The sequence below is a fragment of the Oligoflexus tunisiensis genome, from assembly GCF_001748245.1.
GTDB classification, from domain to species: Bacteria; Bdellovibrionota_B; Oligoflexia; order Oligoflexales; family Oligoflexaceae; genus Oligoflexus; species Oligoflexus tunisiensis.
Genome location: NZ_BDFO01000001.1, coordinates 341595 through 399265, shown reverse-complemented (window position 1 = coordinate 399265; position 57671 = coordinate 341595). Strand labels below are relative to the sequence as shown.

Annotated in this window: 52 protein-coding genes and 1 pseudogene (2 of these 53 cut by a window edge); 28 read left to right on the top strand and 25 right to left on the bottom strand. The window is 55.2% G+C overall.

Going from position 1 to position 57671, the window contains the following annotated elements; genetic code table 11:
* Window positions 1-122: the 3' portion of a hypothetical protein gene (locus OLTU_RS01825; RefSeq protein WP_141731055.1), read on the top strand. 892 nt of this gene lie to the left of the window's left edge; the window shows 122 of its 1014 coding nt (coding positions 893-1014); its start codon lies off the left edge, out of view; the stop codon is at window positions 120-122.
* A gap of 237 nt (window positions 123-359) precedes the next feature.
* Window positions 360-1793, top strand: coding sequence for a ChaN family lipoprotein (locus tag OLTU_RS01820; RefSeq protein ID WP_218109781.1), 1434 nt, complete (start codon window positions 360-362; stop codon window positions 1791-1793).
* Window positions 1794-1798: 5 nt separating this feature from the next.
* Here OLTU_RS01820 and OLTU_RS32840 read toward each other — a convergent pair whose 3' ends face one another.
* The 3 genes from OLTU_RS32840 to OLTU_RS01805 form a co-directional block, all read right to left on the bottom strand.
* The gene (locus OLTU_RS32840) at window positions 1799-3508 is read right to left on the bottom strand and encodes a methyl-accepting chemotaxis protein (protein WP_141731053.1); all 1710 of its coding nucleotides are present in this window, start codon (window positions 3506-3508) and stop codon (window positions 1799-1801) included.
* A 155-nt stretch (window positions 3509-3663) separates the two neighbouring features.
* Window positions 3664-6024 carry a tetratricopeptide repeat protein gene (locus OLTU_RS01810; RefSeq protein WP_141731052.1) on the bottom strand — a complete coding sequence of 787 codons (2361 nt, stop codon included), beginning with the start codon at window positions 6022-6024 and terminating at the stop codon, window positions 3664-3666.
* A gap of 57 nt (window positions 6025-6081) precedes the next feature.
* The gene (locus OLTU_RS01805) at window positions 6082-6294 is read right to left on the bottom strand and encodes a flagellar FlbD family protein (RefSeq protein WP_141731051.1); all 213 of its coding nucleotides are present in this window, start codon (window positions 6292-6294) and stop codon (window positions 6082-6084) included.
* A gap of 136 nt (window positions 6295-6430) precedes the next feature.
* On the opposite strand from OLTU_RS01805, the pseudogene prfB reads away from it, so the two are divergent.
* From prfB to OLTU_RS01750, 10 genes and pseudogenes are all read left to right on the top strand, one after another.
* Window positions 6431-7513, top strand: a pseudogene (gene prfB / locus OLTU_RS01795) (peptide chain release factor 2).
* Window positions 7514-8031: 518 nt separating this feature from the next.
* Entirely contained in the window at window positions 8032-10095 is a 2064-nt protein-coding gene (locus OLTU_RS01790; protein ID WP_141731048.1) for a PrkA family serine protein kinase, read from the top strand.
* Window positions 10096-10122: 27 nt separating this feature from the next.
* Entirely contained in the window at window positions 10123-11232 is a 1110-nt protein-coding gene (locus tag OLTU_RS01785) for a DUF444 family protein (protein WP_176736253.1), read from the top strand.
* 2 nt (window positions 11233-11234) lie between these two features.
* Entirely contained in the window at window positions 11235-12737 is a 1503-nt protein-coding gene (locus OLTU_RS01780) for a SpoVR family protein (protein ID WP_141731046.1), read from the top strand.
* Window positions 12721-14445: a hypothetical protein gene (locus tag OLTU_RS01775; protein WP_141731045.1), complete on the top strand. Its 1725-nt coding sequence runs from the start codon at window positions 12721-12723 to the stop codon at window positions 14443-14445. The genes OLTU_RS01780 and OLTU_RS01775 overlap by 17 nt, the downstream gene beginning before the upstream one ends.
* Before the next feature lie 147 nt (window positions 14446-14592).
* Window positions 14593-15201 carry a biliverdin-producing heme oxygenase gene (locus OLTU_RS01770; RefSeq protein WP_141731044.1) on the top strand — a complete coding sequence of 203 codons (609 nt, stop codon included), beginning with the start codon at window positions 14593-14595 and terminating at the stop codon, window positions 15199-15201.
* Between the two features lie 155 nt (window positions 15202-15356).
* Window positions 15357-15791 carry a response regulator gene (locus OLTU_RS01765; RefSeq protein WP_141731043.1) on the top strand — a complete coding sequence of 145 codons (435 nt, stop codon included), beginning with the start codon at window positions 15357-15359 and terminating at the stop codon, window positions 15789-15791.
* Between the two features lie 194 nt (window positions 15792-15985).
* Window positions 15986-16597 carry a DUF4360 domain-containing protein gene (locus tag OLTU_RS01760; protein ID WP_141731042.1) on the top strand — a complete coding sequence of 204 codons (612 nt, stop codon included), beginning with the start codon at window positions 15986-15988 and terminating at the stop codon, window positions 16595-16597.
* A gap of 187 nt (window positions 16598-16784) precedes the next feature.
* Window positions 16785-17081, top strand: coding sequence for a thiamine-binding protein (locus OLTU_RS01755; RefSeq protein ID WP_176736252.1), 297 nt, complete (start codon window positions 16785-16787; stop codon window positions 17079-17081).
* A 20-nt stretch (window positions 17082-17101) separates the two neighbouring features.
* Window positions 17102-18430 carry an erythromycin esterase family protein gene (locus OLTU_RS01750; protein WP_141731040.1) on the top strand — a complete coding sequence of 443 codons (1329 nt, stop codon included), beginning with the start codon at window positions 17102-17104 and terminating at the stop codon, window positions 18428-18430.
* 18 nt (window positions 18431-18448) lie between these two features.
* Here OLTU_RS01750 and OLTU_RS01745 read toward each other — a convergent pair whose 3' ends face one another.
* Window positions 18449-19246, bottom strand: coding sequence for a UDP-2,3-diacylglucosamine diphosphatase (locus tag OLTU_RS01745; RefSeq protein WP_141731039.1), 798 nt, complete (start codon window positions 19244-19246; stop codon window positions 18449-18451).
* A 201-nt stretch (window positions 19247-19447) separates the two neighbouring features.
* Between OLTU_RS01745 and OLTU_RS01740 the strand changes: the two genes are divergently transcribed.
* The 5 genes from OLTU_RS01740 to OLTU_RS01720 are packed head-to-tail and all read left to right on the top strand — an operon-like array spanning window position 19448 to window position 22601.
* Window positions 19448-19690 carry an acyl carrier protein gene (locus tag OLTU_RS01740; protein WP_141731038.1) on the top strand — a complete coding sequence of 81 codons (243 nt, stop codon included), beginning with the start codon at window positions 19448-19450 and terminating at the stop codon, window positions 19688-19690.
* Between the two features lie 56 nt (window positions 19691-19746).
* Window positions 19747-20196: a ribose 5-phosphate isomerase B gene (rpiB, locus tag OLTU_RS01735; RefSeq protein ID WP_141731037.1), complete on the top strand. Its 450-nt coding sequence runs from the start codon at window positions 19747-19749 to the stop codon at window positions 20194-20196.
* 22 nt (window positions 20197-20218) lie between these two features.
* The gene (glyA, locus tag OLTU_RS01730; protein ID WP_141731036.1) at window positions 20219-21472 is read left to right on the top strand and encodes a serine hydroxymethyltransferase; all 1254 of its coding nucleotides are present in this window, start codon (window positions 20219-20221) and stop codon (window positions 21470-21472) included.
* Between the two features lie 3 nt (window positions 21473-21475).
* Complete coding sequence (nrdR, locus tag OLTU_RS01725; protein WP_141731035.1) at window positions 21476-21967, top strand: transcriptional regulator NrdR; 492 nt, start codon at window positions 21476-21478, stop codon at window positions 21965-21967.
* Window positions 21968-21983: 16 nt separating this feature from the next.
* The gene (locus OLTU_RS01720) at window positions 21984-22601 is read left to right on the top strand and encodes a riboflavin synthase (protein WP_141731034.1); all 618 of its coding nucleotides are present in this window, start codon (window positions 21984-21986) and stop codon (window positions 22599-22601) included.
* Between the two features lie 81 nt (window positions 22602-22682).
* Here OLTU_RS01720 and OLTU_RS01715 read toward each other — a convergent pair whose 3' ends face one another.
* From OLTU_RS01715 to OLTU_RS01705, 3 genes are all read right to left on the bottom strand, one after another.
* Window positions 22683-22916, bottom strand: coding sequence for a hypothetical protein (locus OLTU_RS01715; protein WP_141731033.1), 234 nt, complete (start codon window positions 22914-22916; stop codon window positions 22683-22685).
* Window positions 22917-23185: 269 nt separating this feature from the next.
* Window positions 23186-24445, bottom strand: coding sequence for a M28 family metallopeptidase (locus OLTU_RS01710; protein ID WP_141731032.1), 1260 nt, complete (start codon window positions 24443-24445; stop codon window positions 23186-23188).
* An 83-nt stretch (window positions 24446-24528) separates the two neighbouring features.
* Complete coding sequence (locus OLTU_RS01705) at window positions 24529-26694, bottom strand: beta-propeller domain-containing protein (RefSeq protein ID WP_141731031.1); 2166 nt, start codon at window positions 26692-26694, stop codon at window positions 24529-24531.
* 340 nt (window positions 26695-27034) lie between these two features.
* Between OLTU_RS01705 and OLTU_RS01700 the strand changes: the two genes are divergently transcribed.
* From OLTU_RS01700 to OLTU_RS01680, 6 genes are all read left to right on the top strand, one after another.
* Window positions 27035-27880, top strand: a complete 846-nt coding sequence (locus tag OLTU_RS01700) for a TIGR02147 family protein (protein ID WP_176736251.1) — start codon at window positions 27035-27037, stop codon at window positions 27878-27880.
* The gene (locus tag OLTU_RS01695) at window positions 27877-28428 is read left to right on the top strand and encodes a hypothetical protein (RefSeq protein ID WP_141731029.1); all 552 of its coding nucleotides are present in this window, start codon (window positions 27877-27879) and stop codon (window positions 28426-28428) included. Before OLTU_RS01700 ends, OLTU_RS01695 begins: the two co-directional genes overlap by 4 nt.
* A 139-nt stretch (window positions 28429-28567) precedes the next feature.
* The gene (gene ribB / locus OLTU_RS01690) at window positions 28568-29713 is read left to right on the top strand and encodes a 3,4-dihydroxy-2-butanone-4-phosphate synthase (protein WP_176736250.1); all 1146 of its coding nucleotides are present in this window, start codon (window positions 28568-28570) and stop codon (window positions 29711-29713) included.
* A 15-nt stretch (window positions 29714-29728) separates the two neighbouring features.
* Window positions 29729-30160, top strand: a complete 432-nt coding sequence (ribH, locus tag OLTU_RS31725) for a 6,7-dimethyl-8-ribityllumazine synthase (protein WP_176736249.1) — start codon at window positions 29729-29731, stop codon at window positions 30158-30160.
* Between the two features lie 14 nt (window positions 30161-30174).
* Window positions 30175-30588, top strand: a complete 414-nt coding sequence (gene nusB, locus OLTU_RS01685) for a transcription antitermination factor NusB (RefSeq protein WP_141731028.1) — start codon at window positions 30175-30177, stop codon at window positions 30586-30588.
* An 80-nt stretch (window positions 30589-30668) separates the two neighbouring features.
* Window positions 30669-31952, top strand: a complete 1284-nt coding sequence (locus tag OLTU_RS01680; protein WP_218109780.1) for an adenylate/guanylate cyclase domain-containing protein — start codon at window positions 30669-30671, stop codon at window positions 31950-31952.
* 42 nt (window positions 31953-31994) lie between these two features.
* Here OLTU_RS01680 and OLTU_RS01675 read toward each other — a convergent pair whose 3' ends face one another.
* Window positions 31995-32816 (bottom strand): trypsin-like serine protease, encoded by an 822-nt coding sequence (locus tag OLTU_RS01675; protein ID WP_176736248.1) that lies wholly within the window; start codon window positions 32814-32816, stop codon window positions 31995-31997.
* A gap of 196 nt (window positions 32817-33012) precedes the next feature.
* Here OLTU_RS01675 and OLTU_RS01670 point away from each other — a divergent pair, with 196 nt between their 5' ends.
* Genes OLTU_RS01670 through OLTU_RS01660 form a run of 3 tightly spaced genes read left to right on the top strand, consistent with a single transcriptional unit; the run spans window position 33013 to window position 35890 of the window.
* The gene (locus OLTU_RS01670; RefSeq protein ID WP_176736247.1) at window positions 33013-35454 is read left to right on the top strand and encodes a leucine-rich repeat domain-containing protein; all 2442 of its coding nucleotides are present in this window, start codon (window positions 33013-33015) and stop codon (window positions 35452-35454) included.
* 20 nt (window positions 35455-35474) lie between these two features.
* A complete protein-coding gene (locus OLTU_RS01665; protein ID WP_141731025.1) occupies window positions 35475-35654 on the top strand; it encodes a CPXCG motif-containing cysteine-rich protein in 180 nt (59 codons plus the stop codon).
* An 11-nt stretch (window positions 35655-35665) separates the two neighbouring features.
* Window positions 35666-35890: a hypothetical protein gene (locus tag OLTU_RS01660; RefSeq protein ID WP_141731024.1), complete on the top strand. Its 225-nt coding sequence runs from the start codon at window positions 35666-35668 to the stop codon at window positions 35888-35890.
* 1 nt (window position 35891) lies between these two features.
* Here OLTU_RS01660 and thrC read toward each other — a convergent pair whose 3' ends face one another.
* From thrC to OLTU_RS01625, 7 genes are all read right to left on the bottom strand, one after another.
* Window positions 35892-37133: a threonine synthase gene (gene thrC / locus OLTU_RS01655; RefSeq protein WP_141731023.1), complete on the bottom strand. Its 1242-nt coding sequence runs from the start codon at window positions 37131-37133 to the stop codon at window positions 35892-35894.
* The gene (locus OLTU_RS01650; protein WP_141731022.1) at window positions 37130-38041 is read right to left on the bottom strand and encodes a homoserine kinase; all 912 of its coding nucleotides are present in this window, start codon (window positions 38039-38041) and stop codon (window positions 37130-37132) included. Before OLTU_RS01650 ends, thrC begins: the two co-directional genes overlap by 4 nt.
* Window positions 38038-40554, bottom strand: coding sequence for a bifunctional aspartate kinase/homoserine dehydrogenase I (gene thrA / locus OLTU_RS01645; protein WP_176736246.1), 2517 nt, complete (start codon window positions 40552-40554; stop codon window positions 38038-38040). The genes OLTU_RS01650 and thrA overlap by 4 nt, the downstream gene beginning before the upstream one ends.
* 172 nt (window positions 40555-40726) lie before the next feature.
* Window positions 40727-41575 (bottom strand): enoyl-CoA hydratase-related protein, encoded by an 849-nt coding sequence (locus tag OLTU_RS01640; RefSeq protein WP_141731020.1) that lies wholly within the window; start codon window positions 41573-41575, stop codon window positions 40727-40729.
* Window positions 41576-41666: 91 nt separating this feature from the next.
* Complete coding sequence (locus OLTU_RS01635) at window positions 41667-42326, bottom strand: SCO family protein (protein WP_141731019.1); 660 nt, start codon at window positions 42324-42326, stop codon at window positions 41667-41669.
* The gene (locus OLTU_RS01630) at window positions 42302-42838 is read right to left on the bottom strand and encodes a toxin-antitoxin system YwqK family antitoxin (protein ID WP_141731018.1); all 537 of its coding nucleotides are present in this window, start codon (window positions 42836-42838) and stop codon (window positions 42302-42304) included. Before OLTU_RS01630 ends, OLTU_RS01635 begins: the two co-directional genes overlap by 25 nt.
* The gene (locus OLTU_RS01625; RefSeq protein WP_141731017.1) at window positions 42838-43773 is read right to left on the bottom strand and encodes a YHYH protein; all 936 of its coding nucleotides are present in this window, start codon (window positions 43771-43773) and stop codon (window positions 42838-42840) included. Before OLTU_RS01625 ends, OLTU_RS01630 begins: the two co-directional genes overlap by 1 nt.
* A 164-nt stretch (window positions 43774-43937) precedes the next feature.
* Here OLTU_RS01625 and OLTU_RS01620 point away from each other — a divergent pair, with 164 nt between their 5' ends.
* On the top strand, window positions 43938-44516 hold the full coding sequence (locus OLTU_RS01620) for an Hsp20/alpha crystallin family protein (protein ID WP_176736245.1): 579 nt from the start codon (window positions 43938-43940) through the stop codon (window positions 44514-44516).
* Window positions 44517-44837: 321 nt separating this feature from the next.
* Here the strand turns inward: OLTU_RS01620 and OLTU_RS01615 are convergent, their stop codons facing one another.
* Window positions 44838-45326 carry a hypothetical protein gene (locus tag OLTU_RS01615; protein ID WP_141731015.1) on the bottom strand — a complete coding sequence of 163 codons (489 nt, stop codon included), beginning with the start codon at window positions 45324-45326 and terminating at the stop codon, window positions 44838-44840.
* A gap of 148 nt (window positions 45327-45474) precedes the next feature.
* On the opposite strand from OLTU_RS01615, the gene OLTU_RS01610 reads away from it, so the two are divergent.
* On the top strand, window positions 45475-47517 hold the full coding sequence (locus OLTU_RS01610) for a diadenylate cyclase (protein ID WP_141731014.1): 2043 nt from the start codon (window positions 45475-45477) through the stop codon (window positions 47515-47517).
* Here OLTU_RS01610 and amaB read toward each other — a convergent pair.
* The 9 genes from amaB to tilS form a co-directional block, all read right to left on the bottom strand.
* Window positions 47514-49058: an L-piperidine-6-carboxylate dehydrogenase gene (amaB, locus tag OLTU_RS01605; protein ID WP_176736244.1), complete on the bottom strand. Its 1545-nt coding sequence runs from the start codon at window positions 49056-49058 to the stop codon at window positions 47514-47516. The two genes, OLTU_RS01610 and amaB, sit on opposite strands and share 4 nt — an antisense overlap.
* Complete coding sequence (gene tsaE, locus OLTU_RS01600) at window positions 49048-49518, bottom strand: tRNA (adenosine(37)-N6)-threonylcarbamoyltransferase complex ATPase subunit type 1 TsaE (RefSeq protein WP_141731013.1); 471 nt, start codon at window positions 49516-49518, stop codon at window positions 49048-49050. The genes amaB and tsaE overlap by 11 nt, the downstream gene beginning before the upstream one ends.
* A 9-nt stretch (window positions 49519-49527) precedes the next feature.
* Window positions 49528-50283 carry a pyridoxine 5'-phosphate synthase gene (locus OLTU_RS01595; protein ID WP_141731012.1) on the bottom strand — a complete coding sequence of 252 codons (756 nt, stop codon included), beginning with the start codon at window positions 50281-50283 and terminating at the stop codon, window positions 49528-49530.
* Between the two features lie 12 nt (window positions 50284-50295).
* Window positions 50296-51642 carry a phosphoglucosamine mutase gene (gene glmM / locus OLTU_RS01590; RefSeq protein WP_141731011.1) on the bottom strand — a complete coding sequence of 449 codons (1347 nt, stop codon included), beginning with the start codon at window positions 51640-51642 and terminating at the stop codon, window positions 50296-50298.
* A 67-nt stretch (window positions 51643-51709) separates the two neighbouring features.
* Window positions 51710-52639 carry a CdaR family protein gene (locus OLTU_RS01585; protein WP_141731010.1) on the bottom strand — a complete coding sequence of 310 codons (930 nt, stop codon included), beginning with the start codon at window positions 52637-52639 and terminating at the stop codon, window positions 51710-51712.
* Window positions 52636-53481 (bottom strand): diadenylate cyclase CdaA, encoded by an 846-nt coding sequence (cdaA, locus tag OLTU_RS01580; RefSeq protein WP_141731009.1) that lies wholly within the window; start codon window positions 53479-53481, stop codon window positions 52636-52638. Before cdaA ends, OLTU_RS01585 begins: the two co-directional genes overlap by 4 nt.
* A gap of 4 nt (window positions 53482-53485) precedes the next feature.
* Window positions 53486-54280 carry a dihydropteroate synthase gene (folP, locus tag OLTU_RS01575; RefSeq protein WP_176736243.1) on the bottom strand — a complete coding sequence of 265 codons (795 nt, stop codon included), beginning with the start codon at window positions 54278-54280 and terminating at the stop codon, window positions 53486-53488.
* Between the two features lie 26 nt (window positions 54281-54306).
* Entirely contained in the window at window positions 54307-56286 is a 1980-nt protein-coding gene (ftsH, locus tag OLTU_RS01570; RefSeq protein WP_141731007.1) for an ATP-dependent zinc metalloprotease FtsH, read from the bottom strand.
* Window positions 56287-56634: 348 nt separating this feature from the next.
* Window positions 56635-57671: the 3' portion of a tRNA lysidine(34) synthetase TilS gene (gene tilS / locus OLTU_RS01565; protein WP_141731006.1), read on the bottom strand. 16 nt of this gene lie beyond the right edge of the window; 1037 of the gene's 1053 nt are visible here — the last part of the coding sequence; its start codon lies off the right edge, out of view; the stop codon is at window positions 56635-56637.

The following is a 57671-nucleotide window of genomic DNA, read 5'->3' as shown; positions in this document are numbered from 1 at the left end:
TGGTTCGCGGCAAGACAGGTCTGCGTTGTAACTACATTTTTCCCGGCATGGATCCTGAACAGGATTCTCCCTTGGGTGGATTTTATTTCGCACCTGAAGACTTAACAAACACCAAAAAATAATATCTTTCCTCTCCACTCTCCGGACTGAGAAGGTTCCCTTCCCGGGGAGCCTTTCTTATTGTGGTAAACTATTTTTAGAGCTTCCACGCCCCATCTGAAAGTGATAAAGCCGATTCAACGGCTTACCTATCTCATTGTTTGAGGTTCGCTGTGCCCAGCAGTGCATTGCATAAGTTACAGTCCTTTCATCAGGAACTTTATCGGCATGCGATTCAAGCGACGCAGCATATCACGTCCATGAATACTGCAGAAATTGCCGCCTATTCCCGCAATTTTCAGGCGTCATTGCCATCGACGTACCTGGCGAGCAGTATTGATCAGCTGGCAACGCGCATGACGGCAGCGCAAATCACGCTGTTTGGCGACTTCCACACCTTAAGACAATCACAACGCGGATTTCTCAGGATTTTGCGGCACATTCGCAACCGCGAACCCCAGCGTCCTTTGATGGTGGCGCTGGAAATTTTCAATGCCGAGGATCAACCGGTCATCGACGAGTTCCTGGCCGGACGTTTGCCGGAAGACAAATTCCTGAAATGCATCGACTACCATAACAAATGGGGTTTTCCCTGGGAAAATTATCAGCCCATCGTCGCATTTTGTGCGGAGCAAAGGATACGCGTCTGCGGCATCAACTCCCAGTTTGATACACCGAATCGCCTGACACGACGCGACGCCTTTGCCGCGCGCATACTGAACGAGTGGGCCGCTAACAATCCCCAGCATCTCTGCCTTTGCCTGATTGGCGAATATCACCTCGCCGATCAGCATCTGCTCGCGCACTTGAATCCCGCCATCAAGTCGGTTCGCGTCGTCAATAACATCGACGAGTATGCCTTCAGTTCAAAGGAGCTGCCACTCGACAGTACGGATTATCTGCAGCTCGCTCAGGATTTTTTCTGCGTGCTGAACACAGCGCCCTGGATCAAGTGGCAGTCGCTCGCCATGTGGGAGGAATTTCACGCGAGCTGGGATGGCACGCACGGGGATGACTTCGATCTTTATACCGAGCATCAATACGATTTCGATTATCAGCTTCTGCATATACTCAAGGCTTTGAATCAGTTCATGGGTTTGAACGTCAACACCACGGATCTTTCGCACTTTGATTTATACATCAAACCCGACAAGGCCACCCGGAGTTACATCAAAGCCAAACTCAAACTCACGCGGGCTGAACTCTCGGCCGCGGAACGCCGCTGCGAAATGGATGGCTTCGCTTACTTCAGTCCATCCGGAACGGTCCTGCTCCGTGAACCCAGCATCAACCGCTTTGCCGAGATCGCAGGGTTTTATCTTTATGATATGCTGCAGTCTCGCCGGCGCGACGCCCGCTTGAATTTTATGGGGCGTATTGAAAGACAGGTCTGTGGCACGCTTGCCGCCTCCATCATGAATCCAAGGCGGCCGCGTGTGTCAGCGGAAGGTCTGGATCTTTTGCGGCAGCCCGAAAGGATTCTGGAGGACCTGGCCCGATACAACGAGAAGGACAGGCAGCAGGATTTTGGCCTGAGCCGTCATCTCGGTGAATATCTGGGATCGGAAATCTTTCAGCGGTTGGCTCTGGGTGAGGGTCATCGATTTGAGGAGAATCTGCGCCGCGTCTTCAAAGGCAATCTCCTGACGATGCTGGAGCTTTTTCCCTTGGATCAGCGGTCCCAGGTGGCCTGATCGCATCAGAAGAGCAGAACATCCCCACGTTCCGCACCTTTCTGATCTTCAGCCTCCTCCTCCTTCGCGCCCGGCGCGGCTTCCTTCTGCATTTTTTCTTCCGGCGTATCAAACACCAGAACTTCGCCTGGCTTGCTGTCCTGTTTTTTCACCGATGTGGTGCTTTTCATGTCTTCAGTGAGGGGAGGATCGTCAAAGCTTAAAGTCGGCGGTGCCTTGCGCCCGGACGATGAAGTCGGCGCCTTGGGTGCCGCGGATGGCATGAAGTCCTGACCAGCCGCCATCTTCATGGGATGATCACCGAGAGTATCGGAGCTCAGCATGCTGAGTTTGGCCACCATTTCTTCCGCCAGGTTGGAAATCTGCCGGATGGGAACCACGGCCGCTTCGATCTCCTGACGGGTAATATCCTGGAACTGCAGACTCAGAATAATCTGATCGATATTATGGGCCACACTCTGGGAGCTGATTACGGACGAATCCACCAGCTTCGAGAAGACAGCTGTGGATTCACGCGCAGTCTGCAGCAGGGATTTCACTGCCTTGTCCACGCTCTCCTTCTTGCTTTCGGTCTTGCTGCGGTTATCGATCAGCGATTTGGAAATGGCTTCGATCGAATCGTTCACCTTGCCGACGATCTGGGTGATGTCGTTGGAGGCCTGATTGGTCCGATCGGACAGCTTCCGCACCTCTTCGGCAACCACCGAGAAACCCCGGCCATGCTCACCGGCACGGGCGGCTTCGATGGCCGCATTCAGAGCGAGCAGGTTGGTTTGATCGGAGATATACTGGATATCTTCCGTGATCTTGTTGATAGTCGCCGTGCTTTCGAGGATGGTCTGGATCGACTGTGAGAAGTGGAGATTCAGTTTGCCGTTCTCGTCCAACATGTCCGTCATTTCCTGAAGGAGCTTCAGGGCAACGGAAATCACACCGGACAGCGAGAGCTTCTCCTCGTCATCGTTCTTGCCGAGGCTCCCGGAGAACTGTTTGTTGATTTCATTGGATTCCGCCAGGTGTTCCTGGGCTTTCTCATAGATGGAGCGGACCTTATCACCGATCTCGATGGCCGAGGTTTCCGTATGTTCCACCACAGCGGACATTTGCTTTTGAATGGAGGGGACCAGACCCAGGATGTGCCGCAGGAGTTTTTCCTGGGCGGCCAGATGCTCATCCCGCTCGGCAAGGTGCGACTGCAGCTGCCGAATGCGTTCATTCTGCTTCACGGCTTCATCATTGTTGCCGGGCTTGATGAGGCGCTCGCGGTGACCTTCCAGCTCGACTTTCAGATCGTTGAGCTGCACGCGGATATTGGCCAGATCGGAGTTGCGTTCGCCGAGCTGTACGCGCAGACGGTTGTTTTCGATTTCAAGTTCCTTGAGCGCGGTTTCCAGAGAGCTTTTATCCAGGGAATACTTCTTATCGAGATTGTTCTTCAAAAGAACCAATTTCTTTTCGGCGATGCGATCAACCTTGTCGGTGGCCATTTGCAGTTCCAGCTGCAGATGCTGGATCTCGTCAGCCTCTCCGTTATCCTTCACTTCACCGCTGTCCTTGGTGCTGAAGGCCTGGATCACGACCAGGATCCAAAGCACGGCGGCCAAGAGCGGCACGACAAAGCTTTGAAATTCGATGACGGTGGAAAACCCTATTGCTGCGGCGGGCAAAGTTGCCAGCGCGGCCACAATCAGGGGATCTTTGAATAACCTCGACATAACATCATCCCTTCGCTCGTAACGAAAAAGAGCCGAGTTCAGAGAGTGGATCGGCAGCACCGCTCAATTCTTGAATTCTTTCGGTGGCTTGGATGGGAGAATCGGGGTGACCAAGGTTGGGATGACTGACTTTTTTTCACTCTTTTGCAGCATCATCAATTCTGCCAGAGGTTTTCCAGTTCCATCGGCTGCACGCGGAGGCGGCTTTCGGCATAACGAACTTCGGGAATGGCGGCGTCGCCTTTGGTGGTCAGCAGGGTCCAGAGGGCGGTGGCTGCGGGCTTGTCGCCTTGCGTATAGGCCTCCTCGGCCACCTGCCAGATGATGCCGGCGGTCACGGGGTTGAAGGGAATGTAATCGCGCTTCAGATAACGCTGCGCAAGTTCCGCGATGGAACCCTTGTTCATATCAAATTCAAACTCCATCAGCGAGTAGGCGCAGTTGGTTTCGAAGCGCAAAAGATCCTTCAGCGTCGAATCGATAAAAAAGGCGGCCGTGCGCTGCACCTTCAGGCGCTCGCTAAGCCCCTCGTGCCTTTGAATCTTCTGCAGCATGGGATAAACGATATCGCAGCCGATCGAGATATCATCCTCGACCCATTTGAGGCCGAGATTCAGAATCCAGGGATAGTGCTCATGCCCCTGCCGATGATTGATAATGCGATGGAGGTAAAGACGGACGCGATCCTCCTGGGGCAGATGAATCTTGAGCTTTTCCAGCTCATGGGCCAGATCCCGGTTGCGGCGAAGCCAGACGTCCTGGTCCTTGCCCTCGGTTTGATCCACCAGTTCCACAAGGACCGCCGCCAATTGTAGCATGCCCAGTTCATTCATTTGGCTTTTGGCAAAGACATCCAGAAATTCCCGGGCCCGATCGGCCTGATTGATCTCCGCATAAGCGGCGAACAGCCTTATGGCGAGTTTTTCACTGACCACGGGGAAGAGAAAGGTGCGGGTCTTCTCGAAGAACTGCACCGCACCATACAGATCCCCGGCTTTGAAGTAGTCATCGATTTTCCGCGACTGCACCTCGCGCACGGGTTCCACCAGCTTCTTCAGAAATTCGGAATTCGGATAGTGCTGGGCAAAGGCTCGCACGCGTTCCACCATCTCCGGCGTGCGTTCATGCTGCGCGTAGGAGGCGGTTTCACAGGTCCAGGCCATTTCCTGGGCCGGGGGTGGAATGATATCCACCTGACCTTTCAGCTCCTCGAGCATCTGCCGCGCGTGACGGATGTTATTGCCTTCATACTCCGGCAGTTCCAGACAGGCGAGGCGGATTTTCGCGAAATTGGCGGTCACGTGGCCGCGGAATTCCTGACCGTGCTGGAAGTAGTTGAGGCGGGCTTTTTCATAGTTTTTGGTGGCGAGCCAGGTGTCCGCAATCCGCAGGCTGGCCAGTGCCTGCATGTCGGTATCGAGCTCCTCAACCGCCTGGGGCAGTCCAGCCGCATGCAGGGCGTATTGCATCGTTTTCCGGGCCTCTTCAAAACGCCCGAGCCAGAAGAGGGATTCCCCCCGCAGGATATACTGCGAAGGCCGAATCTGATTCAGCTCGCGATCAATCTTGTTGGCGGCGGCATAGACCTCCTCCGCCAGCTCAAAGTTATTGAGGTCATAGTAGATGTCGCCGATGCGGGCGAAGATCGCGGCGGACGTCGTCATGTCTTCGTCCTGGCGCAAGGTCAAATCCAATTCCTGGACTGCTTCCAGATACGACCGGTTGCGGATGTAGACTTCCGCCATCATGCGGTGCAGTTCCCGGCGATATTCCTTGCGACCCGTGCGCCGCAGAAAATCAAGGCCATTGGCCACAGAACCCGATACGCCGGCCCAACGCTCATAATTAAAGTAAATAACCGACTGATTGTAGAAAGCGCGCGGGGTAACCTGTTCCAAAAGAGCGTCGGGAAGATCCTTCTTCCGATCAAAGGCCCAGGCCAGGAACGTGCTGGCATTCACAAAGTCCTGCCGGACCTCCGGAACATCGTATTTCCGGCCGTTCTCCTTCCACTTGAGCCAGCCCCGATACATAAAGGCCTGGGCAATGAAATAGTCCGTGCGGCGATGGGCTTCATAGCTCTTGCCATAGCGGGCACGACCGCTGAGCCACGTCTTGCGGGCCTCTTCCACGTTCCCATCGAGGAAAAGCGCCCGGCCACGGTTCATGTGCTGGTAAGCGCGGCCCTCGCCGGGAGTGGCCGGAAAATCCGCACGCATGGCCTCGCTGTCGAAGTTCGGATTCATATCCAGATCAAAGGTGACCTTGGGCAGGGTCGAAGGATAACGCCAGAAAATTTCCTGGCTGTTCGGACGGGTGGCCTCTTTCTGTTCAAAGTCGCCGATGAACATGAAATTTTTAATGATACTGTCGGCCGAGCGCTCGTAGATTTCGGATTCCGGGTCTTCCTTGGGCTCAGGCGGTGGCGGTTGGGTTCCCTTGCGGGCGAAAGCAATTCCGCCGGCAACTCCCATGACGGCCAGAACCAGTCCCAGTTTTTTGATGGAAAGACCCAATGCCCCGCTTCCTTATTCTGAAGGATGCAGGATTGGTCGGCAGAATTTGCCGCGAACTCAAGGGGCAGGTGGGGTAGTCTGCGTGGACTGCCGAAACACGGCAGCCTGGTATTCCACTACGGCTTGGGAAATCGCTTCCATGGATTCCTGCACCATCATGGACTCACCGTTGGTAAAAAAAATAATGGTGTCCGGAACTGACTCAATATATTTGACGGTTTCCAGATTGATGAGGATTTTCTGCTGGTCGAGCTTGGTCAAAAGTATCATCAGGCATCCTTTCGCGGCAGTCTGGCTATGGCGGTCGTCTGTGGTTTATGGTAGTTTCCACGATCTTCGACCGTCAAGCTCCCCCATTTGGAGAATCTGTATATGCAATTAGACGTCCTCAATTCCCGCGCCAAAGATGCTGCTATCAAGTACGATCGTGTATGGAGGTTCCTTTGACGTCCCCAGCAAGGAATCGCAGCTGCAGGACATCGAGGCTGAAATAGAAGCCCGCCCCGACTTTTGGTCGAACCCCACGCTTTCCGCTCCCATCCTCAAGAAAAAACGCGCGTTGGAGTTGGCCGTCAATCGGGCAAAGCTTCTGACCGCGACCCGCGATGATTTGTGAGCCGCGCTCGAACTGGCGGAAGAGGGCGGGGATGAAGAGTATCTTCAGGAATCCGCACGCCTGCTTGAGCAGCTGGAAAAAGAGCTGCAGGCCCTGGAAATTCAAAGTCTGCTCGGCGGTGAAGTCGATGGCAATGATGCAATTTTGACGATCAACTCGGGTGCCGGTGGAACCGAATCCTGTGACTGGGCGTCCATGCTGTTTCGGATGTACCTGCGCTATGCGGAACGCAAAGGCTGGGAAACCGAGGTGCACGACGTGCAGGATGGTGATGAGGCCGGCATCAAGAGTGCGACGATTGAGATACGCGGTCCTTACGCGTTCGGTCTTCTGAAAGCGGAATCCGGCGTGCATCGCCTGGTGCGCATCAGTCCTTACGACTCCAACGCAAGACGCCATACCTCCTTTGCATCGGTCTATGTTTCGCCAATTGTCGATGACAATATCGAAATTACGGTGTCCGATTCGGATCTTAAAGTCGATACCTACCGCGCATCCGGTGCCGGGGGTCAGCACGTAAACCGTACGGACTCTGCGGTTCGCATCACCCACATCCCATCGGGGATCGTGGTGGCTTGTCAGACGCAGAGATCGCAGCACCAGAACCGTGATCAGGCCATGAAAATCCTGAAGTCACGCCTCTACGAACGGGAACTGGAAGCCCGCAAGGCGGCTCAGGCCGTAGTTGAAGGCAACAAGAGTGATGTGTCATTCGGCAGCCAGATTCGCTCGTATGTTCTGCATCCCTATAAGCTCGTCAAGGATCATCGGACCGATCACGAATCGTTCGCCCCTGATGAGGTGCTCGATGGGGCCATCGATACCTTTATCAACGAGTACTTGGGTCAGCAGTACAAGGCTCCGGCCGAGTAAGGGGCAACGGCCGCACGCGGCCTGACTTTTCCTTTCCGACGGCCGAGTAACGGGCAGCGGCCGCACGCAGCCTGACTCTGTCTCCTCCGACGGCCGAGTAACGGCAGCGGCCCGCGCGGCTGACTCCCTCCTGTACTCCCCCGGCTGAAGACCAGGGACCTTTTCGTTCCTGCCGCCCCCGGCTCAACCGGGGGCTGTCTTTCCAGACTTTTCCAGCGTTTTTTAACATTTTGTCAAATTTATCAAGTTCTCATGAGAAATGGTCCATACCTTCCCTCAGGAGTGTATGCAAGATAGCATTCTGCCAAAACATTTTTTGACTTACCCTATTTTCCCCGATATTCTAATAGTAGAAAGCGGGACACCCACTCTTACAGCAGCACAAATTAGATGGATGGCGGACGGTGATCGAACAAGGCGCTTCAAAAAGTTGCCAGATGCTTCGGTTTATGCTTCCGTTATCTATCAGGACCTATGAATAGGGCAGCGACATCGTTCACTACCAGCGAGGGGCTAGCATGGATGCCAGCAAGATCATCAGCGCCATCACAGAACATGAATTTCATGATCAGTACAAGCAACTGCACTGGACGGGAAACCTCAAAGAGTATTTGAACATGGTGGTTGAACGCCCCGCCATCGCCCGCACCGCTTTTCAACGCGTGTACGATATGATCTCCAGCTATGGCTATGAAACTTACACCGAATACAAAAAAGAACTGTATCACTGGAAATTTTTTGACGATCCATTCGACAACGGTCGCGACGCCGTGTTCGGTCTCGACATTCACCTGAATAAATTAGTGAATGTGTTCAAGGCTGGCGCGCAAAAATACGGCCCTGAAAAGCGCGTGATCCTTCTGCATGGACCGGTTGGCTCGGCGAAATCCACCATCGCCCGCCTTCTGAAGAAAGGTCTGCAGCACTATTCCCGGACTGACGATGGTGCGCTTTACACCTACCAGTGGATTGGCCTCGGCGATGTGCTCGGCATGGAAGACACCATGCCCTGCCCGATGCACGAAGAGCCGCTGCACATCATTCCCATGGAACGCCGCCGCGCTGTCCTCGACATCCTGAACAAGAATCGGGATCGGGCTGAAGCCGTGCATATCGAAGGCGATCTCTGTCCAGCATGTCGCTATGTCTATAACAAGCTGATGGAGCGTTACAACGGCGACTGGGAAAAGATGGCCAACAAGCACATCCAGGTCAAACGTATGATCCTTTCCGAGCAGGATCGGATTGGTATTGGTACGTTCCAGCCGAAGGATGAGAAGAACCAGGATTCGACCGAATTGACCGGTGACATCAACTACCGGAAGATCGCGCAGTATGGTTCCGACTCCGACCCCCGCGCCTTCAACTTTGACGGTGAATTCAATGTGGCCAACCGCGGCATCATCGAGTTCGTCGAGGTTCTGAAGCTCGACGTGGCGTTCCTCTACGATCTTCTGACCGCAAGTCAGGAGCACAAGATCAAGCCCAAGAAATTTGCGCAAACGGATATCGACGAGGTGATCATCGGTCACACCAACGAACCGGAATACCGCAAACTGCAGAGCAACGAATTCATGGAAGCTCTGCGCGACCGTACCGTAAAAATCGACGTTCCTTACATCACGCGTCTGAATCGCGAAGTGGAAATCTACCGCAAGGACTTCAATGCCAAGACGGTACCGCATATCCATATCGCGCCGCATACGCTGGAAATGGCGTCGATGTGGTCGATCCTGACCCGTCTGGAAGAGCCCAAGAAGGCCAACCTTACGATCATGCAGAAACTGAAGCTGTACAACGGTAAATCCATCCCAGGCTTTACCGAAGACAACGTCAAGGAACTGCGCAAGGAAACGACCCGTGAAGGCATGGACGGTATCAGTCCACGCTACATCCAGGACAAAATTTCGAATGCATTGGTGGTGGATAAAGGCAACGGCTGCCTGAACCCCTTCATCATTCTGAACGAAATGGAGTCGGGCCTGAAAACCCACTCTTTGATCAAGGATGAAGAAACCCGCAAGCGTTACCGTGAGCTTCTGGCTCTGGTGAAGATGGAATACGAAGACATCGTGAAGCACGAAGTGCAACGTGCGATCTCGGCCGATGAGAGTGCGATCGACAAACTCTGCGGCAACTACATCGACAACGTGAAAGCCTTCACTCAGAAAGAAAAGGTGAAAAATCCTTACACGGGTGAAGCGGAAGAGCCTGATGAGCGCCTGATGCGTTCCATCGAAGAGAAGATTGACATCCCCGATTCCCGCAAGGACGATTTCCGTCGCGAGATCATGAACTATATCGGGGCCCTGGCTCTCGAAGGACGGGCCTTTGACTTCCGTACAAACGAGCGTCTGCACAAAGCTCTTGAACTCAAGCTCTTTGAAGATCAGAAGGATACGATCAAGCTCACCAGCCTCGTGTCCAACGTGGTCGATAAGGAAGCTCAGGCCAAGATTGATGTGGTCAAAAACCGTCTGATCAAGAACTACGGCTACTGCGAGATCTGCGCAACCGATGCTCTGGGCTTTGTGGCCAGCGTATTCGCGCGCGGTGATGTGGTGAAGAAAGACAAGAAATAAGAGCTAAGCCGGAGATGGGGGTGATTTTTGGCCATGAAAATGGAATCGGATCTCAACCGGTTCAGAAAAATCGTCCGTGGCAAGATTAAAAAAGAACTCCGGCGTTTCATTTCCAGTGGCGACCTTGTCGGTCGCCAGGGAAATAAACGCATAACCATTCCTCTTCCTCGCATCGACATCCCTCATTTCAGCTTCGGCAATCGGGAAAAAGGTGGCGTCGGTCAGGGAGATGGAGAAGTCGGTGATACTGTCGGTCAAGGTCAACCGCAGCCAGGCCAAGGCCAGGCTGGGGAAGGCGAAGGCCAGCATAGCCTGGAAGTGGATGTGACGCTCGAGGAACTCGCCCAGATTCTGGGCGAGGAACTGGCTCTGCCGAACATCCAGAGCAAGGGCAAGGAAAACATCGAGGATAAGAAGTACAAGTACTCGGGCATCCTGAAGAAGGGTCCCGAGTCTCTGCGTCACTTCAAAAGGACCTTCAAGGAAGCGCTGCGGCGCAGCATTTCCAGCGGTGACTATGATCCGGACAATCCGGTCATCATCCCGGTGAAGGACGACAAGCGTTTCCGTTCCTATCGCATCACTCACGAGAAAGTCGCCAACGCGGTTATCATTTACATGATGGACGTGTCGGGTTCGATGGGTGACGAGCAGAAGGAAATCGTGCGTCTGACAGCGTTCTGGCTCGATACCTGGCTCAGCACGCAGTACAACGGCCTCGAACGCCGCTACATTATCCACGATGCCACGGCCCGTGAAGTGGACTCGGACACGTTCTACAAGACCAAGGAATCGGGCGGTACCCTGATCAGTTCAGCCTATAAACTGGCGTTGAAACTGATCGAGGACGGCTTCAATCCGATGGAATGGAACATCTATCTGTTTCACTTCTCGGATGGTGACAACTGGTCGGGCAATGACACCGCGGACTGTATGAAGATCCTCGAAACCAGCCTTCTGCCGATTTCCAATATGTTCTGCTATGGACAGGTGGAATCCCGTTATGGATCAGGGCAGTTCCTCCGTGATCTGCACAAACATTTCGGGGAAACCAACGAAGGCATCACGACCTGCCAGATCAAGGATCGTGACGCAATCATGGACGCACTTAAAATCTTTCTGGGCAAGGGGAGGTAAGCATGGTCTACAACACCCAACTGACTCCCGAGTTGCGTGATCTGGCCGCTTCCATTCAGGAAGCGGCGAAACGCGCGGGCCTGGATTTCTTTGAAACGATCTTTGAACTGGTTGACTATAAGCAGCTGAACGAAATCGCCGCCTATGGCGGCTTCCCGACCCGCTACCCGCACTGGCGCTTTGGAATGGACTACGAACGCCTTTCCAAGAGCTACACCTACGGGCTGTCGGTGATCTATGAAATGGTGATCAACAACGATCCCTGCTACGCCTACCTCCTGCGCGCCAACAACATGGTTTCGCAGAAGACGGTGATAGCCCACGTGTTTGGTCACTGTGATTTCTTCAAGAACAACTACTGGTTCAGCAAAACCAATCGGAAGATGCTGGATCAGATGGCCAACCATGCCTCGGTGATTCGGCGCTTTATCGAAGACGTCGGTCATGACGAGGTGGAAGACTATGTCGACTGCTGTCTGTCCTTGGAAAACCTGATCGACATCTACGCGCCCTTCAATCAACCGGCCCGCAAACCGGAAATTGATCCCTTTGATGAAGAGCACTATCGTGGCGATCCGGTGCATAAGCTCCAGTCCAGCAGAAAATACATGGACAGCTACATCAACCCGAATGAGTTTCTGGAAGGCCAGAAGCAGAAGCAGGAAGAGAAGGCCAAGCGCAAAAAGAATTTCCCGGAACATCCTGAGCGCGATGTCCTGAAATTCCTTCTCGAATTTGCTCCGCTGAACAGCTGGCAGAAGCGGATTCTTGGCATTATCCGTGATGAGTCCTACTACTTTGCACCACAGGGTCAAACCAAGATTCTGAACGAAGGCTGGGCAACCTACTGGCATAGCCGCATGATGACCGAACTGCATCCTTTGCAGGACTCGGAAATCATCGACTACTGCGATCAGCATTCCGGTGTGGTGGCGTCCGCTCCTGGTCAGCTCAATCCCTATAAACTCGGCCTGGAACTCCTGCGTCATATCAAAAGACGCTGGGACAAGGGTCAGTTCGGGATTGATTACGTGAACTGCGAGGATCCGAAGAAACGGGCCGAGTGGGATTTGAAGCTGGGACTCGGCGACAAGAAACTTTTTGAAGTCCGCCGTATTCACAACGACATTACCTTTATCGATGCGTTCCTGGATGAGGATTTCTGCCACGAGCACAAACTCTTCCTCTATGACTATGATCGCCGCAACAATCGCTATGTGATTACCAATCGCAAGTTCGGGGAGATTAAACATGCTCTCCTGGGCCAGCTGACCAACTTTGGCCAGCCCATCATCCTCGTCAAGGATGGGAACTTCAAGAATCGCAATGAACTCCTGCTCGAACATCAGCACGAAGGTACTGATCTGAAACATGAGTTCACCACCGAATGCTTGCGCAACCTCTTCAAAGTCTGGCAACGGCCAGTGCATATCGAGACGATCATCGAAGACGTCAAACGGCGGGTTTCTTATGACGGCTCCAGCCACAATGTGGAAAAGATCTAAGTTCGTACAATGGCTTCTGGTGCTGGGCTGCGGCCCGGCACTGGTCCTGCCCGCCTTCCCTTGGGATTCCCTGCACGCCGTGGAATCCACGGGCCACCGTTTGCCCAATATCCGGCAGGTTGCCATCATGCCCGTCTATTGGCAGGGACGTTTCCCTGAATCCCATCGCTTTGCCCAAAGCAAAAAGCATATCGAGGGCCATTTCTCCAAAATCGTTCGGGACTCCAAACGCTTTGTCTTCAGCAATGATGTGCTGACGGCTGACCTCTGGTCCACCGCCGAGGGACGGCAGCAGCTTGCCGAGGAATACGAAATCGATGCGATGATCAACCTGACCGTAACAGGCCAGGGCGATACCATGCGCTGGACCGTGCGACTCCTGCATCCGGGAATGCGCAATTACCTGACAGAAACCGAAACCCTGCCCTTCAACTGGCTGCTCGCCGCCACCAACGCCGACATCGACCAGAGACTGCAAAATCTCCTGTTTCGCATGCTCAATCGCTTTCCGGTCGATGTCTATGTCACCTCCATTCAGGGCCGCTACCTGACGCTTTCCAGCGGCTCGGAACAGAATATTTTTGAAGGGGATGACCTCAGTTTCTATCAAACCATGGTGCGCACCCAGCACCCTGCCGATGGTTCCTGGCTGACCTTTGATCAGAAACTTCTGGGCAAGGCCAGGGTCATCGAAAGCAAAACCCATAGTGCCATCGCCCTGATCACCGCCCTGTCCTATTCGGATGCGATTCGCGTCGGGGACGGAGCCAAGGTCGCGGCGATTGCCACGCGGCGTGCTTTTCAGCAAAAACCCAAGGACGAGCCTTTCTATACTCCCCTCGAACCGGAGAGTCCTTTGGTGGAGGCACGGCCTCTGCCTCGGGCTGTGGTTCCCGAACCGCAAAGCACCGAGCCCCCGCGCGTGGCCGAAAACAAGGTGGAAACCCCGCCACCACCGCCTGTGCAACAAGCACCTTTGCCTCCCGAACCGGTGCCGGCCCCCAACCCTGTCATCCCCGAGGAATCCGAGGATGAAGCGCTCGACATGCTGCCCATCGCCTTCAAGAAGGTGGAATTTCAAGGCCAGAACGAAACCTTTGCAATCAGCGGTGCCGCGAAGTCCTCGAGCCAGTTTCCCATCTATCTTTTGAATCGCGTGGATCTCGCCGCCACCCAGGATATCGCCTCGGATGTGGAAGCGATCGCGCGGGCTCACCTGCGCTTTGGTTCCACCGCCAAAGGCAGTTACTTTGGTCTCGGCCTCGGCTTTGAACCTCTTTATTACATGCCGATGCGCACGGCCGTGTTGCCAAGCCTCGATCGGGTGATGGTAGGCGCTCTGATCAGTTTTGAAAGTCTCGCAGTCAGTGGCGAACCCCTTGGCGGTTGGGATGTGATTTCGCTTTCCCCGGCGGTGCATCTGCAGGGTTCGTATCATGTCGTGAGCATGGCCCAGAACTTTGACTACGATCTTAGCGGACGCCTGACCCCGATCGATATCGGTGAAGTCGGTGTCGCCGGGAAAAAACGCAAGATCAGTGACAGCTTCACCCTCGATCTTGAAGCCAACGTCATTCAAAAGGCCAAGGCTCAGGATTGGGAATGGGGTGCAATGCTGGGCTACAGCACCGGGACCATGAATCTCAGTCAGGGGTCCATCAATACCAGCGTTCTGCGCCTCGGTGTGGCGGGACGCATGCGGCTCTAAGAAGGGTCGCAGCCCTGGCTGCCTGGGATTTCCCTCGCCCGCGAGTCCGTCCTCATGCTAAAAGCCGATCTCCGGCGTCAGACCACCCTTCCCTTTTCATTCTGATCCCGCGCCGGCCCATGAATCCTCAAGCCTGCCGAGGTCCTTATGATTCTCAACCGCCTGCGTTTGGAAACCCATGCCCAGCATGAGGCCCTGGATCATCATCCTCTTATGGTCCAGCTGATGAGTCCGACGCTCTCGCGCACGCTTTATCAGCATATCCTTGGCAAATTCCTCGGCTTCTATCAGCCGCTGGAACCCCTGCTCGCCCGTTATACGCTTTGGCCCTCCCTTGGTATCGATCTTACGGAGCGCCGCAAGACACCCTGGCTGCTCGCGGATCTTTCCCACCTTCAGGTCCCCCTTGCCGCACGGCCATGCGCCCCGCAGCCGGATTGGATTCACGATGACGCCGCGGCGCTCGGCACTTTCTATGTCATGGAAGGATCGACCCTGGGTGGCCAGGTCATCGCCCGGCATGTTGCGCGCTGCCTGGGCCTCAGTCGGGATCAGGGGCTGGCCTTTTTCTCCAGCTATGGCGAGGCTGTGGGCACCCGGTGGAAGGAGACCCGCGCCGCCCTTGTGCAGTTTGCCGAACAAACGGGAGAGGAGGATGCGATGATTGAAGCCGCGCGACGCACCTTTGAAGCCTTGTCCACGTGGCTTGATACCGAAGACACCGGACTATGCAATCATGCTCTCCAAGGTGGTTGATTGGCTGACTGGAAGGGGTGCAGGTTTTTTCCCACAGATTGACAAGGCGGGCGGCATACGTCATATCCTAAGAGTTTCGTCAGGAAGCCATGGCCACGCGAGGAAACAGCGGTGAAACCTTCCAAAATTAGAGTGCAGCTCGTTGGGTTCCCAGCATGAGTCATGAGATTCACAAGCGTGACGGCACGCCGAATCCCGAGGATCTGCCGCTCATGGATATGAGGATTCTGGTGGCGGATGACTCCAAGGATAATCAGCTGCTCATCAAACGCATCCTGCAACGATACGGGGCTTTCGTCACCACGGTGAGTGATGGTGAGCTCGCGGTGGAGGAGGGCACCAAAAATCCGTATGATGTCATTCTCATGGATATGCAGATGCCGGTGCTCGATGGTTACTCGGCCACGCGCAAACTTCGCAGCCAGGGGGTGGAGATTCCCATTGTGGCTCTAACTGCCCATGCGATGCAGGAGGAAAAGCAAAAATCCCTGGCCGCTGGCTGCAGCGCGCATCTGACGAAACCTATCGACCGGAACCTCCTGCTCCAGACCCTCATGGGCCAGACGGGGCAACAAAAAACGCCCTATTAAACCTGCATCAAGGCGAACTCATGCAGGAGTTTCTTTTCATTTATCTGATTTTTGTTTGACCTTGCAGGTGCACAGCTGAAGCATGCTCTGTCAACGCGCTTTTCACAGAACAGTTTGATACCCGCCCTCTGGTGCTGACCGAACACTTCCCCTAGATTTGCCTCAGGATCAAACCAAAAACTGGAGATTGCGTCATGAAAACTTTAACTGCTTTGGCCCTGGTTCTGGGATTTGCTTCGTTCGCTCAAGCCGGCATTGAATTGGACGTCACCCATCCGCTGACCGTCGGCAGCACACGCTTTGGTGTGGAATCGGTCACCTTCAACGGTACCGGCTGCGCCGGCGGCAAGGGCACGGGTTATCTGGTACAGAATGATATCCTTTGGTTGAAGTTCGCTGATGATCAGACCGCCAAGACCGGCCCGGGCACATCCCTGAGCGCCAGCCGTCGCAACTGTGCCGCGACCATCAACTTCAAGGACAGCAACCGCTCCTATGCGATTGATGCCGTGGCTTTCTATGTGGAAGCGGATCTGCCTGCAGAGAATACGGCCAACGTTACCGTCAACTGGTTCTATGCAGGTCAGGGTCAGACGGGATCCTTTACCAAAACCCTGGACGGCGATTATTCCGGAGTCTGGACCAACACCTTCCAAGGGGCTGTTTCGGGTGATGTCTGGAAACCCTGCGGCGCCGATCGCGCTTTGACCGTCAACGGCGCCATCCGTGTGTCGGGTCCCCGCGAACACGAATCGATCGCGCAATGGCAAATCCTCGGCATCCGTTTGAAATCACGTTCCTGCTGAATGCTGAGGCCTGGGCTTCTCCGACCCAGGCCTTTTTTCTGCGTAAATCCTCCCTGTTTCGCCGCGGCCGGAATTTTGCTTTCCTTTCCATCAGAACCCTTTCTTGAACGGAAGTGTCGTTGAATTACGTAGGCAGAAGGATTCGATAAGCCAATAAATTCAGACACAGTTCATAGGAGCGATGGAAATGATTGTACAATTCAGCGTCAATCCCATGGATAGCGAACACATCAGTGAAGACATCAACAAAATCACCGCGTACCTCGACAAGGTTGGACTCGACTACGACGTCGGTCCCATTGGAACCAGCATTCAGGGGGAATGGGATACGATCATGCCCATTATTCAAAAATGCCACCAGATGATCGTGCGGGATCATGCCCGGGTCCTCACCACCATTACCATTGATGATCATAAACATAAGGAACATAGCCTCGAAACGGCCATGACGTCCGTGACTGAGCCTGTCAGCATCTCCCTCTAAATCCAGGAAAGGGCAAGGCCATGGAAACAGAACCCATCGTGTCGAAGGACCTGCTGGCTCAGCTCAACACCCTCAGCCTTCCGCTCAGGAAGGAGCAGGATCTCGGCCCCCTTTATGAACGCATAGGCCAGGCGCAGCTGGTGCTGCTTGGTGAAGCGTCGCATGGCACATCGGAATACTATCAATGGCGGACGGCCATCAGCCGGCGCTTGATTGAAGAAAAAAAGTTCTCCTTTATCGCTGTGGAAGGGGACTGGCCGGACTGCTTCCTTATCAACCAGTACGTGAAAGGTCGTCTCGATCCCACGCAATCGGCGCGCCGCATTCTGACGAACTTTCGCCGCTGGCCGACCTGGATGTGGGCCAATGAAGAGGTCATCGATCTCATCGAGTGGCTCAAACTTTACAATGATCAACAGCCGGAAAAAACCAAGGTTGGCTTTTACGGACTTGACGTTTACAGCCTCTGGGACTCCCTTTCCACTCTGACCCAGCAGCTTAAAAAATATGACCCTGAATCAGTGCCCATGGTGGAAGAGGTGTTTCAATGCTTCAACCGCTTCGCGGGCGATGCCCACGAATATGCGCGCTCCACCTGGTTCCGGGAGGATACCTGTGAAAAACAAGTGCACGGACTTTTGGAGCATCTGAAAACGCGCAAGATGATCCTCGACCGCCATGCCGAGGCTCATCTGCAGGCCGAACAGAACGCACGCGTTCTCAAGAACGCCGAGGCCTATTATCGCAGCATGATGCGGGGTGGTCCCATGTCGTGGAACATCCGGGATTTTCATATGGTCGAAACCCTGGATGAGCTGATGAAACATCATCAGCATCACGGCGCTGTGGCCAAGGGCATCGTCTGGGAACACAATACCCATATCGGTGATGCCCGCTTCACGGACATGTTCGAGGGTGGGGAGGTGAATGTCGGCCAGCTCGTGCGTGAACGTTATGGTGACGACAACGTGGTGCTCGTGGGTTTCTCAGGTTATGCCGGAACGGTGATCGCCTCCCGGCGTTGGGAAGCGCCGATGCAGGTCATGCGCTGCCCGAATGGGCGTGAAGGCAGCTGGGAAGAGGTTCTGCACCGGGTCAGTCCGGAGAACAAACTCCTGGTCTTTGCTCCCATCTTTGCCAGCGATGAAATGCTCGAGGAACGCGGTCATCGTGCGATCGGGGTGGTGTATCATCCGGAGGGGGAACATCTGGGGAACTATGTGCCCACGGCCCTGCCGCGACGTTATGATGCCCTGATCTATCTGGATCAGACTCACGCCCTGCATCCTCTGCATCTCAAACCCATTCATGACGGAGAATTTCCCGAAACCTATCCATCCGCCATGTAGGGTGGTCCTGTTGGATTTCTACTCTCCTGGCAAAAGCTTGCGGACCAAAGGTTCCGCAGGCTGCCAGGTCTCGGCGTCGGCGGCCTTGGAGTCAAAGTAATAGCGGTGGAAGCGCCCGTCCTTGAAAGCGAGGACGTTCGGACGATCCCAGCACTCCACACTGAAAAGGCCGCCCTTTTTGCGATCCCGTCGGGGCTCGGCATAGGGCACATGAAAATGACCGAAAATGCCAAAATCACCCGGGCCCGCTTCAAGCCAGGCATCGACCGCACCCAGAATTTTTTCATGTTCAATCTGACGGTATTGATCCTGAGCCCGTGAAACCTCTGAACCTTTGGTCGCAAGGTTGTCCATCCACGCTCCTGGCAGAAGGCGTGCCACTCCGGTCACGAGCGGGGATTTCACCAGACGCCGGAACGCGCGATACATATTGTGTGAGTAAATGAGATCCCCGTGAGCCATTTGGATGGTTTCGCCGCTTTTCAGATGAATCACATGGGTGCCTTCCGAAATGATCTGCACACCCTTCCAGGGTAACGATGCCAGTTTGAACTCGTGGTTGCCCTCGAGATAGATGACCTGCGTGCCGGACTGCACAACCTTTTCGAGCGCCTTGCCGATGGAATCAAACTTACGCTGAAAATAAGGGTGCGATCCCAGGCAGAAGTCGAATATGTCACCCATGAGAACGAGGTATTCGACCTCGCTCCGGCTGGCGCCTTCCAGCAGATGCAAAAGCAGCTGGCTGCGGTTATCCTCCACATGATTCAAGTGAATGTCCGAAACCACCAGCAAAGGCGCCGTCCACAGTGACAATGAAGAGTCCCCCGTTCGTTAAATCAAGCGATCAGCACAAGATAGCGGGAAACTTGAGGCCCCTCAAGAGGCCCTTGTCAGCCCCCTCCTTCATGGGTTTGACCTTTCAACGGTCGTCCAACTATTCCCTTGCATTCCCCTAGACTTTCTGGTTCCTTAGATGAACATAAGGCAAGTATATGCCAAATTGGAGGATAGCCCATGTCGCTCGACATCGAAAGTCAATTGAAAAAAATCGTGGTGAACCAACTCGGCGTTGAAGAAGCTGCTGTGATCAGCAAAGCCAAATTCATCGAAGATCTGGGCGCGGATTCACTGGACATCGTTGAGCTGGTCATGGCGATGGAAGAAGCGTTCGGCATCGATATTCCTGATGAAGAAGCCGAAAGCATCCGCACGGTCGAAGACGCTGTTGGCTATATCAAGAAAGCCAAAGAAGTTTAATTCCGTCCTCCTTTCCCATCGTACTCTCGCAGCAAATGCATCGGAAGGCGTAGACTATGAGCGAACGCATCGGCATTGCCTCTGACCACGGAGGTCGGGTACTCAAGGAAAAGGTGAGCCAGTATCTTCGCACCCTCGGATACCAGGTCGTTGACCACGGGGTTCCGGTGGACGACGCGGACTCGGTCGACTATCCAGACTATGCGCAGACTCTTGCAAAAGAGGTGAGCCAGGGTAAGCTGCCCCGCGGCATTCTGATTTGCGGGACGGGCATCGGGATGTCGATCGCCGCCAACAAGATTCCTGGCATCCGAGCCGCTCTGGTCTGGGATGAATTCACTGCCCGCATGTCCAAACTACACAACGACGCCAACATCCTCTGTCTTGGCGAACGTGTCCTGAATCACGATCGCGCCCTCGAATTCGTCAAACTTTGGCTCAATACAGAATTTGAAGGCAGTCGCCATCAGAATAGACTCGATAAAATTCGCGCCCTCGAACGTTGAGGGTCCACACAAGGACGGCCCCATGAAACCCTGGTCTTCACTGCAAAGCCACGATCCGGAAATCTACCGTCTCATCGAAGCGGAACTCAAACGCCAGGAAGAGGGTCTGGAGCTGATCGCTTCGGAAAACTTCGCTTCCGCTGAGGTGATCGCCACCATGGGCAGCATACTCACGAACAAGTATGCCGAAGGTCTGCCCGGCAAGCGCTATTATGGTGGCTGTGAAATCGTGGATCAAATCGAAACGCTGGCCATCGAGCGAGCGAAAAAACTGTTCGGCGCGACTTATGCCAACGTTCAACCTCACTCCGGAGCTCAGGCCAACGCCGCTGTGTTCCTGGCTCTTCTGCAGCCCGGCGACAAGGTGCTCGGCATGGACCTCTCGCACGGAGGTCACCTGACTCATGGCTCCAAAGTCAATTTCTCCGGCAGCATTTATGAGTCGCATTTTTACGGTGTCGATCCCGAAACCGAGCGCCTCAACTACGATATGATCGCGGCGAAAGCCAAGGAAGTGAAACCCAAAATGATCATCGCCGGGGCCAGTGCCTATGCGCGTTTGATTGATTTTGGTCTCTTCCGTGAAATCGCCGATTCAGTCGGCGCCTATCTCTTTGTGGATATGGCTCACATCGCTGGTCTGGTGGCGGCTGGTGAACATCCCAGCCCCGTGCCTTACGCGCACGTGGTGACGACCACCACCCATAAAACGTTGCGGGGACCGCGCGGGGGTTTGATTCTTTGGAACGATGAGAAATTGAATTTCAATAAGGCTGTGTTTCCCGGCATCCAGGGTGGTCCCCTGGAGCATGTGATCGCCGCCAAGGCCGTCAGCTTCCTGGAAGCTCTGCAGCCTTCGTTCAAGGAATATCAAAAAAACATCCGCACCAACGCCAAGGTTCTGGCCGATGCGCTGGTGGGCAAAGGCTTCAAGCTGGTGTCCGGCGGCACGGACAATCACCTGATGCTGCTCGACTTCTCGAAGACGGAGCTCAGCGGCAAGAATATGGAAGATGCGCTCGGCAAGGTTCATATTACAGTGAACAAAAACACCGTGCCGAACGAAAACCGCAGTCCGTTTGTGACCAGCGGCGTGCGCATGGGAACCCCGGCTTTGACCTCGCGGGGCATGGGTGCAGCGGAAATGCAGCAGATCGCCAGCTGGGTTCGTGACACCTTTGATCACTTCAAGGATGACGCCAAACTGAAGTCCATCGGTGAGGACGTAAAGCAACTCAGCCGGCGCTTCCCGCTCTATCCTCAATGGAAGGGCTGAAACTTGAAGTGCCCCAAGTGCGATTACCTGGATACCAAGGTACTGGAGAGCCGCGTAAGCGTGGACGGCCGCAGTATCCGGCGTCGTCGTGCGTGTTTGAAATGCCATCATCGTTTCACCACCTATGAAAAGGAGGAGGAGCTGATCCTCCAGGTGAAAAAGAAGGATGGCTCCTTCGATGAATTCAGCCGGGAAAAAATCATTCGCGCCATTACCATGGCCTGTCGCAAGCGGCAGATTTCGATGGATCAGATCGAAGCCATGGTCACGGCCATCGAAGCTCAGCTGCGTTCCGAGGGGGACCGGGTCATTCAAAGCAGCAAGATCGGTGATCTGGTGATGAAAAAGCTTCGCCAGACCGATCATGTGGCTTACGTGCGTTTCGCCTCCATCTACAAGGACTTCAAGGATCCCGAGGAGTTTGTTCGCGAACTGCGCGGCCTCAAAACCAATCGGGAAACCCCGACTCCGGGGAACAATCCTCCGACCAATTAAAACATAAGGAAGAGCCATGTTTACCGGACTCGTGGAACAGGTGGGTCGCATCCAGAGTATCGAGGAACGGGCTGGCTACAAGGTTCTGACGCTGACGATTCCCGAAGCGGACGTGTATGCGGAAAAACTCGGCGACAGCATCGCCGTCAATGGCTGCTGCCTGACCGTAACCCGTCGCTCGGAAACGACGATGTCGTTTGATGTCAGTCACGAGACTTTGTCCAAAACCAGCCTGAGCCAATTGAAAACGGCTTCTCTTGTCAACCTCGAACGCGCGCTGCGGGCCGGGGATCGACTGGGTGGGCATATGGTGGCCGGACATGTGGATGCCGTGGCCACGGTTCGTTCGATCGATCAGCTGCCCGGTGGCTGGAATATTTGGGTGGCGCTGCCGCTGGATCTGGCCCGTTATGTGATCCCCAAGGGATCCATCGCGCTTGATGGCATTAGCCTGACCGTGAACGAAGTCAAGGATGAAGCCAAGGCCTCCCTGATTCGCCTGACCCTGATTCCCGCAACGATCGAAAATACCAACGTGCAGACCTGGGCACCGGGGATTCTGGTGAATGTCGAGGTGGATATGGTCGGCAAGTATATCGAGCGCATGGCTCTGCCGCATCTTTCCGGCAAATAAAGAAGGTCTGTCAGTGGCGACAGACCTTCAAACACTCAGGCCTACCTTAAGGGCGGCCTTCCTGAATTTTCCAAAAAGCGATTAGGGAGCTTCGGGAGCGTCCATATCAGCATCAGAATGTGCAGCTTCAGCAGGTGCAGCTTTCTCAGTAGCTTGATTGGCAGCAGCTTTTTTCTTGTTTTTGCTTTTGGATTTCTTAGCTTCCTTGGTCTTGGGAGCAGCTTCTTCGGTTTTTTCCTTGGAAACTTCTTCGTTAGCCATAGCAGGAGCGGCCAGGCCAAGAACAACGGCGAACATAGCGACTTTCTTCAACATACTTGCCTCTCTCGTTCTCAAAACTTAGTGTTAATCACTTTCTGAAAAACGTTCACTGTCATTTCTCAGACCATCATAATCTCGTGTTACTCGCGAGTTCGCCACGAAAGAAATTCGAATAAATATATTTTTATACCGACTTTGACGGACGGTCTCCGGCCTTTAGCTCCTGACCAGAGAGATGTTTGACCTTTTATGCTCCTGGTATTTCAAGAGCCAGGTCACACTTTTTTCCAAATCCCAATTGATGGTTCCGCCCTAAAAATTTTCTAATAGGCCAGGCTGCCTATTGTCTGCGCGACCAGACCAAGTATTTTCGGGCCCAGCTGGGGATGGATTTTGTCGACCGTATCCGTACTGCGGTGATACGCGGGATAGTCCAGATAATCGTTCTCTATGAAGAGGACGGCGGGAATCCTGTTATCCAGAAAGGGGACGTGATCCGACCCCCAATAGTCGAGACTTGAGGTCAGAACCAGTTCAGCATCCTTATGCGCGGCCTGGATCTGGCTCAGAAAAGGCTGACTCGCCGGCGACGTTTCCAGGAGACAGTCCAGCTCCCCGTCCCCGCTATAGCCGATCATGTCCATGATAAAGACGCCATGAATCTGTTGCGTGCGGCCGTCCGCCAGCCAGTTTTTAAGCCAGGCGCGGCTGCCGAGCAAACCCTGCTCCTCACCGGAAAAAGCGATGAAAATAAGTGTGGCTTCCGGCGGCTGCTCAGCAAAGAGACGGGCCAGAGTCAAAAGCCCGGCTGTGCCGGAGGCGTTATCCTCGGCCCCGGGTGCCAGCTCAAACGGTCTTTCGCTGGTGCTGTCGTAATGGGCACCGACCACATAAACTTCATCAGGGCGCGAGCGGCCTGGCAGCGTGGCGATCACATTGGTCGCCAGGCCTCGGGCTGTCGTGAACGTCGACTCCTCAACCTGAAGACCGGGAATGGACCGCAGACGGCTGCTGAGAAATGTCCGGGCCGCATCAATTTCCGAACCATAGGTATAGCGGGAGAAGCGGCTGATTTCCTCCACCTCGCTCCGCCAGGCGTCAGCATCCAGGGCCGCGCGCAGGGAAAGAATGGGTTCCCCGGCTTCGGGATCAAAGGGCAATTTTTGCACAAGGCGGACATTCGGCTGCAGGGGCCGCAGACGATGATGAGGACCATCAGCCATGGCGATGGCGCGGGGACTTTCAATCACCCGCGTCCGTCCCCCGCGAATGAGTTCACGGCTCTGGGCCGGCAAAGGACCCGCTCCCTGAAAAAAATAAACCACACTCGGACCCGGTGTGGCTTCGATTATGGTTGTCCGTGAGCCGCCTGGCGTATCCTGCCCATCCCAGCGTTGCAGGCTGACGAGAATGCGATCCTCGCCTTCCACCCACCAGCTGCCGGGATGCTGCTCCACCCACTGTTTGATCTGAGAGGATTCACTGAGCGGAGCCAGAGCGAAGTAACCAGCACAGAGACAGGTGCCACTGGAAAAAGCCGCCACGATGCTGGTAAGACTCTGCAGTAACTGCCTAAGGTTCATAACCCGTCCCTCATGCCGTTGTCGATGTTTATCACATCATAGAGCAGAGGCGACGGGAAATGCTTGCCGGGCGGTTCATTCATTCAAAGAGGCATCGGATAACTCGCCTGGCACTCGCCCACCGGCACCGTAAACGCCACCGTAGCGGCCGGGCTGGCAAAGTCGGTCAGGCTATAGGCTTTCAGGCCATAGGGTGAAAGAGTAATCAGGCGATCATCCACACGATAGAGCCGGTTGATATCGAGCGAGGAACCGCCATAGGCCATCTGCGACTGGCAGTAGCCAGGAATCAGCTCCCGATGGGTCACACGACCGCGATCGACCAGCGTATTGCCATCAAAGAACAGGAGTTGAGCGCCACTGAATTTCACGCTGCCATAATCCAGGCGTTCCACCAAGGGAATGCCGACGAGGCCGCTGGCGCTGTCAAAGAAGAAGGCGTGATGATCCTGAGTGACATCCGAACTCGATCCGCGGTTGCCATAGGTTTTCACATCGAGGCGGTTCATGGCCGTGGGATCACTGGTATCAAAGAGCGAGACCTGGATCCCTTGCACCTGTCCGGTTGAAAAGGCATCAAATCCAACACCCAAAAGGCGACCCGAAGCCAAAGGATGCATATAGGTGGAGAAGCCGGGAATTTTCAGTCCACTCAGCATTTTCGGTGCGTTGGGATCGGCAATATCAATCGCAAACAGGGGATCCGTTTGTCGGAAGGTAACCACATAGGCGATGTTGCCCACATACCGCACCGAGCGGATGTCTTCATTCGTTCCAAAATTTTCCACGCTGCCACTCACCACAAGACGCTGGGTGGCGGCATCACGTTCCAAGACGGTCAGATGATTCTGGGCGGCCTGCTCACCCGTGCCCCAGGTTGCACCGGTGGTGCTGGCTACGACGAGGTTCTGGCCCCCATTCATGCCATGCAGAGCCCAGCGGTCCTTGATCCGGCCCTTCACTTCACCATCAGCCAGAGGATTCAACGCTCCTGTGGCACCATCAAAACCGATCTGCTGGATTAAAAGTTTTTCATCGGCTGCCCCAACCCAGGCACGGCCACCCCAGCGTTCCTCAAACCATTCCACCTTGGTTTTCAGAAGATAGAGCGAATCGGTGGTCATATAGATTTCCCCACCCTGGCCGATCACGCCCAAATTTTGAGCGGCAGCCTGAGGATTCGCTGTGTCCAGGGTCAGGACCTTGGAGATGCCGCGATCCCAGTCGGCCATTTTCCGTTTCACATAGTTCTGACAGGGAATGCCGTTCAGGGCTTCACCTTCCACCTTGATCGCGGTATCGCGTTGGCTGTTGGCCCACACGGACGAGAAAAATTCGCGGGCGCGGGCGTCGGAATACCAAAGCTCGTCGGCGAAATCCTCGAGCGTCACCGGCGTGGTTTCCATGGCGATCTGATCACGGATGACGAGCACGAGCTGATTCTGCACCAATCGGCTATCGAGATATTGTCCGTCCACTGTGGATTCGGAAACCAGAGTCGGCAGCTGACCGGGCGCGGTGGAATAGACAGCGATCTTCACCTTATTGCTATAACCATAGCCTGGGAAGGGCATCGGCATGTCGGCGGTGCCGATCTCGGGACCACCGGCCGGAATGGGTTTGACCGGATCCTCGTTCGGATCGCGGACGGCTGGCCCGACGACGATCAGACGATCATCCTTCGTGAAGAACTGGGGACTATACCAGGACGCAACATCCACAGTTCCCTGCATTTGCAGACTGCTGCGGTCGATGACCTGGATTTTTCCGAAGCTGTGAACATAGATTTGATCGCGACCGATGCGGTAACGATCCGCTTCGTCCACGCCCGCTTCCTGAACATTGGTCAGGGTGTCCGCACTGCCCGCGCTGTTGTCTGCAGCGGCTTCCGGAGCTGCGGTCGGAGTCGCCGCATCGGTTGTGGCGATATCACCCCGGGTATTGTTATCGATATTGATCAGCATCGAGGCCACGCTATCGCTGATGCTGGCTCTTTGCTGCACCCAACGTTGCTGCACTGATTCATTCAAATCAGCGGCGAGCACCTCACAGTTTTCATAAAGGGCCATCCCCTGCCGCAGTTCCGGCTGGAGCAGGGCCATGCGCTGAGCCTCCAGGCGCGCATTGGTCACATAATCCGGTCCAAAGGTTTGATCCTTGCGATCGGACTTGCCGAAAATTCCACAGCCTGCCAGCCCTAACAGACTGATTCCCAAGCCAATTTTTTGAATGGAAAGACCTCGAAACATGTTCGTCTCCTCAGGTTGCCACGATGAAGACTTTACGGTCAAAATGCCGTTTTACAGAAGGCGAAAACCCCAAATTCCGTATTCCGGCGTATTCCAAAACAGGTCGCGCGTTGAATACAAAATTTTTGCAAAACCCTCGATATAATTACGAGGCCCAACCAGGGCACACGGAAAGGACGCCCGGCGGGAATACAAAAGGACAGTTTTTGACGATAAATCAATGCGTTACTTGCGGGAATACGGTTTGGCCTCCAATCCCCGGACATTATGGATTAATTTTTTTCTCAGGGAAAAATCAAATTCTGCCGAGAATACAAGGGAACAGCGAAGGACTCCCAGCATGTATCAGGGACCCAGCATCTATGGATATACCAACTACCGCCTCTTCCTTGCGGACTACTATCAGTTTCGCAAGGACAGCAAACGCGGCTATAGTTTTCGCCAGTTTTCCCAGGCCGCCGGCTTCAGCGCCCCGAATGTTTTGAAACTGGTGATCGATGGTCAGCGCAATATCAGTGGTCCGTCCATGGAAAAATTCATTCAGGCTTTGGGTCTGACCGGAGGCCCGGCGGAATATTTCCGCTGTCTGGTCGCCATGAACCAGGCGGACAGTGATGAGGAACGTGCGGCTTTTTACGAGAAGTTAAAGCGTCTCATGCCTTCCTCAAGGCGCTATGAGCTGGATTCGGATGCCGTGGAGTATCTGAGTCATTGGATTTATCCTGTGATCCGCGAGATGGCCCTTCTCAATGGTTTCCGTGATGATCCCTATTGGATTCAGCGGCGCCTGAACGGTCGCATCGAACTGAAAGAGATCGTGGCGGCTCTGAATTTTCTCAAGAAGAAAGGCTTCATCCAGAAGCGCCCCGACGGGCAGTTCGAGGTGAAGGATGATATCGTCATTACCAGTGATGAAGTGAAAAGCCTTGCGATCCGCACCTTTCATCGACGGATCCTGGAGCAGGCGATCGAAGCCCTGGAGGATCTGCCGCTCGATCAGCGGGAATATGGGGCCCTGATTTTTCAGTTGCCGGAAACCGCCCTTCCGGAATTGAAGGCCCGGCTCAAGAGTTTTCGCAAGGAACTCCATCAGTGGGCGCTCGAACAGAATCAACCCACCCAGGAAAAGGCTGTGGTGCAGCTCAACCTGCAAATGTTTCCTCAGACCAAGGGGTCCGACACATGAAGCGCGTTCTTCCCATTGCTCTTGGCCTTCTTCTTTGCCACTGCGGAACCGAAGTGGGCAACGGCGTGGCACCTGAGGAAAAGGTCACCCAAGGCAGCACCACGGGGAACGGCGCACCGACTTCAGCCCCGGAGGCTGCTGAGGACAGCGCTACAAATTACATTCTTTCGACTTCATTCATCGCCGCCTGCGCGTCACCTTTTGCGGAGACGATCGAAGGCACATTCATGAACAGTACGAACACCACAGGATTTAAGGTCACTCCTGAAACGGACGGCCGCAAAACGGTGACCCGTCTCGACGGCTCCACCATCTTTGTGATCACGCCGGCACCAACGGTCGGCACTTATGCCATCCAGGCCTTGCCTATGGCCCCACAGGTGACTTGCAGCGAGGTCAAAACGGAGACTTTGGCTGACGCAAGTCTGCAACGCAGCGTAACTCTTGATAACGGCACGCAGCTGGTCTGGACCCTGGTGGGCGGCAAGGTGATCAGCATGAAACTGACCACTTCAACGGCGGCGGAGGAAAGCTGGAACCGGCGTTAAACCCTCGACTTTTCATGGACAGGGCGGGGAATCTGGGCTAGGATGCGACCAACGGACAAGCAATGCTATTTTGTCGCACATAAATGATCTTTGAAAAGCCACATTTTCCTTCGTTCAGCCTCGGATAAAGGGTATCGCCATGCAGATAGACCAGGATAAGCTGATCGCCAGAGTACGCAAAGCCATCGACGTCATTAAACAGGGCGGGATGGTGATTATGGTCGATGATGAAGACCGCGAGAACGAAGGAGACCTGGTTTTAGCCGCCGAATGTGTTACACCCCGCAATATCAACTTCATGGCCAAGGAAGCCCGAGGTCTGATCTGCCTCACGTTGGAACCGCGCATCGTGGATCATCTGAAACTGCCGATGATGGCCGATGGCAGCAAGCGTTTCCCCGATCAGGGCACAGCCTTTACCGTCAGCATTGAAGCCCGCGAGGGTGTTTCCACCGGCATATCTGCTGCGGATCGCGCGCACACCATTAAAGTCGCCATTGATGATCGCTGCAGCCCCGGTGATATCGTTGTCCCCGGTCATATCTTTCCCTTGCGAGCCCGTCCGGGTGGAGTCCTCGAACGTGCCGGTCACACGGAAGGTTCCGTGGATCTTGCCCGACTTTCAGGCCTGAAAGGCGCCGGCGTCATCTGCGAGATCATGAACGATGATGGCACCATGGCCCGCATGCCGGATCTCGAAATCTTCGCCGAAAAACATAAACTCCCGATCGTCGCGATTGCCGATTTGATTCAGTATCGCCTGATGCACGAATCGATGGTTGAAGAAGTCGCTCGCGAAACCATCCGCACCATCGGCGGCAACTGTGAAGCCGTGCTGTATCGCAACACGGTCGATGGACTGGAGCACCTGGCTCTGATCAAGGGCAAGGATTTTGAAAACAGTGTGGTCGACGTGCGCGTGCATAGCCAGCACCATCTGCTCGATGTCTTTGCCGATCGCAAAACAGGGTCAGGTTTCCGCCTGCAGCATGGTTTGGATCTCCTGGCTCAGCAGGACAAGGCGGCCCTGATCTATCTTAATCATCCCCAGACCTCGTGGCAGGATGAGCTGAAGCAGATGGCCGCGGATTATCAGAACACCGCCGATGACGGGACCAGCACCCGCAAGATGGATCTTCGTTTGCATGGAACCGGAGCGCAGATCATTCGCGCCCTGGGCATCAAGCGGCTGCGGGCTCACACGAGTTCCCCCATGGTGCTCAAAGGCCTGTCGGGTTTTGGTCTGGAAATCGTCGAGAACTCCATCATTCATAAGTCGGTTTAAGGAAGGAACCTGGTCATGAATCTTCGTCATCTCATCGTCGCGGCCCGCTTCAATGAACTCATCACCAAATCCCTGGTCGAATCCGCCCTGTCGGTCTACCAGGAACAGGGCCTCGCCGATACGGTCGATGTCGTCTGGGTTCCAGGCGCCTTTGAAATTCCCGTGGCCGCAGCCAGGGCCGCCCGCAGCAAGCGCTATGCAAGCATCGTCTGCCTGGGCGCGGTCATCCGAGGCGAGACGCCACACTTTGAATATGTCGCCGGACCCTGTGCGTCCGGTCTGATGAATATCGGGATTGAAACCGGGATCCCGACGATTTTCGGTGTCCTGACCACCAATACGGTCGAGCAGGCTCTGAATCGGGCGGGATTGAAACTTGGCAACAAGGGCGCCGAGGCGGCCCTGACGGCCATCACCATGGTAAAAACGCTCAAACAATTTGATTGATACGGAGTCTTCCGGTGCAACGTGAACACCACCCCAATGCACAATCACGGGAATGGGCTGTCCAGTTCCTGTATCAGTGCGAAATCGAAAAGCTGTTCTTCTTTTCAGCCAACCACTTCGATCGCTTTGCCAGCGATTTTGGAGTCGAGCGGGAACACACGGCTTACTTCCGCCGGCTGGTCGAGGGGATTTTTGATAACCTGAGCGTGCTCAATGAAAAGATTGAAGCCGTCTCGGAAAATTGGACTCTCGCCCGCATGCCGGTCATTGATCGCTGCGTGCTGCGTCTCGCGGCCTATGAACTTCTGTTCACGGACACGCCGAAAAAAGTCGTGATCAATGAGGCCATTGAATTGGCCAAAAAATACAGCACCGAGAATTCCGGTGCGTTTGTGAACGGCATTCTGGATAAACTCGCCCAAAAGTAACCGGTCCTGCAATTTCTGCCTGGTCTTTTCATGAAACCCAGCTGTTAAAATGAAGATAAGACTTGCAGGAAGGATTCCCGGTGTTCCGCGATTGGAGCAGACTCAAAAATACCGTGCTCAAGAGCGCGGAATTGTTTATTCCCGATCATTCGGACAAAGACGAACGATCGGAATATATTCGTTCCGTCGTCATCCTCTTCTGCGGATCGGCGATCGCCTTCAGTTATTTGCCTCTCTATTATTTCTGGTCCCACCCCATTTCCCGTTACGGGATGGCGGGCGCCTCCTTAATGCTACTCTCCTTTATCACCTGTCTTTACTGGACCCGCCGCGGGCATATCGTGATCGCCAATTTTCAGGCTATCATGACCTCATTTATCAACCTGCTTCTGTCGGGGATCGCGTTCGGCAAGGCGATGAATTTTCATCTTTACCTGCCGCTTCTCGCCTGTGGCGTCATCATCATCCATCCCAAGCGCTATCGCTGGCTGGCCGTGGTTTACGGCGTGATCGGCTGTGTTCTGCTCATCGGCATGGAACTCTATTTACCGGATCGGCCCATCGTGGGACCGGCGTTGGACAGGACCTTTACCAACATTTTCACGATGCAGGTCCTCATCAGCACCTATGCGACCGTCATGGTTTTTATCGGCTGGTTTCTCATTCATTCCGAACGGATCGCCTCGGCCCTCGCTCAGGAAAAGGCGCGTTCTGAGGCATTGCTCTTGAACATACTGCCTGGCAGCATCGCCCAGCGCCTGATGGACAGCAATGAGGAGATTGCCGACGGCTTTGAATCGGTCACGGTGCTCTTTGCGGATATTGTCAACTTTTCAGATATTTCCCATCGGCTGGCACCCCGGGAGCTGGTGAATTATCTCAACGAAATTTTCACAAAGTTTGATCAGCTGACCCACGAGCATGGACTCGAAAAGATCAAAACGATCGGTGATGCCTATATGGTGGCAGGCGGCATTCCCCATGCGCGGCCTGACCATGCCGAGGCAGTGATGAATCTGGCGATCGCCATGCTCACCTACATCGAAAAATCCGTAACGCCAACCGGCGGCCCTCTGATGATACGCATCGGCATCAACTCGGGTCCGGTGATCGCCGGCGTCATTGGGCTGAAAAAATTTATCTATGATCTCTGGGGTGATACGGTGAATCTGGCCAGTCGCATGGAAAGCCACGGCCTCGTCAACCAGATTCAGATTTCGGATGCCACCTATCAACTCATCAAAGGCAAATTTCCTCTGATCGAGCGTGGTTCCATTTCCCTGAAAGGGGTGGGTCACACGCGGACCTGGCTTTATAGGCTTCCTTCATCAGAAGAGTCCAAGGGGCTTCCTCAGGTCAGCTAGCCTGCTTTGAAAAACCCAGGTGGTCGGCCTGGGCTGCATCCATTAATCCAAAACACGATTCAAAAATTCGCGACTCGATGGACTGCTGAGGTCAATCGCATACGAAATGCTGGAAACCTGACCGGCTCCCCCTTGACGAACATCAACCGCCACCATCATGCCCACCACTTCGGTATTCATCAGAATGGGACCACCGGAATCCCCCTGGGCGGTTGCCACGTACTGGCCCTTCTGCAGGCCCGGCCTGGTCCTGGCCACGCCCACAACACTCAGAATGCCGTCACCGCAACCCTTGATGGAATTCTGACCATAACGCTTGGCGCCTGTGGTGGTGCCCGAGGCATGCGAGGCCATTCCCGCGACATTTTGATCCGAACCATAACCGACCAGGATCACCGCATCGTTCTCGCGCGGAGCATGGCGACTGAGACGCAGGGTGTCCAGCGCGGTGCCGGCTGGAAACTCAACCACAGCGATATCGTAGGGGTTCGCCAGCTGTCCCTGTCCACGCTCAAAGTCGTCGTGCACATAATAACGAAGGGCCTTCGCGGCTCGGTCTGCGGACGTTTCATTTCCTCCGGACACGAGATACAGATCAGGCTGCTCCGGTGCCAGATCCTTCACACAATGGGCTGCAGTCAAAACCTGATATTCATTAACGAAGAAGCCGGTGCAAAAGCGCGAATTGTTCTCGCTCTTCGTCATAAGCTGAACAACTGCGGGAAAAGCCGCACTGTCAATCTCAATGGCATTCGTCAGTTTCAATGAGCTGGGATCGTCCGCTCGATCGCAAGCTGTCACGTGGAATGTGCAGACGAGAGCCAAAGTCAGACTTTGCAGCATTTTGCCAACTCGATTGCGCATGGAATCTCCCTTCGTGAAATCAAGTGAATCTGCGATGAACATAGTCTCAAAGCAGGTGTCTGTAAACGAGAATACTTGCCGGCTGGCCAGGATAAAAAATAAATCCTTGACTGAACTTAGGCTGATCCCCACGTTTCTCATGGCACGAAGCATGCACTGCGCACGAAAGAAGTCTGCACGGAGGGAGTCCCAGCCTATGTTAAAAAAAATACGCCAACGCCCCATCATTCACGGTTTGTTTGGTTCGTTCATCCTGCTCATCCCTGCGTTTCTCCTCATGTGTGATCGCGACACGGATGAAGTCAGCTCAGCCTTGCGCATGGTGAACGGAAGCATTCCTGGGGCGGATCATCCGGCTTCCTCGAGTGCTGTGGCCCTTGTGGATAAAAATTCTCAGGATCATTTCTGTTCAGGAACCGTGGTGGCTGAGAACCTGATTGTCACCGCGGCCCACTGTGTCTTTGATAAAAGGCCTCAGGACTTTCAGATCCTGTTCGGACTCGAAACCAAAAAGGACTCAGCCGTTCGCCGGGACCCGGAAGCGCTGGAGACCTTCAAGAAGTTTCAGAAATTTGAATCGAACTTTGACATCGCCTGGGTGCGTTTTGCAGGTGGGCTGCCCCCAGGTTACCGTCCGGTGGAAATCTGGCATCAACCGGATGCTCTAACGCCGCAGACGCCTCTCACAATCGCCGGCTATGGACGGACGGCTTCCCAGTGTCCCTTCGATGATCCCACCTGTCAGGGTGGAAAACTTCTTTATGTCGACACCCATGTGCGGGAGTTCGTCAACCACGGGCGTCTCTTCAATCTTATCGTCATCGGCCCACGTCCGGATCATGGTCCCTGCTTTGGTGATTCGGGTGGCCCGGCTTACGTTCAACGCAATGGGCAATGGTATCTGGCTGGTGACTTCATGGGCTGGGATCGCATTCTTGTGCCTGAACAGCTGGAGACGATCTGTGATACCGGAGAGGCCATCTATAATTTCGTCGGCGACTTTGTGGAATGGATGGAAAACAGCTCCGGGGTTCAGTTGACCTATGATGCCTCCGTCAATCCCAGGCTGCCGGTCGGTGAGCTGGAAACCCTGTCCGACGAACCCACAGACTTTCAAGGCTGGTGCCTCTACAACAACCACGAGGACCCATCCTGGTTCACCGTGCAGCGTCTGATCCGCATTGTCAGCGACTATCGCATTCAGAGCGGGGATGTCGCCGGCGCGCGGGAAATTTTTGAAAGCTGCGAAATCGCCGAAGTCTGGCTGCGAAAAATGTTGACGGAACAACGCAAGCTCGATATCGGTGGATTTGATCCTTCGACCTTTATTGATAGCGCGCGTCTTGAGGATATCAGGCCCTTGCGCGTGCTCGCCGACATGGGCGTCGAGGAAATCACGCTTTCCGATCATGCGATTCAGGATCTCAGCCCCCTGGAGGCATTCAGCGGCCTGAAGCGTCTCACGATCATCGACAACGTGGTGGCCGAGCGTCAGCCACGTCGTGCGGCCACGCCCTTGCACCTGGCCGCCTTTCCGCTGCTGGAGCATCTGCGCCTGCAGAATCCAGGCGCGCCGCTGGATTTCAGCGGTTTGAGCCGCCTGAAGAATTTGAAGGTTTTGGATCTGGCTTACCTTGATCTGCCCGTTCTTCCCGACTTCACCAACGTGAAGCTGCAGGAGCTGCGGCTGGATACTTTGAAAATGCAGGAGGCCATCGACCTTGCGCCGCTGACTCAGGTGCAGACCCTGTTTCTGAATCGGGTGGCCTTAAGGAATTTCCCGGAACGGTGGAGCGAATTGGAATCGCTGGATCTTCTGGAAGTGACAGGCCTAACGGCACTGCCGGGCGACGCGCCACGCATGAAACGGATTTTTGTGTACGATTCGGACCTTCAGGGTGATGTGAAAGCAGGCAACTGGCCGGTCGTGGAGGAGGCCTCGATTTTTGCCAACGCCGCTCTCACAGGTGTCACGCTGCCTTTCCCCCTTCCGAAGACTCATTATCTGGAGATTGCCGACAACTCGAAAATGAATGAGATCACTCTGCCGACACTGCCCAGCCTGGAAAACCTGTCGTTGTCCAACAACGCGCTCACGACTCTGCCGGATCTTTCGCAGCTGACCGAGCTGACCCGGCTGAACCTTGAAAACAATCAACTCGAATCGATTCAAGGTCTCGCCGGATTGCCGGGTCTTGAATATCTGGATCTCAGCGACAACCCCTTGAGCAATCTGGAAGGTCTGGCGGATCTGCCAGCTTTGAAGCGCATCGTTTTGCAGAATGGCAAAGGCGGAGGCCTCAAAAATCTGCAGGGCATGCGCAATCTGCCCAGTCTGATTGAAATCAACCTGACCCGAAATTCACTCACCAGTGTTCAGGATCTTTTGCCCTTCACCTCGCTCAAGGTCGTGATTCTGAATGACAACCTCATTGAGGATATCGCGCCCCTCAAGGCTCTGCCGAAGCTTGAGTATCTCGAGGTTATCAACAATCCGCTCAAGGAACAGGTCTGTCCCATACCCAACAAACCCACGGCCTGTCGTTTCGAATGGTTGAACTTTTCGCAGAATGGACCCATTATTTTCCCGAACTCGGCACGGGCTCAAGGTACGGAGGAACCCGTATCCGTCCGTTGAATCGGGTCAGGAGGTCGTGGATGGAAGAACCGGTGAATGTGCAGTGTCCCTGGTGTGGCGAAGTCTTTGTGACGTTCTTTGATCTATCCTCCGGTTCGACCAACTACATTGAAGACTGCCAGGTCTGCTGCCGTCCCATCATGCTGGTCTATCGGATCGGACGCACGGGGCAGGTGAAAGTGCAGGCCCTGCGCAGCTGAGGAAGGGAGACGTGATGAGCTCCTGGGCGGAAAACATCAAACTCTGGCTCAGCGAGGAGAATGTCAGCGGCACTCGCAAAGTTCTGCAGATGACCGTTTTGATTCTCGGTGGAATTCTGGCGATGGGACTCGGGATACTCCTCGTCGGCGTCATCCTGATCGCCAGTCCCCTTCTCACCGTACTGATCCTGATCTTCCTTTCCATCTATGGCATCGTGAGCGCGCTCAGACGTTGACTCACAAACTATCCAGAGCGCGACTGATGGCCTCGGCCTTCGCATCGATCTCCGTGCAATCGAGCGTCCCGTTTTTCAGGATGGCATCCGGATCCTTCAGCATGTGACCGGTCAGAACCAGAACCACATCCTCATCCGCACTGATCACAGCCTTTTTCACCAGTTTTCTGACGCCTGCCAGCGTCGCCGCACTCGCCGGTTCACAGCCGATACCGGCATGATCGATGGCAAGTTTCGCGGCCATGATTTCCGCATCGGTGACGTCGGTCACGACTCCGTTGGTGCTGAGAATCGCCTTCACGGCACGCGGATAATTCACAGGATGGCCGATGCGAATGGCGGTGGCAACGGTCTCTGCGGTGATGGGTTCCAGACTGGCGAAGTCCCGGCTGTAGCTGCGGAAGAAGGGATTGGCTCCTTCGGCCTGAATGGTGGCCAGCCGCGGTTTCTTTTGAATCCAGCCCCAGGCATAAGCCTCGTCAATCGCCTTGCCGAACGCACTGGTATTGCCGAGGTTGCCACCCGGCACCACGATCCAGTCGGGCGCCTCCCAGTTGCGATCCTGCAGCATTTCCCAAATGATCGTCTTTTGCCCTTCGATGCGATGCGGATTGAGGGAATTCACCATATAAACACGGCCCGCGGCGGCGAGGTCCCGCACGATCTGCATCGCATCATCGAAATCACCACGAATCGCCAGGCCTTTGGCGCCATAACCCAGAGTCTGGGCCATCTTTCCCTGACTGACTTTTCCAGCCGGCAGAAAAACGATGGCCTTCAGTCCCGCGCGGGCGGCATAGGCGGCCAGCGAGGAGCTGGTATTCCCCGTCGAAGCGCAGGCCACCACCGGCATGCCGAGGCGTTTGGCCATCGAAACCGCCGCGGTCATGCCACGATCCTTGAAGGAGCCGCTGGGATTTTCGCCCTCATGCTTTAAACTGAGGCGGCTGTGGCCGGCCCACTGATTCAGAGCCGCACTTTGATAAATGGGCGTCTGCCCTTCAGGCTGCGTGACAATCATGGATTCCGGCAGCGGCAGCACCGCTTCACGAAAACGCCAGACCCCACTGCGATCAAAGGGTTTGCGCGAGGTCAAGCGCTGCTCAGCCAGCTCCGGGAGTTTTCGCAAAGCGGGATCGTCATGCTTGACTTCCAGAAGTCCACCGCAATCACAGGCATAACGCAGATCAAGCCAATCATAAGTCTTCGGGCATTGAAGACAGGCAAAGCGGGCCTGGCTCATAAGATGCTGGCTCCTTGTAAATTGGGTTCAGCGATATGAACAAGAGTCTGAGCTCCAAATATCTCCTGAACGGCATCGCCCACGCGGCGCGCTGTGGCCTCGTCGGCGCTCAGGGCAAAGCAGGTGGGTCCGCTGCCACTGATGGAAAAACCATAGGCGCCTGCGTTCATGGCCACGGCTTTGGCCTGAAAAAATCCCGGAATGAGATTGCCACGGGCAGGCTCGGCAAACGGATCCTTCAAACCAAAGCCGATCTGTTCCCGATCCCCAAGAGCCAGGGCGAGGGCCAGCGTCGTACAATGCGCCATCTGCCTTGTCCAGCGCGAAGTATCCAGCTGTTGCGGCAGAACCTTACGGGCCTCCCGGGTCTGAATATGAAGAGGAGGAGTGGTCAGGGTGATCCAGAATTTGGCCTGAAGCGGTACCGGATAAATACGGAGATCACCCACATCCTGCACCAGCGTCAGACCGCCCAGTAAACAGGGTGCGATGTTATCGAGATGCGGCCCGGCCACATGCGTCTCAGCCGCCAGCGCCGCCTTCAAAATCAAATCCTTGCGTTCCAGCACGCCCGCGAGTTTCGCGGCCGCCAGCGCGCCGGCCACACTCGAAGCGGCACTGGAACCCAGGCCACCGGCCAGAGGCAGGGCGCGTTCCAGGGTCACATGAAAACGTTTGGGCGTGATGCCAAGACTCAAATAAAGTGCTTCCGCCGCAAGGGTCACCGTATTCTTCTCCGGCTCCAAAGGCACGAGGCGCGCATCACGTCCCTGCACCCCAATGCTATAGTGCCCAGATTCTTCAAACACAAACGTATCACCCAGGCCGGATACGGCAAGACCGAGAACATCAAACCCTGAGGCTACGTTTCCGATCGTGGCTGGTGCAAAAACGCGAAATTCACTCATGACCGTCCTCCCCGTTCCTGGCTGCTGGCTATGGTTATAATGTCATTCAAAACGCCGGCTGCAGTGACTTCCGCACCCGCACCGGGACCGGTCACAATCAAAGGGTTATTGGCATAACGCTGGGTTTTCAGCGTCACCTGATTGTCCGTACCGCGCAGACGTCCGAAGGGACTGTTCTGATCCAGCTCCTCGATACCGACGCTGACCTGTTCGCGGCTGATGCGTGCGACAAAACGCAGAACGGCGGAACGGGACTGCGCGGCCCGGATGCGTTCATTGTAAGCCTGATCAAGCTGCTTGAGATTTTTCAAAAAGACCTCGGGATCATCATGACTGCAGGACGCCGGAAACAGGCCTTCGAGTTTGATGTCATCGAGGTTCAGGGTTAAACCAATGGTGCGGGCCAGGATCAGGGCCTTGCGCGCCACATCAAGGCCGGACAGATCATCCCGCGGGTCGGGTTCCGTGTAACCCAATTCATAGGCCGTTCGCACAGCCTGAGAAAAGGGCATGCCGTCCTCCATCTGGGTCATGAGGTAGCCCAATGTTCCCGACAGACAGCCGAGGATTTCCAGCACCTCATCGCCCGCGACTTCCAGCTTGTCGATGGTGTCGAGAACGGGAAGGCCGGCTCCCACCGTGGCCTCATAACGAAGTGAAAGATTTTTTTCCGCCGCGATATCCCGCAGCTCCTTGTATTCAGGGTAAGGGATGGCCAGCGGTTTTTTATTGGCCAGCACCACATGAAAGCCGGACAGCAGAGCCTTTTTCAATACTGGCGCTGTCTCGGTTGCGGTCAGATCAATAAAAATTTTCCGATCCCAGGCCCCGTGCCAGAGGTCCTCAAGACTGGAGCTGGCACCCGCGGGACAGAGTTTTTTCTTCTGCCCCTTGTTCTGCAAAAACTCCTCCAACTCCGCCGCGGAAAAGCCCTTGTCGCAAACGAGCAGTCCCGAACGATCCGCGGCGGCGATAATCGGCACCCGCAGTTTGAGTTTCTGATCGAGATAATCCTTCTGCTCCTGCAGCTGACGCACCAGCACCTGACCGATTTGCCCAAGACCAAAAATCGCCAGACGAATTTCGCTGGGATCGCGAATCAGAACCGGCCGGATCTTTTCAAGACCGTATTCATGATGCAGAGCGCGCAGCGCACGGGCCGCCTGATGCTGTTCAATCACCACGGAAATATTCAGCTCGGATGAACCCTGGGCGATGGCGATGATGTTGATGCTCTGTTTGGCGATGCAGGAAAAGGCGCGCGCGGCAATGCCTGGCGTTCCGCTCATGCCAAGGCCCACCACCGCGAGCACCGCGATATTGGGGGTCAGCTTGATTTCATCCACCAGATGCCGGTCGATTTCATAGCGAAAGCTGCTTTCCAAAAGCTTGCGGGCCAGCTCCCCCTGCTCGCCCGGAACAACAAAACAAATGCTGGCTTCGCTGGACGCCTGGGTGATCAGACAGATGGAAATATTTTCCTGAGCCAGAATTCCAAAGACCCGCGAGGCCATGCCGGGCACACCCATCATGCCCTTGCCTTCCACGGCAATCATCGCCTGCTTGTCGATGTAGCTCAGGGCCTTGACCGGATAGGAGCCGGACGCGACATCGCCGGCGATGCGGGTGCCTGGCTTATCAGGAAGAAAGGTATTTTTCACAATCAAAGGAATTTTCCGGGCCACGAGCGGAATGATGGCCCGGGGATGCAGAACCTTCGCCCCATAATAGGCGAGTTCGGTGGCCTCCCGATAATGCAGCTCCGGCAGGATCCGGGCCTCAAACACATGCCGCGGATCCGCGGTCATCAGACCATCCACTTCCTTGTAAAGATAAACCGCGTCCGCTTCCAGATAGGAGCCGAGCAGCGTGGCGGAATAATCGGATCCACCACGACCCAGGATCATGACCTCGCCTTCCGGTCCTTCTCCAAAAAAACCAGGGACGATGACGATGGAACCGCGGGTCAAAGCTGTTTTAAGATGTTCCTGCACGGCTTTCTGCGAGGCCGCATCATCCGGTGTGTACTCGCTCTTCTCGCGCGTGAGCTTGATGAGTTCGGTCGAATCGATGCGCTCCACCTTTTGTCCGCGCGCTTTGAGAGCCTCGGTCACCACGAGAGCCATCAGCCGTTCCCCGTAGACTACGGTTTTGGACAGGGTTTTGGCCGTCTGTTCACGCAGGATGGCGAGACTTTCGCAGATGCGGGCAATTTCATCGAGCAGCGTTTTGACAGTCGCCCAGACGCGATCCTGCTCCGCTCCGGCCGGGATCAGCCCCTGCACGAGCAGGCGATGCCGATCGGAAATTTGTTGCAGAAGCGTGGCTTCCTCATCACGCCTATTCTGCACGGCACCGTAATAGAGCTTGTAGAGGTTATCGGTCACGCCACTGCTGGCGGAAACCACGGTGCAAAGACCTTCCCGGTGATTTTCAATGATGCCAAGCACCTTCTGCAATGATTCCGGACTGGCAAGCGATGTGCCACCAAACTTGAAAACCTGAAACCCCATAGTTGCGTTACCTCGCACTGGACACCATCGATTCGACCTGGGAATATCATGTCCTGTGATACGGTCTTTGGGAAGGGACTTCAAGACTTCTGCGGTTCGGTAAGCCGGGCGACGGTAAAAAATGTAGCCCGGACAAGGCATCCGGGCCTGAAGCGCGGAAGATTATGCAGGATCAGGGGACAAAAACCCGCTCGCTGCGAGGGATTCGTCTGAGCCAGGCCGGATTGGTTTTCTCGAAGAACGCGGCAAGCCCGGCCTGGCCCATGCTGCTGGCCCTGGTGCGGGCGATGGCGGCGACGGTTTCAGGGCCCTGGGCCCATGAACGGGCTTCCACCGTTTGATAAAGGGTTTTGCAGGCTGCCTGCGCTTCCGGGCTCGCATTCAAAATCAGACCGAGCTCATCCTGCAGCCAGGTTTCCACAGTGTCGGCCGACACCACAGCCTGCACAAGACCGGCAGATAAAGCGTCCTCAGCACTGAAAACACGCGCCGTCAGCATCAATCGTTTCAGCGTGCCGGGTTCCATTCTGCGGCCAAGATAGGGCAGAATTACGGCCGGCATCAGACCGATCTTCACCTCACTCAGGCAAAAACGGGCGCTATCAAGAGCCACAGCATAGTCACAGGCAGCGATCAAGCCGACCGCACCTCCAAACGCAGCCCCCTTGGCCACGGCAATGGTGGGCACCCGCAGGTTCGCCAGAGCTTCAAACATGGCCGACAGTTTCTCGGCCTCCTGGACATTGCCGGCGTAATCGAGCTGCGCGGCCTCTTTCATCCAGCGCAGATCCGCGCCGGCGGAAAAGTGTTTGCCGCTGCCCTGCAAAAGAAGAGCCCGCACGGTGGCATCGGCCTGCACGGAGTCGAGCAGTTGTTTCAGCTGGACCAGCAGCTCGCCACTGAAGGAGTTGGCGGCCTCCTGTCGATTGATGATCAGGGTCGCGACGCGGTCCTCGGTGACGGTGCCTTCATTATTTTCGAGTGGGGTATAATGCAGATAAGCTGCCAATTCGCTTGCCATGATCCCTCCGATTGCCCGTTAACAGTTGCACGCATACAACTACAACGGTTTCAACCTGTCAAGATCATCCCGGCGGGTGGGAAACGGGTCATCAAAGACGCTGGATCAACTGCTTTGCCTGTGTGGAGACGCTGATCCCGGTTCCATTCAATATTCCGCGCAGACGCCCGCGGCTATCGAGCACATAGAAATGCCCGGCATGTACGAAATCACGGCCATTGGCCACGGGTCTCTGCATCACCTGACTCACCAGCGTATCCTTGATCAAGGAGTAAACGGCCGAGCCTCGCAGGAAATACCAATTTCTTTGATTCACCCCATGCGCGGTCGCAAAGGTTTTCAAACGTTCCGGTGTATCGAACTCAGGATCCACAGTAAACACTACATACTGCACGTCCTGAGCCGCCGTTTCGCGCGCGACTTTTTTCAGTTCCTGGATAACAAAAGGACAAAAGCCGCTGCAGGATGTGAACATGAAAGCCAGCACGGTCGTGCGGCCTCGAAACAAATCCCCGTGTCGCTTTTCGCCGTTTTGATCAACCCATTCCGCTTCCGGCATCTGGACGATGGCGCTGGATTCATCCCAGGTCGGATTCAAGGTATGCTGCGTAAAGAACGGAACATCCTTCCCGGCCTCGTTCACCTGATCGATCAGGGTCCCGCGACTCCGGGCTTTTGCATCCGTGGCTGATTCCTGATTGTGACAACCAAAGGCCAGAGCCAAGATTAAAGCTGCTTTTTGCGCTTGCAAAACGGTTCTCCCATAATCCCGACTTTTTCGCCGTTCTGATAAACGTAGTTATGAAAGGGCTTGCCATCAAAGGTCCAGGTTTTGTGGGCAAGCTCCTGATCCAGCCGATAAAGATTGTATTCCAGCACCTGGCCTTCCGGACCCCAGGCCCATTGCTCGCCATCGGCCAGACCATTCACATAGAAGCGCCAGGTCCTGATGCGTCCTGTTTCATGCCAGCTCTGGCTGACACCGTGATACAGACCCTGGCGGAAACCCTGCTCGCGTTCCCGTTGACCGTTGGGATACCACGTGATTAACCAGCCATGCTGCTGACCATGCCGATAGGTGGCCAGCAGCGCGGGCTGCAAATTATCGTGAAAGCCGATGACCACCCCTGTCCAGGGCTTTCCTTGCCAGTGACGTTCCAGGCCCACGGCCGTAAGATCAGGATGTCCTTCCCTCACGACGAAGCAGGAAAGACCCCAGAGGACCAGCAGCGGTATGAGCAGCCAGAGGCTCTTCCTTAACATCAGTTACAGCCCGTGCATGTGCCGATGGTTCCAGCATAAACGCCCGTGGTGACGAAATATGCGGAATCGGTTCCGTTGGTTTGCAGGTTCACATGATAATGATAAACCGGCGTCGAGGGGCTATCAACCGTTACACCCGTATGCCCGCCCGCAGAGTCCAGAGTGGGTGTCGTACCATCGCTATCGAGGCGGCCGTAGATGGGAAGACCATCACGCATAACGCCCACGAACGCGGAATCTGACTGAGTGATCGAGGTGGGTTCCGTATGGTAATGATAATTCCCTGTGTTTTGAGGATGTCCTTCACATTTGTCAAAAGTTTCCGCTTCAGCATAGATATCATCGCCGGGAGCCGCAAAGTTGCCGAAAATGCTGACTCCAGAAATGGCCACACCGATCGTGGCCCCTGTCATCGTCGTCGTCGAAGCGGCCTTGGCTCCTGTCATGGGCACAGTGACTTTAATGGTCTGGGCTGCGATCTTATTGGGATTGGTCTTACGTCCCGAGGCTGAGAATGCTTCGTAACAGGCATCGGTTGTTGCGTAGTACTGGGATGTGGTATCAGGACGGCTATCCGTGGAAATCACAACATTCGAACCGGATTTGGTCAAGGTCACCAGACAGGAGAATTTCAGCCAGTAACCTGACAAACCTTGAGCGGTCCGTGATTCTTCGCATGAGCTCGTATCACGGGTGAGCACCGCGCAGCCGTAACTATTCTTGGTCCCCTCTGTGGTATTGGCGGTCAGTGTGCAGGAATTCGTGTCTGTATCGGTATCCGTATCAGTATCGGTATCGGTATCGGTCCCGGTACCCTTTTTCGCGGTGCTTGCCGCATCGTCATCTTTGCCGTCCGAACAGCTGATGAGCAGTTTGGCCGAAAACAGAAGAAAGCCGGAAACGAAGAGAGGAACGAAATAATTGGATCGACGCATGGACCTGTCCCTTTAAAAAAGAAAAACCGCAATGAAGGTCATTCGGAACTTCGTGGAACAGCTTGATGGGAAGAATTTGCCGGGTTGACCCTTGACAAGATTTCGACTGAATTTAATGTTCTGAATGAATCCTGAACCACGTCAGGAGAAAGGAGGACATGCGTATGACAAACTTACCAAACATGTGGCGTGAATTGGATCGACCCTTTGCATCGCTGGGCGCATGGCGTCCTTTGCTAAGACAGCTCGACGATGTGATGAACGAAATGGTTTCCGGTCTTCCGGTGTCTACGGAAAACAGGACATTTCTTCCTTCCGTTGATATCGAGGAAACCGATGATCATATTGTCATGAGCTTTGATATGCCAGGACTTGGCAAGGACAATATCGACATTGAAATCCAGGGTCAGCAGCTGATGGTTTCTGGTGAACGCAAGCAGGAACGCAGGAACGGTGAAGGTCGTTCCCGCTTCTCGGAACGGCGCTACGGCAGGTTCGAACGAGTGGTCACACTGCCAGCGGGTGTCAAGACTGATGAAGTCGAGGCTCAGTACGAAAACGGTGTTCTCACTGTGGCCATACCAAAGTCCGCTGAGGCCAAACGGCATAAAATCAAGATCGGCGAGAGCCGCAGTGGCCTTTTAGGCAAGCTCGTCGGTTTGGGCTCGAAAAAAGATAAGGAAACGATCGACGTCAAGTCGAGTCATGAGAGCCAGCCGATGCAAAGCACGGCCGCTCATTGATCTGCCTGCTCAAGGTCCAGAACCACCATCCCGCCATGGGGTGGTGGTTTTTTGTTCCCGTTTTTTTATCCGGTAAAAATGCAAAGAGCGCATCCCATAACAGGATGCGCTCTCGCGATGCAATAAACAATACACTTCACTCTGTCTGTTTAATGCTCCCCTTAGCAGCCGGGGAATCTCTTCACTCCTTCTGCTATATGCTAGTGCCTTTTACAGAACCGCATTTTCGAGAGTCGCGCTACTCTTCAGTAGACATCTTCTCTCACCACCAACATAAATCCCTCAGAAAATTTGTCAAGACCGAGTCTCATAACATTTTTTTCAAGACACCGCAGTATATGGGACAGAAGGCAGAAAGCCCTGCCCGATAATCTGTGTGGGATTCAGACGGCCATCTGCAGATTCCGCGTAAGCAAGGGTCTGGATCGTCTGGACGATCTCGGCTGAGCTTGCTGTGACCGGAAGTATTGCATGGGGTCGCAGCCATGTTCCTTCCATGGCTACGCTGGGCAGAGTTCCCAACAGAAGCGTGGTTTTCTGGGAAATGATCTGCATGGCCTCACGGTTGCCCACCGCCTCCAGCTCTTCAGCCATTGGCTCATCCACGATCACGACATCCGGAGTCATCAGCAAAGGATGCCTGAAGCCTAGCGCAGAAGGAATCAGCACCAGAGGGTAGTGGTGTTCCTCCAGAGTCCTTCCCACCATGAGAGCCAGGCGTGTGTCACGACAGGCCACGAGGCACGTCGGGCCGCGGCTGTTGATCTTGTAGCTGACATTCGGAGTTGATCTTGCATAACGCTTTTTCATGTTCCACCCCTTCCTTTGCATCGGGACAGGGTTCTTATCGTCTTACAATATTCCTCATAGCGGGTCTGTCAAGGCGCGTCCCATGGCCCAGGATTGACTTGAAAAGGGAACGCATTACGCTGATGAGGTCGGAAGCAAGGAGGACGCCATGGAATTGGAAATCAAACAGAAAGGACGCGGCAGGGTCAGAAAATCTGATGAATTCCTGAATATCGTGCGCGGCTTTGATGACCTTGTTTTTGTGACCCACGATAATCCTGACCCCGATGGAGTGGCCTGCGGTTGGGCTTTGGGCGAACTCGTGCGCAGAAAGCTGGGAAAAAACTATCGTCTGGTGGCCCGCGGCACGGTGCTTCGTGCCGAAAATCAGCAGCTCCTCAAACTCCTGCATCCCCCTTTGGAATTGGTGGAGGATCTGGCCTTTTCCCCTGCGACGCTTGCGGTGTTGATCGACTGTCGACCGGAAGCCCTCAATCATCTTCCTTTGGATCATGCGACCATCGCTGTCATTGATCATCACAGGGGATCGCAGCCGCGTTCATCCTCTCCCATCTTCTCAGATTTACGCACACAGGTGGCCGCGTCGGCGTCGATTGCCGCCTGCTACTGGCGCGAGCATGAGCTGCCCCTTCCTCCTGAGCTGGCCACGGCCCTGGCCTATGCCATCCGCTCGGAATGTGGAGGCGGATCTGTGACGTTTTCGACTCTTGATCGCCGCATGTTCAATTGGGTTTCGCGTTATGCGCAAGCTGATGTTCTCACCGAAATAGAAGAGGCGCCCCTGCCCCGAGCCTATTTCCGTGATCTCACGCATGCCCTGCAGAGCACCCGGCTGGTTCAGGGCATGGCGTTTTGCATGCTGCCATCGGTGGCCGCGCCGGAAACTGTAGGCGAGGTCGCCGATCTTCTGATCCGCTGTCAGGGTATCGAAGCCGCGCTTTGCGCCGGACGCAATGGAGAAAAGATTCTTCTGTCGAGTCGCACGCACCGCGAATCGAGGAAGGACGCCTCCCATTTGGTGCACAAGGTGGTCGAAGGCCTGGGACACAGTGGTGGCCATGAGCATCGGGCCGGTGGTTTGATTCCCCTGCATCATGGCGATCATCAGGACGACCAGCTCGCTTCTGACATTCAAAAACGCTGGTTTCTGGCCTGTGGCGTGGCCGGTGAATCCGAGGAATCCCTGGTGGAAGCCACGGCTTCCATGCCTTCCTCCCCGCATCCAGGAGGGTCCCGCGCTCCTGCTCATGGCCGCGATGTGCCCTTCAAGCAAAAGGCCATGAACCTTCTTTTGCATGAGGCCGATTTGATCGCCGCGCAGAGCGACGCGAAGGCGGTCTTTATCCTCTCCGATCCCGAGGCGTTTCCGACTCCCTGGGACTGCATTCAACCCAGCCATCGGCGCATTTTCTATGGCATCAAGGAATCCTGTCCGGCTGTGACACCGACACTGCGTCCGGATGTAACCGTCATCCGGATTCCCAATGTTCCTCTGACGCGCATGAACCAGGTAAAGCTTGTGGTCTTTCTCGCCCTGGCACGCCGGCTCATTGCGGTCGGCGATGTGGTGGTCTGCCTTGCCGGGGCAGGGGATGGCTCCGAGCTGGATACGCTGTTCGTTGCGCGCGTGGGACATGAAACGGAAATGTTCTCCTATCTGCCTTGTGACAAGGCCATGGGCTTTGCGATTCGCCCCGAGGTGATTGCCCGGGTCGTGGACCTGGCCATCGAGTTGGGCGTGGAAGGGCGTGAGGGCAAACCCGTGGGGGCCCTGTTTGTGCTTGGTGATGCGCCGCATGTCATGAGAAAGTCGCGTCCCCTGATTTTAAATCCGTTCTTTGGCTATAAGGAGGAGCAGCGCAACATACTCGATCCGCACCTTGAAGAAACCGTCAAAGAACTATCGACCATCGATGGGGCTTTTATCGTGCGTGAGGATGGGGTGATTGAAAGCTGTGGGGTCTTTTTGAAAGTGTCCGGACGCAGCATGGAGCTGCCGTCCGGTCTTGGTTCCAGACATCATGTGGCAGCTGGCATTACCGCCACCACCGATTCGATCGCCATCACGGTCAGTGAATCGACGGGGACGGTGACCATTTTCCGTCGCGGGAAAATCCTCACTGTCATGGAGAAACCGCGGCGTCTCTCCTGTGTCGTGCGGACCCTTCCCGAAACGGGTCTGCAGGCTTAAATATCGAACTTGATACCCTGGGCCAGCGGCAGCTGCCGTCCATAGTTAATGGTATTGGTCTGCCGGCGCATATAAGCCTTCCAGGCATCCGAGCCTGACTCGCGACCGCCACCGGTTTCCTTTTCCCCGCCGAAGGCTCCGCCGATTTCCGCACCGGAGGTTCCGATGTTGACGTTGGCAATGCCGCAGTCCGAACCGTTGGCCGAGAGGAAGGTTTCCGCCTCACGCAGATTCAAGGTGAAGATCGAGGAGCTGAGGCCCTGCTTCACATTGTTCTGGATGGCAATGGCCTCTTCCACATCACCGCTGTACTTCAGAAGATAAAGAATCGGTGCAAAGGTCTCCTCCTGCACCATATGCATGTCGGGTTTGGCTTCGACAATTGCTGGTTTCACATAGCAGCCCGAAGCATAGTCACCGCCGCTGAGCACCTCACCGCCATGGAGCAGCGTCGCGCCTTCCTTCTTCACCTTGTCCAGTGCGGACTGCATCATCTCAACCGCCTGACGATCAATCAAGGGACCCACATGGTTTTTCTCGTCCAAAGGCGAGCCGATCCTCAGACCGCTATAGGCCTTGACCAGCATTGTCTTGACCTGATCATAAATCGATTCATGAATGATCAGACGGCGCGTCGTCGTACAGCGCTGTCCGCAGGTTCCGACCGCACCGAAGACGACCGCGGGAGCCGCGATTTTCAAATCCGCATCCGGAGTCAGGATAATGGCGTTATTCCCGCCGAGTTCCAGAATGCTGCGACCAAGGCGGGCACCCACGACCGCTCCCACGCGCTTGCCCATGCGGGTTGAACCCGTCGCGGAGATCAGCGGAATGCGGGTGTCGGCAATCATGGGTTCACCGATTTCAGCCACATCACCCACGATCAGACTCATCACGCCTTCAGGCACCTTGTTGGCCACCAGAACATCGCGCAGGATATTGAAGCAGGCGATGGCCGAGAGCGGTGTTTTTTCGGAAGGCTTCCAGATGGAAACATCACCACACACGGCGGCGATCATCGAGTTCCAGGACCACACGGCGACCGGGAAATTAAAGGCGGAAATGATGCCGACCAGACCCACCGGATGCCACTGCTCATACATGCGATGGTTGGGACGTTCCGAATGCATGGTGAGGCCATGCAGCTGGCGGGAAAGACCGACGGCGAAATCGCAGATATCGATCATCTCCTGCACTTCACCGAGGCCTTCCTGCAGCGACTTGCCCATTTCATAGGCCACGAGCTTGCCGAGCGGGGCCTTGAACTGACGAAGCTTATCCCCCATCTGCCGGACGATTTCCCCGCGCTGCGGCGCCGGCATCTGACGCCATTTCAAAGCTGCGGCTTCGGCTGTTTTGATGACCTTTTCGTAATCCTGACGATCGGCCTTGTAAACGTTGCCAATGAGCTGGCCATCGACCGGAGAATAGGATTCAAAATGACCCTTTTGTTTGGAACCAAACCATTCCGTTCCTGTGGTGGCAGCCGCGTTTTCCTTGCTGATGCCGAGATCCTTTAGAAATTGCAAATCAAGACTCATGAGACCCCTCTTTATTTTTTTCCTGCATGCGAATCAGTGTATAAATTCGACGTTCCCAGCCATCGGATTCAATCTTGAGTATGTGTGTGGCCGGCAGCGTTTCGCCGGGCCCACCCTGCTCGGGCCATTCCACGAACAGCCCGCGATACGGCCGGGCATCAAGCACGCCCAGCTCCTGAAGGGAGAAATTTTCATCCGCCCGATAGAGATCAAGATGCGCATACCAGTCGTTTCCGATCTGATATTCATTCATGATGGTATAGGTGGGGGAAACAACCGGCGTCCTGGGAGAAAGACCCTGTTCATAAAGGTAGGCGCGCACGAAACTGGTTTTGCCTGCACCCATCTCGCCCTGCAGCCACAGCACAAAGGTGGGCCAGGATGCGAGTTCACGCTGCACCGCGTTCAGGAGGGCCTTCTCACCCTCGGCATGGCTCTGACGCAAAAGTTCCTGGGCCATGGTCCTGCCTTAGCCGCCGATGTAAGGGCGGTATTGAGGATCATTGAGCAAGGCCTTCATCTCACGCACGGCCTGGGGCAGGCCCACAAAAACCGCGCGGGCCACGATCGCGTGACCGATATTGGCTTCCTCAAGATGGGGAACATGCTGCATCCACTGCGCGTTGCCATAGTTGAGACCATGGCCCACATGCACCTGTAGACCCTGATCATGGGCGACGCGTGCCGCCTCCTGCAAGGGTTTAAGGAGCGCAACCTGTTCCGCTGTGGTTTTGGCTTCCTGCATTTTGCGGCAGTAATGTCCGCTATGAATCTCAATGGCCTGAGCCCCAAGTTTATGGGCCATGACCATGTCCTCCACCTCAGGTTCCACGAAGAGGGAAACCACAATACCGAGGTCGCGGAGGGCTTTGATTTGCTCACCAAGTTTTTTGGAGGCCTGATTGAGGTCCAATCCACCTTCGGTGGTCAGCTCCTGCCTTTTTTCCGGCACCAGCGTCACCGCATGCGGCCGGGTCTGGCCGGCGATGCGCACCATTTCATCGGTGGCGGCGATTTCAAAATTCAAAGGCACCTGAATCGTGCGCCTGAGAAGTTCCACGTCCGCGTCGCGAATATGCCGTCGATCCTCGCGCAGATGACAGGTGATGTTATCCGCGCCGCCGAGTTCGGCAAAGGCCGCGGCCTGCACCGGACTCGGATAGGTTTCCCCCCGCGCGTTGCGCAGGGTGGCGACATGGTCAATATTCACACCCAATCGAATCATGTTCCCAAGCCTTTATCTCTGGGCCGTCTCCAGTGCACGCGCAATATCGGCGGCCATGGTTTCCAGCCGGTGCTGGTCTTCGCCCTCCAGCATTACCCGGGCCAGATTTTCCGTGCCCGAGTAGCGAACCAGGACCCGTCCGCGCTGTCCGAGTTTTCCCTCAGCCGCCTGAATCAGTTTGTGGACCTCCGGCAGTTGATCAAAGGGAGTCTTATGCTGAACGCGCACGTTGCGCAAGACCTGAGGCAGCACCTCCATGCAGCGTTTCAGCTCGGCCAGGGGCTTGCCGTTCTCCAGCATGACTTCCAGGAGATTCAGCGCCGCCAGAATTCCGTCCCCGGTGGTATTCAGATCCATGAAAACGAGGTGACCGGATTGTTCCCCGCCCAGGTTGTAGCCGCCCTTGCGCATTTCGTCCACGACATAACGATCGCCGACCTTGGTGCGGAGCAGTTTGACACCCATCTTCTGCAGGGCGATTTCCAGACCCATGTTGCTCATGACGGTCGAGACCACGGTGGCTTTTTTCAAACGACCGGCCTTCACCAGATGGCCGGCACAGATCGCCAGGACCTGATCGCCATCCACGAGTTCACCCGTATGATCGACCACAATGAGGCGATCCGCATCGCCGTCGAGCGCGACCCCAAGGTCCGCCTTATAGAGTTTGACTTTTTCGACCAGGGAGGCCGGATGCAGCGCTCCACATTGATCGTTGATATTGCGGCCATCGGGAGTGTTGCCGGTGACAAAGATTTCCGCCCCCAGTTCCTCGAAGACCTTGGGCGCGACCTTATAAGCGGCCCCGTGCGCACAATCGACGACGATGCGCAGACCATCGAGTTTCAGATGTTTGGGGAACTGTTCCTTCAGAAAGACCGCATACTGTCCGACGGCATCATCGATGCGTTTGGCGCGACCGATATGGACGCCGGTGGGAAAGGCTTCAAGACTCGGATGATCGACCATCTCCTCAAGTTTATTTTCAATTTCATCCGGCAGTTTGTAGCCGTTTTCACTGAAAATCTTGATGCCGTTATCATCATAAGGATTATGCGAGGCCGAGATCACGATGCCCGCACAGGCCCGCATCCCGCGCGTGAGATAAGCGATGCCAGGCGTGGGCAAGGGTCCAAGAAATTGCACGTCGACGCCGACACTGCAAATACCGGCGGAAAGTGCCTGTTCCAGCATATAACCGCTGCGGCGGGTATCCTTGCCAATTAGAATTTTCGGATGGGGATAGGCGTTGCGAAAATGCAGGCCGATGGCCTGACCCAAACGCAGAACAAAATCCGGTGACATTGGTGATATGTTGGCTTTGCCACGAATGCCATCTGTGCCAAAATACTTGCCCACTCTTGTATCCTTGCTTCACAAAATCGTTAGATTTTCAGACTAGACGATTTTATGAAGCAAGGAAAGTTCAGTCCTTGCCAATCGTAACGATGCCTTTTTCCGGAAAGGTTTCGATCAGGGCGGTATCAGCGGGAATTTTGACTCGAATATCCTGTTCGTAGCGTCCCGGGCCCAGGCCCCGGACTTCGACAAAGGCCCGAAAATCACTGCGCTTCAGAAAATTCAGAACACCGGGAACGCCTTGCACCATGATGGAAACATGTTCGGGTTTGACCGTGGCACCCTGGTCAGCTCCGACGATTTCAACCGGTATATTCCCGAAACGCTTGTTGATTTTGCTGTCACCAACCTGCAAGGCCACGCGCACCATATCGGTGGAAAGGGCGTCGGCGCCCAGGCCTGGTGATACCAATCTGACATCGAGCACCCGGCTTTCCTGGAAGCCGCTGACATCGATGGGTTCAGTATAGACATAGCGCAGTTTCAGAAGATCATTGCGGATGCCTTTAACGGTCACGGTTTTGGGATCGATATTTACCTTCTCGATGATATAGCCATCGGCGGGTGAACCATGAATGGCTTCCTTGACGGGAATCACGCGTTCCATCACCCGATCGACGAAGAGATCCAGATAGGGCTCGTGGATAATGATTTCCAGGCGCTCGTTCAGATTCTTGACGTCATCCTTGCTCAAACGTATTCGATAGCGTCCCACCTTGCCCGTCGGAATATAGATGTCGGCGGTCAGTTTTTTGGGCACTTCCAGAAGCCAGGCCTGCGGGCCCCGAATGGTGGCGGCCTTGACCCGCGTGAGTTCCCCACGAATGCCGTATTCCGGCGCCACATGAATGGAGACCAGCACCTCACGGCTCACCTCCTGCACCTGTTCCCCCTGGATGATGGCCCAGACGATGACGGCGAGAAAGAGCGAGAGGATTTTATAACCAAAATTATGGAAGATCAGACGCATCACACGATTGAGAAGGGTACGGATCATTTCGCCCCTCCGCGATTCAGAAAGGAACGCACCTTATCCATCCAGGGCGTTTTGGTGCTGGATGGGCGTTCGCCGCTTTCCTCGGTTTCCGTATTGAGAGATTCCTTCAAAAGGCGCCGCAGTTCCTTGCCATCCAGATTGCGGGCAACCTTGCCATCCACCATCAGCGAGATGGTCGAGGTTTCCTCGGAAACCGCGATGGCCAGGGCGTCGGTCTCCTGGCTGATCCCGATGGCCGCGCGGTGCCGCGTCCCGAAGTTGGGATCGACGTCCTCATCACGGGTCAACGGCAAAAAGCAGCCGGCCGCCGCAATGCGTCCCTGCTGGATGATCACCGCTCCATCATGGATGGGCGAGGTCGGGTGAAAGATGGAAACCAGCAGTTCCTTGCTGATCCGCCCATCGATCAGAATCCCGATATCCACATAGCGACTCAGGATGATGTTGCGTTCAATCACGATCAGAGCGCCGATTTTCTTGCCCGCGAGGCCGGTGGCGGCCCGCGCAATGTCATCCAGCACCTGGCGCGAGGAGGCCTGTTCCTGGGTCGGAAATACCGTTTTCTTGCCCATGCGGCTCAAAACACGGCGAATATCCTCCTGAAACAGGATCACGATAATGATGATGATGGACGAATAGAATTTGTCCATCAGCCATTTCAAGGTTGTGAGAGGGTAAACCTGGGAGATAAAGAAGGCGAAGCCGATGGTCATCAGAATCCCAAGCACCATTTGCATGGCCCGTGTGCCACGGATGAGCAGCAAGAGGCGATAGATGATCATCGCGATGATCGCGATGTCGATCAGTGCCCAATGGCCCAGCTTGTTGTAGAGTTCTGACATCCTTTTACACCACCAAATCCCGGAGTTTTTTCAAACGGGCGACATCATGCGTGCGAATCCCGCGCACTCCGGCAAAGAGAAAACCAAGTTCGAGCATCTTCGAAGCCGCATCGCGTTCCCTGGGATCCGGGATCCCGAGCAGCCGTCCGATAAAGGACTTCCGTGAAATGCCCAGCACGATCTCGTAACGTGCGGCTTCCGTCAGGGCCTGGCGCATGACCTGCACGTTGGCCCGATCGGTCTTGCCAAAGCCCACACCGGGATCAAGCCAGATGCGGTCCGGGCTGAAACCGGCAGCCTTCAGCGTGGCCTGCGTGTTCTGATAGAAATCAGCCACCGCACGCAGCGCCTCATCTCCATCCAAAGGATCCCTGTGCATGTTCGCTGGATCGCGATGCATGTGCATGGCCCAATAAACGAGTCCACGCTTGGCAAGGGTTTCCAGAATCAGGTGATCCGCAACACCGCTGATGTCATTGATAATATCGACCGGGTAATCCAAGGCACGGCGCATCGTAACGGGTTTGTAAGTATCGAGGCTGATGCGTGCCTTGGGCTTTTGGTCGGCGAGGGCGGCCAGAACCGGCTCGAGTCTGCGCCACTCTGCGTCCGCATCGACGGGAGCCGACCCAGGACGGGTCGATTCTGCGCCGATATCGATGACGTCGGCCCCTTCATTCACAAGATCCCAGGCATGAGCCACCGCCTTTTCGGGATCCAGAAAAGTTCCACCGTCTGAGAAAGAATCCGGGGTTACATTGAGAACCCCGATGATCAAACTGCGCGCCTCTTGATTCAACTCAACGCGCCCTCCTTGCTTTTGGGTCAGGTTCCCAAGGGCAAGGGTTCAATAGGCGTCGTCGACTCGGCTTCCGGTTTATCGCTGCCATCACGGCCTTTGGCCGATTTCTGCGAGATCTTTCCGCTTAGGAGCTGTTTTTCGCGTTGAACCCGTTCCTTGTATTTTTCGCGCTCATCTTCCGAAATAATGACCTGGCCGTTCATGATGTTCTCAATATCCTGGGCTTCAAGAGTTTCCCGGATCAGGAGGGCATCAGCCATGCTTTCGAGGACAGAGCGACGTTCTTTCAGTATCTTGACGGCTATATCATAACCACCCATGACGAGGCGTTTCACTTCGGCGTCGATCTCTTCCATGATTTTCTGCGAGAAGCCTTCGCGTCCACCGAAATCGCGGCCCATGAAAACTTCATGATCCGGCGAACCCCAGGCGATCGGTCCGAGTTTTTCGCTCATACCCCACTGAGTCACCATCTTACGGGCCAGATCGGTGGCCTGCTGGATATCGCTGCCAGCGCCAGTCGAAGTGACATTGAACACGATCTCTTCTGCAGCCCGTCCGCCCATGGCCGTCGCGATACGCCCTTCAGCATATTCGCGGGACACGGAGAGCTTGTCTTCCGCAGGCAGATAGACGGTCATACCCAGGGCATAGCCCCGCGGAATGATCGTGATCTTGTGGACAGGATCGGAACCAGGAAGCACCTTGGACACAATACAGTGACCAGCTTCATGGATGGCCGTGTTTCGCTTTTCCTCTTCGCTGATGATCATGCTCTTGCGCTCAGGACCCATCAGCACCTTATCCTTGGCCGATTCGAAGTGAATCATCGAAACGGTCTTGGCGTCCTGACGAGCAGCCAGGAGAGCCGCTTCATTCACGAGGTTGGCAAGGTCAGCACCCGAGAAGCCCGAGGTTCCCTGGGCCAGGATATCGAGATCGACATCAGCGGCCATCGGAGTCTTGCGTGTATGAACCTTGAGGATGCCGCGACGACCGCGAACATCAGGTTTCGGCACATGCACCCGGCGATCGAAACGACCCGGACGCAGCAGGGCCGGATCCAGAACGTCGGCCCGGTTGGTGGCCGCGATCAGAATTACGCCTTCATTCGTTTCAAAACCGTCCATCTCCACCAGGAGCTGGTTCAGGGTTTGCTCACGTTCGTCATGACCGCCGCCGAGTCCGGCTCCGCGCTGACGACCCACGGCATCGATTTCGTCGATGAAGATGATACAGGGAGCCTGTTTTTTCGCCTGTTCGAAGAGGTCACGCACACGGCTGGCACCGACACCGACGAACATCTCCACAAAGTCGGAGCCTGAGATGGAGAAGAAGGGAACACCGGCTTCACCGGCGATGGCCTTGGCCAGAATCGTTTTACCGGTACCGGGAGGGCCCACGAGCAAAACGCCCTTTGGAATGCGACCGCCGAGACGGGTGAATTTCTTCGGGTCTTTCAGGAAGTCGACGATCTCTTCGAGCTCGCCTTTCGCTTCCTCGATGCCGGCCACGTCTTCAAAGGTGATTTTGGTTTGGTTTTCGTTCAGCAGCTTGGCCCGGCTTTTCCCGAACGACATCGCCTTGCCGCCGCCGATTTGCAGCTGACGCATGAGGATGATCAGGAACACGAGGATGATGACGATGGGAACCAGCTGAAAAATCAGCGAGGATTTCCACATGCTGCCGCCTTCATTGTCGGACTGCTCATAGTTCACGCGAACATTCTTGCCACGCAGTTCGTCGCGCAATGCCGGGTCGGTCGCAGCCTGAACCTTGTAAGGGGTGCCGTCTTTCTTGACTGCAATGATTTCCGTGTTGCCGCGAAAGGTGACTTCACCGATCTGACCCTGGTCGACCGCTTCCATGAAATCCGCAAATTTCATGTTCTGGTCTTCCTGCGTTTGGGGGGACATCATGTTAAACATGATGAAGAGTAGAACCAAACCAACAAGCATGAGTGTAAACTTCATCTGCTGGTTCGGTTTTTTGGCTTTAGACATGGATCGTGCTCTCCTCATCTGGGGCTATCAGGCACACTTCAGCTTTACGAAACTGGCGAGCCGACATGCTACCTGTTTTTACATGCGGCTGTTTAAATTGGAACTAAAACTTACATCGCGACACTGAGCTGCGATGCTTACCCACGTCATATTATTCGGAATCTTCGATGATATATAGTCTGTAACGATGACCGGTTTTGGGGTCGAGTCTTTCCTGCATTTATTCATTATTAGCGATCCTGCCTCTTCCTTCAAGCGACAAGCACTTCCAGGAATTTTTCCCTCTCTCGATTCAGTCTAGCAGGCATTTTCAAAGGGTGCGGCGGCATTTTTTGCCCGCCTCTTTCTTCATGGCGCAGCAGGGGGCCAAATATCCAGACTTTCATCGAGCAAAGCGGCACGAAATTGTTGCCAGCGTTCGCTCCCGGGCATTTGATTGCGAACAATCGATAGAACGCCCTGGTGACAAACCGCTTGCGTGCCGGGTTCCAGCATTCCCGTCCACAAGGATCGCTGGATCAGGGCCGTGTGAATGGTCAAAAGAAGATCCCGCGATATGCGGACTTCCGGGACCTGGGCCTGAAGGTAGCGACTGATTTCATGTCGGGCCAGGAAGGGAGGCCGTGCCTCCAACTGGCTGACGTTCAGCGTGTCCTGCAAAGCCAGAGCCGGCCTTTCCTCCTGCACCAGCCGCAGGGCGTCCTGTAAATCCTGAGCATGAAGCCAGACGTTTTGGGCAAAGCCCGGAAAAAGTCGCTCCAGCTCGGGCAGGATCTGATGCCGCAGACGGTTGCGCGTATAGTCGAGACCACGGTTTGAGCTGTCCTCGCCAAAGCTGATCTGATGCTGCGCCGCCAAATCCTGGATCTGCTGCCGAGTCAGACCGAGCAGGGGACGCCAGATCCTCTCATGTAAAACCTGCATGCCTGTGACGGCCATGAGGCTGTGTCCGCGACAGAGCCGCGCGAAAATCGTTTCCACCCAATCATCGCGATGATGCGCGACGGCAATCCAATCCCTGGGGCCCTGCTGCCGGGCAAACCATTCATAACGCAGCGTGCGAGCCCATTCCTGAATCCCGGTCTTTTGCGGCGGATGATCCCGTGGATCGATGTTCAGAACGCGGATCTCACGTCCGTAGGTCGCCGCTGCCTGACGTACAAGCTGCTCATCCCGGTCCGACTCCGCCCCCCGCAGCGCATAATTCACGTGCAGGATACCCAGCTCAAACGTTCCAAGCTGCCTTTGCAGACCATCCAAAACAAAAAGCAAAACACTCGAATCGAGCCCGCCGGAACACGCCACCCAGATTCGCTCCGGGGACGCCGCGTCCTGCAACTGCTGCGCAATGTTTGCCTGAACGGTAAGAAGATCAGCGTTCGCTG

Coding starts and splice junctions, on each gene's coding strand:
- OLTU_RS01750 (WP_141731040.1), top strand. CDS start 17,102: ATGGAAACAGAACCCATCGTGTCGAAGGACCTGCTGGCTCAGCTCAAC.
- OLTU_RS01780 (WP_141731046.1), top strand. CDS start 11,235: ATGGTCTACAACACCCAACTGACTCCCGAGTTGCGTGATCTGGCCGCT.
- OLTU_RS01740 (WP_141731038.1), top strand. CDS start 19,448: ATGTCGCTCGACATCGAAAGTCAATTGAAAAAAATCGTGGTGAACCAA.
- OLTU_RS01610 (WP_141731014.1), top strand. CDS start 45,475: ATGGAATTGGAAATCAAACAGAAAGGACGCGGCAGGGTCAGAAAATCT.
- OLTU_RS01640 (WP_141731020.1), bottom strand. CDS start 41,575: ATGGCAAGCGAATTGGCAGCTTATCTGCATTATACCCCACTCGAAAAT.
- OLTU_RS01755 (WP_176736252.1), top strand. CDS start 16,785: ATGATTGTACAATTCAGCGTCAATCCCATGGATAGCGAACACATCAGT.
- OLTU_RS01770 (WP_141731044.1), top strand. CDS start 14,593: ATGATTCTCAACCGCCTGCGTTTGGAAACCCATGCCCAGCATGAGGCC.
- OLTU_RS01790 (WP_141731048.1), top strand. CDS start 8,032: ATGGATGCCAGCAAGATCATCAGCGCCATCACAGAACATGAATTTCAT.
- OLTU_RS01720 (WP_141731034.1), top strand. CDS start 21,984: ATGTTTACCGGACTCGTGGAACAGGTGGGTCGCATCCAGAGTATCGAG.
- rpiB (WP_141731037.1), top strand. CDS start 19,747: ATGAGCGAACGCATCGGCATTGCCTCTGACCACGGAGGTCGGGTACTC.
- OLTU_RS01775 (WP_141731045.1), top strand. CDS start 12,721: ATGTGGAAAAGATCTAAGTTCGTACAATGGCTTCTGGTGCTGGGCTGC.
- OLTU_RS01705 (WP_141731031.1), bottom strand. CDS start 26,694: ATGTTTCGAGGTCTTTCCATTCAAAAAATTGGCTTGGGAATCAGTCTG.
- thrA (WP_176736246.1), bottom strand. CDS start 40,554: ATGGGGTTTCAGGTTTTCAAGTTTGGTGGCACATCGCTTGCCAGTCCG.
- OLTU_RS01595 (WP_141731012.1), bottom strand. CDS start 50,283: ATGATTCGATTGGGTGTGAATATTGACCATGTCGCCACCCTGCGCAAC.
- OLTU_RS01670 (WP_176736247.1), top strand. CDS start 33,013: ATGTTAAAAAAAATACGCCAACGCCCCATCATTCACGGTTTGTTTGGT.
- OLTU_RS32840 (WP_141731053.1), bottom strand. CDS start 3,508: ATGTCGAGGTTATTCAAAGATCCCCTGATTGTGGCCGCGCTGGCAACT.
- OLTU_RS01585 (WP_141731010.1), bottom strand. CDS start 52,639: ATGATCCGTACCCTTCTCAATCGTGTGATGCGTCTGATCTTCCATAAT.
- amaB (WP_176736244.1), bottom strand. CDS start 49,058: ATGAGTCTTGATTTGCAATTTCTAAAGGATCTCGGCATCAGCAAGGAA.
- ribB (WP_176736250.1), top strand. CDS start 28,568: ATGCAGATAGACCAGGATAAGCTGATCGCCAGAGTACGCAAAGCCATC.
- OLTU_RS01615 (WP_141731015.1), bottom strand. CDS start 45,326: ATGAAAAAGCGTTATGCAAGATCAACTCCGAATGTCAGCTACAAGATC.
- OLTU_RS01695 (WP_141731029.1), top strand. CDS start 27,877: ATGAAGCGCGTTCTTCCCATTGCTCTTGGCCTTCTTCTTTGCCACTGC.
- OLTU_RS01805 (WP_141731051.1), bottom strand. CDS start 6,294: ATGATACTTTTGACCAAGCTCGACCAGCAGAAAATCCTCATCAATCTG.
- OLTU_RS01665 (WP_141731025.1), top strand. CDS start 35,475: ATGGAAGAACCGGTGAATGTGCAGTGTCCCTGGTGTGGCGAAGTCTTT.
- OLTU_RS01630 (WP_141731018.1), bottom strand. CDS start 42,838: ATGTTAAGGAAGAGCCTCTGGCTGCTCATACCGCTGCTGGTCCTCTGG.
- OLTU_RS01650 (WP_141731022.1), bottom strand. CDS start 38,041: ATGAGTGAATTTCGCGTTTTTGCACCAGCCACGATCGGAAACGTAGCC.
- tsaE (WP_141731013.1), bottom strand. CDS start 49,518: ATGGCCCAGGAACTTTTGCGTCAGAGCCATGCCGAGGGTGAGAAGGCC.
- ftsH (WP_141731007.1), bottom strand. CDS start 56,286: ATGTCTAAAGCCAAAAAACCGAACCAGCAGATGAAGTTTACACTCATG.
- OLTU_RS01765 (WP_141731043.1), top strand. CDS start 15,357: ATGAGTCATGAGATTCACAAGCGTGACGGCACGCCGAATCCCGAGGAT.
- OLTU_RS01620 (WP_176736245.1), top strand. CDS start 43,938: ATGACAAACTTACCAAACATGTGGCGTGAATTGGATCGACCCTTTGCA.
- OLTU_RS01700 (WP_176736251.1), top strand. CDS start 27,035: ATGTATCAGGGACCCAGCATCTATGGATATACCAACTACCGCCTCTTC.
- cdaA (WP_141731009.1), bottom strand. CDS start 53,481: ATGTCAGAACTCTACAACAAGCTGGGCCATTGGGCACTGATCGACATC.
- OLTU_RS01715 (WP_141731033.1), bottom strand. CDS start 22,916: ATGTTGAAGAAAGTCGCTATGTTCGCCGTTGTTCTTGGCCTGGCCGCT.
- OLTU_RS01820 (WP_218109781.1), top strand. CDS start 360: ATGAATACTGCAGAAATTGCCGCCTATTCCCGCAATTTTCAGGCGTCA.
- OLTU_RS01710 (WP_141731032.1), bottom strand. CDS start 24,445: ATGAACCTTAGGCAGTTACTGCAGAGTCTTACCAGCATCGTGGCGGCT.
- glyA (WP_141731036.1), top strand. CDS start 20,219: ATGAAACCCTGGTCTTCACTGCAAAGCCACGATCCGGAAATCTACCGT.
- ribH (WP_176736249.1), top strand. CDS start 29,729: ATGAATCTTCGTCATCTCATCGTCGCGGCCCGCTTCAATGAACTCATC.
- OLTU_RS01760 (WP_141731042.1), top strand. CDS start 15,986: ATGAAAACTTTAACTGCTTTGGCCCTGGTTCTGGGATTTGCTTCGTTC.
- OLTU_RS01625 (WP_141731017.1), bottom strand. CDS start 43,773: ATGCGTCGATCCAATTATTTCGTTCCTCTCTTCGTTTCCGGCTTTCTT.
- OLTU_RS01675 (WP_176736248.1), bottom strand. CDS start 32,816: ATGCGCAATCGAGTTGGCAAAATGCTGCAAAGTCTGACTTTGGCTCTC.
- thrC (WP_141731023.1), bottom strand. CDS start 37,133: ATGAGCCAGGCCCGCTTTGCCTGTCTTCAATGCCCGAAGACTTATGAT.